The 56,173-nt window shown below is 69.8% G+C and carries 50 protein-coding genes and 2 tRNA genes (1 of these 52 only partly in view); 12 read left to right on the top strand and 40 right to left on the bottom strand.

Annotated elements, in window-relative coordinates; genetic code table 11:
* Window positions 1-36: 36 nt before the first annotated feature.
* From P2H44_RS11440 to P2H44_RS11405, 8 genes are all read right to left on the bottom strand, one after another.
* Window positions 37-1,623 carry a serine hydrolase domain-containing protein gene (locus P2H44_RS11440; RefSeq protein ID WP_275763654.1) on the bottom strand — a complete coding sequence of 529 codons (1,587 nt, stop codon included), beginning with the start codon at window positions 1,621-1,623 and terminating at the stop codon, window positions 37-39.
* A gap of 43 nt (window positions 1,624-1,666) precedes the next feature.
* Complete coding sequence (bla, locus tag P2H44_RS11435) at window positions 1,667-2,665, bottom strand: class A beta-lactamase (RefSeq protein ID WP_275763653.1); 999 nt, start codon at window positions 2,663-2,665, stop codon at window positions 1,667-1,669.
* A gap of 159 nt (window positions 2,666-2,824) precedes the next feature.
* Complete coding sequence (locus P2H44_RS11430; protein ID WP_275763652.1) at window positions 2,825-4,459, bottom strand: amidohydrolase family protein; 1,635 nt, start codon at window positions 4,457-4,459, stop codon at window positions 2,825-2,827.
* 65 nt (window positions 4,460-4,524) lie between these two features.
* Window positions 4,525-5,265 (bottom strand): DUF3299 domain-containing protein, encoded by a 741-nt coding sequence (locus P2H44_RS11425; RefSeq protein WP_275763651.1) that lies wholly within the window; start codon window positions 5,263-5,265, stop codon window positions 4,525-4,527.
* Between the two features lie 31 nt (window positions 5,266-5,296).
* Window positions 5,297-6,925 (bottom strand): amidohydrolase family protein, encoded by a 1,629-nt coding sequence (locus tag P2H44_RS11420; protein WP_275763650.1) that lies wholly within the window; start codon window positions 6,923-6,925, stop codon window positions 5,297-5,299.
* A gap of 67 nt (window positions 6,926-6,992) precedes the next feature.
* Window positions 6,993-8,306, bottom strand: a complete 1,314-nt coding sequence (locus tag P2H44_RS11415; RefSeq protein WP_275763649.1) for a hypothetical protein — start codon at window positions 8,304-8,306, stop codon at window positions 6,993-6,995.
* Complete coding sequence (locus tag P2H44_RS11410) at window positions 8,303-9,151, bottom strand: hypothetical protein (protein ID WP_275763648.1); 849 nt, start codon at window positions 9,149-9,151, stop codon at window positions 8,303-8,305. Before P2H44_RS11410 ends, P2H44_RS11415 begins: the two co-directional genes overlap by 4 nt.
* Before the next feature lie 44 nt (window positions 9,152-9,195).
* Window positions 9,196-10,743 carry an amidohydrolase family protein gene (locus P2H44_RS11405; protein ID WP_275763647.1) on the bottom strand — a complete coding sequence of 516 codons (1,548 nt, stop codon included), beginning with the start codon at window positions 10,741-10,743 and terminating at the stop codon, window positions 9,196-9,198.
* Between the two features lie 132 nt (window positions 10,744-10,875).
* On the opposite strand from P2H44_RS11405, the gene P2H44_RS11400 reads away from it, so the two are divergent.
* From P2H44_RS11400 to P2H44_RS11390, 3 genes are all read left to right on the top strand, one after another.
* Window positions 10,876-11,895 carry an AraC family transcriptional regulator gene (locus P2H44_RS11400; RefSeq protein ID WP_275763646.1) on the top strand — a complete coding sequence of 340 codons (1,020 nt, stop codon included), beginning with the start codon at window positions 10,876-10,878 and terminating at the stop codon, window positions 11,893-11,895.
* 111 nt (window positions 11,896-12,006) lie between these two features.
* The gene (locus P2H44_RS11395; RefSeq protein WP_275763645.1) at window positions 12,007-13,203 is read left to right on the top strand and encodes a patatin-like phospholipase family protein; all 1,197 of its coding nucleotides are present in this window, start codon (window positions 12,007-12,009) and stop codon (window positions 13,201-13,203) included.
* A 269-nt stretch (window positions 13,204-13,472) separates the two neighbouring features.
* Window positions 13,473-14,372, top strand: a complete 900-nt coding sequence (locus P2H44_RS11390; protein ID WP_275763644.1) for a mechanosensitive ion channel family protein — start codon at window positions 13,473-13,475, stop codon at window positions 14,370-14,372.
* A 655-nt stretch (window positions 14,373-15,027) separates the two neighbouring features.
* On the opposite strand, the gene P2H44_RS11385 is transcribed toward P2H44_RS11390, so the two are convergent.
* The gene (locus P2H44_RS11385; RefSeq protein ID WP_275763643.1) at window positions 15,028-15,819 is read right to left on the bottom strand and encodes a CHC2 zinc finger domain-containing protein; all 792 of its coding nucleotides are present in this window, start codon (window positions 15,817-15,819) and stop codon (window positions 15,028-15,030) included.
* A gap of 75 nt (window positions 15,820-15,894) precedes the next feature.
* On the opposite strand from P2H44_RS11385, the gene P2H44_RS11380 reads away from it, so the two are divergent.
* Window positions 15,895-16,086, top strand: a complete 192-nt coding sequence (locus P2H44_RS11380) for a hypothetical protein (RefSeq protein WP_275763642.1) — start codon at window positions 15,895-15,897, stop codon at window positions 16,084-16,086.
* Between the two features lie 12 nt (window positions 16,087-16,098).
* On the opposite strand, the gene P2H44_RS11375 is transcribed toward P2H44_RS11380, so the two are convergent.
* From P2H44_RS11375 to infA, 17 genes are all read right to left on the bottom strand, one after another.
* Entirely contained in the window at window positions 16,099-17,025 is a 927-nt protein-coding gene (locus P2H44_RS11375; protein WP_275763641.1) for a replication-relaxation family protein, read from the bottom strand.
* A gap of 18 nt (window positions 17,026-17,043) precedes the next feature.
* Window positions 17,044-19,233 (bottom strand): ATP-binding protein, encoded by a 2,190-nt coding sequence (locus tag P2H44_RS11370; RefSeq protein ID WP_275763640.1) that lies wholly within the window; start codon window positions 19,231-19,233, stop codon window positions 17,044-17,046.
* The gene (locus P2H44_RS11365) at window positions 19,233-19,592 is read right to left on the bottom strand and encodes a hypothetical protein (RefSeq protein WP_275763639.1); all 360 of its coding nucleotides are present in this window, start codon (window positions 19,590-19,592) and stop codon (window positions 19,233-19,235) included. Before P2H44_RS11365 ends, P2H44_RS11370 begins: the two co-directional genes overlap by 1 nt.
* A 977-nt stretch (window positions 19,593-20,569) precedes the next feature.
* A complete protein-coding gene (locus tag P2H44_RS11360; RefSeq protein WP_275763638.1) occupies window positions 20,570-20,998 on the bottom strand; it encodes a hypothetical protein in 429 nt (142 codons plus the stop codon).
* A 293-nt stretch (window positions 20,999-21,291) separates the two neighbouring features.
* Window positions 21,292-22,518: a type IV secretory system conjugative DNA transfer family protein gene (locus P2H44_RS11355; protein ID WP_275763636.1), complete on the bottom strand. Its 1,227-nt coding sequence runs from the start codon at window positions 22,516-22,518 to the stop codon at window positions 21,292-21,294.
* Window positions 22,519-22,864: 346 nt separating this feature from the next.
* Window positions 22,865-23,497 (bottom strand): hypothetical protein, encoded by a 633-nt coding sequence (locus P2H44_RS11350; RefSeq protein WP_275763634.1) that lies wholly within the window; start codon window positions 23,495-23,497, stop codon window positions 22,865-22,867.
* The gene (locus P2H44_RS11345) at window positions 23,494-23,787 is read right to left on the bottom strand and encodes a hypothetical protein (RefSeq protein WP_275763633.1); all 294 of its coding nucleotides are present in this window, start codon (window positions 23,785-23,787) and stop codon (window positions 23,494-23,496) included. The genes P2H44_RS11350 and P2H44_RS11345 overlap by 4 nt, the downstream gene beginning before the upstream one ends.
* On the bottom strand, window positions 23,784-24,731 hold the full coding sequence (locus P2H44_RS11340) for a helix-turn-helix domain-containing protein (protein ID WP_275763632.1): 948 nt from the start codon (window positions 24,729-24,731) through the stop codon (window positions 23,784-23,786). The genes P2H44_RS11345 and P2H44_RS11340 overlap by 4 nt, the downstream gene beginning before the upstream one ends.
* Before the next feature lie 291 nt (window positions 24,732-25,022).
* The gene (locus P2H44_RS11335; RefSeq protein ID WP_275763631.1) at window positions 25,023-25,208 is read right to left on the bottom strand and encodes a helix-turn-helix transcriptional regulator; all 186 of its coding nucleotides are present in this window, start codon (window positions 25,206-25,208) and stop codon (window positions 25,023-25,025) included.
* 68 nt (window positions 25,209-25,276) lie between these two features.
* Window positions 25,277-25,465 carry a hypothetical protein gene (locus P2H44_RS11330; protein WP_275763630.1) on the bottom strand — a complete coding sequence of 63 codons (189 nt, stop codon included), beginning with the start codon at window positions 25,463-25,465 and terminating at the stop codon, window positions 25,277-25,279.
* Window positions 25,466-25,474: 9 nt separating this feature from the next.
* Window positions 25,475-26,242 carry a hypothetical protein gene (locus P2H44_RS11325; RefSeq protein ID WP_275763629.1) on the bottom strand — a complete coding sequence of 256 codons (768 nt, stop codon included), beginning with the start codon at window positions 26,240-26,242 and terminating at the stop codon, window positions 25,475-25,477.
* 125 nt (window positions 26,243-26,367) lie between these two features.
* Window positions 26,368-27,087 carry a DUF932 domain-containing protein gene (locus tag P2H44_RS11320; RefSeq protein WP_275763628.1) on the bottom strand — a complete coding sequence of 240 codons (720 nt, stop codon included), beginning with the start codon at window positions 27,085-27,087 and terminating at the stop codon, window positions 26,368-26,370.
* Between the two features lie 249 nt (window positions 27,088-27,336).
* Window positions 27,337-27,412, bottom strand: a tRNA-Phe gene (locus P2H44_RS11315).
* 166 nt (window positions 27,413-27,578) lie between these two features.
* Complete coding sequence (locus P2H44_RS11310; protein WP_275763627.1) at window positions 27,579-27,773, bottom strand: DNA gyrase inhibitor YacG; 195 nt, start codon at window positions 27,771-27,773, stop codon at window positions 27,579-27,581.
* 384 nt (window positions 27,774-28,157) lie between these two features.
* Window positions 28,158-29,258: a ribonuclease E/G gene (locus P2H44_RS11305; protein WP_275763626.1), complete on the bottom strand. Its 1,101-nt coding sequence runs from the start codon at window positions 29,256-29,258 to the stop codon at window positions 28,158-28,160.
* The gene (locus P2H44_RS11300) at window positions 29,255-29,863 is read right to left on the bottom strand and encodes a Maf family protein (protein ID WP_275763683.1); all 609 of its coding nucleotides are present in this window, start codon (window positions 29,861-29,863) and stop codon (window positions 29,255-29,257) included. The genes P2H44_RS11305 and P2H44_RS11300 overlap by 4 nt, the downstream gene beginning before the upstream one ends.
* 64 nt (window positions 29,864-29,927) lie before the next feature.
* A complete protein-coding gene (infA, locus tag P2H44_RS11295) occupies window positions 29,928-30,146 on the bottom strand; it encodes a translation initiation factor IF-1 (protein ID WP_092679644.1) in 219 nt (72 codons plus the stop codon).
* Window positions 30,147-30,871: 725 nt separating this feature from the next.
* Between infA and P2H44_RS11290 the strand changes: the two genes are divergently transcribed.
* Window positions 30,872-31,384 (top strand): DUF992 domain-containing protein, encoded by a 513-nt coding sequence (locus tag P2H44_RS11290; RefSeq protein ID WP_275763625.1) that lies wholly within the window; start codon window positions 30,872-30,874, stop codon window positions 31,382-31,384.
* Window positions 31,385-31,751: 367 nt separating this feature from the next.
* On the top strand, window positions 31,752-34,361 hold the full coding sequence (locus tag P2H44_RS11285; protein WP_275763624.1) for an AMP-binding protein: 2,610 nt from the start codon (window positions 31,752-31,754) through the stop codon (window positions 34,359-34,361).
* Window positions 34,362-34,537: 176 nt separating this feature from the next.
* Here P2H44_RS11285 and P2H44_RS11280 read toward each other — a convergent pair whose 3' ends face one another.
* From P2H44_RS11280 to P2H44_RS11255, 6 genes are all read right to left on the bottom strand, one after another.
* Entirely contained in the window at window positions 34,538-34,984 is a 447-nt protein-coding gene (locus P2H44_RS11280) for an arsenate-mycothiol transferase ArsC (RefSeq protein ID WP_275763623.1), read from the bottom strand.
* Between the two features lie 12 nt (window positions 34,985-34,996).
* Window positions 34,997-35,467 carry a UPF0262 family protein gene (locus tag P2H44_RS11275; protein ID WP_275763622.1) on the bottom strand — a complete coding sequence of 157 codons (471 nt, stop codon included), beginning with the start codon at window positions 35,465-35,467 and terminating at the stop codon, window positions 34,997-34,999.
* A complete protein-coding gene (hisD, locus tag P2H44_RS11270) occupies window positions 35,464-36,777 on the bottom strand; it encodes a histidinol dehydrogenase (RefSeq protein ID WP_275763621.1) in 1,314 nt (437 codons plus the stop codon). Before hisD ends, P2H44_RS11275 begins: the two co-directional genes overlap by 4 nt.
* A gap of 429 nt (window positions 36,778-37,206) precedes the next feature.
* Entirely contained in the window at window positions 37,207-37,692 is a 486-nt protein-coding gene (locus P2H44_RS11265) for a DUF2948 family protein (protein ID WP_275763620.1), read from the bottom strand.
* A gap of 349 nt (window positions 37,693-38,041) precedes the next feature.
* Window positions 38,042-39,307 (bottom strand): UDP-N-acetylglucosamine 1-carboxyvinyltransferase, encoded by a 1,266-nt coding sequence (gene murA / locus P2H44_RS11260; protein WP_275763619.1) that lies wholly within the window; start codon window positions 39,305-39,307, stop codon window positions 38,042-38,044.
* Between the two features lie 356 nt (window positions 39,308-39,663).
* A complete protein-coding gene (locus tag P2H44_RS11255; RefSeq protein WP_275763618.1) occupies window positions 39,664-40,098 on the bottom strand; it encodes an MmcQ/YjbR family DNA-binding protein in 435 nt (144 codons plus the stop codon).
* 519 nt (window positions 40,099-40,617) lie between these two features.
* On the opposite strand from P2H44_RS11255, the gene P2H44_RS11250 reads away from it, so the two are divergent.
* Window positions 40,618-40,692, top strand: a tRNA-Thr gene (locus tag P2H44_RS11250).
* Between the two features lie 306 nt (window positions 40,693-40,998).
* Here P2H44_RS11250 and P2H44_RS11245 read toward each other — a convergent pair.
* From P2H44_RS11245 to P2H44_RS11235, 3 genes are all read right to left on the bottom strand, one after another.
* Entirely contained in the window at window positions 40,999-42,102 is a 1,104-nt protein-coding gene (locus tag P2H44_RS11245) for a DUF3616 domain-containing protein (protein WP_275763617.1), read from the bottom strand.
* 588 nt (window positions 42,103-42,690) lie between these two features.
* Window positions 42,691-44,667, bottom strand: coding sequence for an acetoacetate--CoA ligase (locus P2H44_RS11240; RefSeq protein WP_275763616.1), 1,977 nt, complete (start codon window positions 44,665-44,667; stop codon window positions 42,691-42,693).
* 392 nt (window positions 44,668-45,059) lie between these two features.
* A complete protein-coding gene (locus tag P2H44_RS11235; protein WP_275763615.1) occupies window positions 45,060-45,950 on the bottom strand; it encodes a hypothetical protein in 891 nt (296 codons plus the stop codon).
* Window positions 45,951-46,231: 281 nt separating this feature from the next.
* On the opposite strand from P2H44_RS11235, the gene P2H44_RS11230 reads away from it, so the two are divergent.
* Window positions 46,232-47,818, top strand: a complete 1,587-nt coding sequence (locus P2H44_RS11230) for a lysine--tRNA ligase (RefSeq protein ID WP_275763614.1) — start codon at window positions 46,232-46,234, stop codon at window positions 47,816-47,818.
* 531 nt (window positions 47,819-48,349) lie between these two features.
* On the opposite strand, the gene P2H44_RS11225 is transcribed toward P2H44_RS11230, so the two are convergent.
* Window positions 48,350-49,012: a TetR/AcrR family transcriptional regulator gene (locus P2H44_RS11225; RefSeq protein ID WP_275763613.1), complete on the bottom strand. Its 663-nt coding sequence runs from the start codon at window positions 49,010-49,012 to the stop codon at window positions 48,350-48,352.
* Between the two features lie 182 nt (window positions 49,013-49,194).
* On the opposite strand from P2H44_RS11225, the gene P2H44_RS11220 reads away from it, so the two are divergent.
* From P2H44_RS11220 to P2H44_RS11205, 4 genes are all read left to right on the top strand, one after another.
* Window positions 49,195-49,902, top strand: coding sequence for a hypothetical protein (locus P2H44_RS11220; RefSeq protein ID WP_275763612.1), 708 nt, complete (start codon window positions 49,195-49,197; stop codon window positions 49,900-49,902).
* A gap of 408 nt (window positions 49,903-50,310) precedes the next feature.
* Entirely contained in the window at window positions 50,311-51,006 is a 696-nt protein-coding gene (locus tag P2H44_RS11215) for an OmpA family protein (protein ID WP_275763611.1), read from the top strand.
* Window positions 51,007-51,458: 452 nt separating this feature from the next.
* A complete protein-coding gene (locus P2H44_RS11210) occupies window positions 51,459-52,211 on the top strand; it encodes a CPBP family intramembrane glutamic endopeptidase (protein ID WP_275763610.1) in 753 nt (250 codons plus the stop codon).
* The gene (locus tag P2H44_RS11205; protein WP_275763609.1) at window positions 52,208-52,651 is read left to right on the top strand and encodes a hypothetical protein; all 444 of its coding nucleotides are present in this window, start codon (window positions 52,208-52,210) and stop codon (window positions 52,649-52,651) included. The genes P2H44_RS11210 and P2H44_RS11205 overlap by 4 nt, the downstream gene beginning before the upstream one ends.
* 7 nt (window positions 52,652-52,658) lie before the next feature.
* Here P2H44_RS11205 and P2H44_RS11200 read toward each other — a convergent pair whose 3' ends face one another.
* The 4 genes from P2H44_RS11200 to P2H44_RS11185 all read right to left on the bottom strand — a co-directional run.
* The gene (locus tag P2H44_RS11200) at window positions 52,659-53,174 is read right to left on the bottom strand and encodes a GNAT family N-acetyltransferase (RefSeq protein WP_275763608.1); all 516 of its coding nucleotides are present in this window, start codon (window positions 53,172-53,174) and stop codon (window positions 52,659-52,661) included.
* A gap of 345 nt (window positions 53,175-53,519) precedes the next feature.
* Window positions 53,520-54,290, bottom strand: a complete 771-nt coding sequence (gene map / locus P2H44_RS11195; RefSeq protein ID WP_275763607.1) for a type I methionyl aminopeptidase — start codon at window positions 54,288-54,290, stop codon at window positions 53,520-53,522.
* Window positions 54,291-54,363: 73 nt separating this feature from the next.
* On the bottom strand, window positions 54,364-55,161 hold the full coding sequence (locus P2H44_RS11190) for a prephenate dehydrogenase (RefSeq protein ID WP_275763606.1): 798 nt from the start codon (window positions 55,159-55,161) through the stop codon (window positions 54,364-54,366).
* A 412-nt stretch (window positions 55,162-55,573) separates the two neighbouring features.
* Window positions 55,574-56,173, bottom strand: the 3' portion of a protein-coding gene (locus P2H44_RS11185) for a 2-isopropylmalate synthase (RefSeq protein ID WP_275763605.1). 966 nt of this gene lie beyond the right edge of the window; only the last 600 of its 1,566 coding nucleotides appear in the window; its start codon lies beyond the right edge, outside the window — the gene reads right to left on this strand; the stop codon is at window positions 55,574-55,576.

The following is a 56,173-nucleotide window of genomic DNA, read 5'->3' as shown; positions in this document are numbered from 1 at the left end:
CCGTGCAGGATCGCCCCTCCACCGAATCCGTGGCTCTTACTCAGCCGGTTTATCGAAGACAGACCCGGAGAGCGAGAATTCGTCGACCGCCCCGTCGCCCCGAATGAAGATCCGGTGGTTGAATCGCACGTAGTTGAGTTCGCCAGACGGATCTTCGAGCAATTCGCCAAGGGCGCCCTCGTTCGGGCCTTCGGTGATGATGAACCAGCCCTCGGCCGTGTTGGCCACATTGGCAGGCGCGGGATCCGCTCCGCTGGTCAATGCGGAGAACTGGACAAACACATATTTGTCGTCCTCTTTCCGGATCTCGATGTTCTGGGAATTTCCCTTGAAGACGCCGACGAAGGGATCGAGCACAGCCGGATCAGCCCCCGCTGCGACCGGAGAGTCGGCCTCGATTCCCGTGAAGGCTTTGACCATTGCATTCGCAACTTTCTTGTAGGCCTCGGCTCCGCGATCGCTGTGGATCAAAACCACCACGGCAAAGTCGTGATCCGGGATCAGCTGCAGAAAAGACCGCGTGCCGGGCCAGTTCCCCCCGTGGCTGGGGCTGGTGACCCCGCCGTAATCGTGGATGAACCATGTCAGCCCGGTAAAGTCGCCGGCCTCGGCCTCGACTGCCGGAGCGTGGGCATAGTCCAGCGCTTCTTTGGACAGCAGCTGGTTCCCGGCGGCGTCCGCGCCGTCCAGCTGAAAGCGGGCGTATTTCAGCATGTCGTTAATCGTCGACCGGAGCGCGCCGGAGGCTGCGGACTCTCTTATCAACGGAATGTAGTACGGCTTGAGATCGCTGATGCTGCCTTCCCCGTAGATCGGCGGATGACCCCATGCGTAGTTTTCAGCCGGCGGGGTGGCATCGTAATTGAAGGATGACGACTCCATGCCGAGCGGCGTCAACAGGTTCTCTTCGATCAGGGTCTCGATCGGTTTTCCGCCGGCATGCGACACCACATGGGTCGCGAAGGTGATGCTGGTGTTGTTGTACATCCAGGTTTGACCGAACGGATAGAGCTGCTCGACGTAAGCCGCCTGGAGCATGACCTTCTCGCTGATCGACCCGCCCGGAGGAACACGAAGAAACCCATGGTCGCCATACCAGCCAGCGCGATGGTGGAACAGGTCGACGACCCGGGCTTTCGACGTTGCGTCGGGATCCGCGACCCTGAACCACGGCAGGAGGTCGACGACACGCGCGTTCAAATCCAGCTCGCCCCGTTCGGACAGCTGCAGGGCCACTGTCGAAAGGAAGGTTTTGGTCACAGAGCCAATTTGAAACTGCGTATCAGGAGTAACGGCCTCGTCGGTGCCTACTTTGGTGACACCGAGTCCGGCGCTGTAAGTGTTGGGCCCATGGATGACCCCGACACCAAGTCCCGGGATGTTCATTTCTTTGATCAGTTCAGCAGTTTCGGCGAGCACCGCATCAAAGGTCGCCTGGCCCTCTTCCTGTGTCATGGCCTGCTGTGCGAGTGCTGGTGTGACGCACAGCAGCGACGAAACAAGCAGGGCAGGTAATGGTTTCACTAGGCTCTTCACTGGGGTTTTCCTTTGCATTGGGGTCTTCACCGGATTTCTCCTGGCGGGATAACGATGGTTCTTCCCGAAGAGTTCTGTCTGCGCCATGCAAGATCTCACCGCGACAGACTGCACGGCGAAGTTTTCCCGCTTAAGGCTTCGCCATCTGCCCGACGTAGAAGTAGTCGAACAGCGAGCGGGCGACCTCGGCAATTGCCCGGTCCCTGTCCGCCTCGGACGTCGCGCTGCTCTTGGTGAACACGGCGATTGCAAACCGACGACCGTCGGGGAGCGTGATGTAACCGACGTCGTTGGCCACTCCCCCAATGGTTCCGGTCTTGTGCGCCACGGGCGTTCCCCTGGGCAGCAGCCCCTTGAGCCGGCCAGCGCCGGTGCGCGTACGCGACATGACATCGAGCAGGAAGTCGCGGCTCTCGGCGCTCATCGCCGTGCCGCTGTCGATGGCAAGCAGGAGTTGCAGCATCGCAAGGGGCGTTGCCTGGTCGCGGGGGTCCGCCTCGAAGTCCAGATTGCGGTTACTTACGATCGTTGCAAGCTCTGGCCTTGTCTTGAAAGCCTCAGTGGCGACCTTCGTCGTGGCGGGTCCCGGCAGGCCATAGAATTCCCCGATGATCTCGCCGGTCGTCCGATCGACCCTGAAATCGGTGATCCCGAGCCTGCGCAGATTCTCGGTCACTGCCGCGGGTCCGCCGGCCAGCCCCATCAAGGTGTCGGTCGCGGTGTTGTCGCTCTCCGTGATCATGATCTCGATCAGGTTCGCCACCGAAAGCTGAAGCCCTGCGTGCACGAATGTGTCGCTGAGCGCAGCGTCCCCGATCATCATCATGTCGGGTGTGATTTCGACCATCTGGTCGAGGCTCAGTTCCCCCCTGTCCACGCGGTCCAAAATTGCAGTGGCGATCGCAACCTTGTAGGTGCTGGCCATGGCGAAGGTCTCATCGCCATTGAACGCGATGACGTCGTCGCCGCCGATTTCCTGCGCCGCGAAGCCGATGCGCCCGGCAAGCTTCGTCGCGACCTGTTCGATCGCGGCGGCAACAGGCAGGCCTTCTGTTGTCTGGGCGTAGGCCGGGCCGAAGGTCGCCGCCGCAGAAACCGCAAGGGCCATGATGGTGTTGCGAAATTTCATTCTCGCTCTCCCTTTTCCGTGAGTTGGGTTTCGGGACCGTCCCGTTCGGTGTTGACGAAGCGGAACCGGCAGCACGCGCTCAAGATCTGGGCAAATGGCCGCCAACAAGACGGAGACCAAGATTGCATGATCCCGTCTTCTTGCCTGACCACATAGACCTCAGTTGCCGCCATTCGCCGGGAAGGCTCCCGTGAAGTCGCTGGGCATCCCGGTCGAGAATTCGGCATTCCACGCCTCTACCGAGATCGGCACGAAGCGCGGCTTGTCTTCGGGATCGAACCGGATCGGCTGACCGGCGAAGACAGGAAGCACCTTGTCGTCACGCGACGCGACCTGCCCGTTGACGATCACGGCCTTCATGCCCGTTGAAGGCACGGCGCCCTTCTCGTACGTCGCATTGTCCGTGAAGAGTTCGGGGTCGAACACCACGATGTCGGCGACCATCCCGGTCTGGATGCGGCCGCGTTCCTGCATCGCTTTAAGGCCCGTATCGCCCAGGCGCTTGGCGGCGTTGTAGCTGAGGATCGACATCAGCTGCATCATCGGGATGTTGTTTTCCCGGCCGAAACGGATCGTTATGCCCCGGGCGCCAGCCGCGCGGGGGTGGGTGTTGCCGAGCTGGTCCAGCGGGATGTCCCACGGGCCGAAATGCGGTTCGGGAGGAAGCGCGTCGCTGGCCACGGTGACGCCCTTCAGCGTCAGCCATTTCGGCGCATCTTCGGCGGGCATCTTGAACACGACGATCGGCTTGGTCGGATTGGAAGCCGTGTCGGCCTTGAATGTCTCCAAGGTGTAGAAGTCACCCGTGACCGGATCCTGCACGGTATCCTCGTAGCGGTTGCCCAACTGCTCGACCCAACTCTCCGGCTGCAGAAAAGAGGCATTCAGCGTGGTGGACCCTGCAGCGTAAGGATAGATTTCACCCCAGATGTTGTGGCCCTGTTCCTGAAGCCTCGAAATCATTTCGTGGGCAAGCCGCCAGCCGGGGTTGTTGAAGTGAAGGACGATCGCCGGGGCGCCGAGCGCCAAGGCATTGGCGATGAGTTCCTGCGCGCCGTTGTTCTCGGTCGTGTCGGTGCCGAGCGTATAGCGCGTATGTGCGCCGGTCGGGCGGCCGTAGCGCGCGCCAGCCTTCTGCACCTCGAACATCTCGCGGGAAGAGACGCCTTCTCTCATGTACCCCACGGTGCTGCCGATGCCCGGCGCGCCCGCCTGCAGACCCTTGTCGATCTCTTCGAGAATTGCGTTGCCCTGTTCCAGGGTCGGGCGCGTGACGCTCCAGCCCGATTTCTTCCGGGTTTCCAGAGCGGCAATGGGACCGTTTATGAGGAAATCGCCCGTCGACCCGTCGAGCACCACCGCGCGGGCCAGTTCGTGGCTGACCGCGCAGCCGTAGTTGGCCTGGGTCACGCCGGCGCGCGCTTCATACCAGGCGGCGATGTATGATCCCGCGCAGCCCGCCTCGAAATCCATGCTGCTGGTCAGGCCGTCGCGCAGGCCGACCCGGTAGCCGATCGGCGTCTGCCAATGGAAATGGGTGTCGATGAAGCCCGGCGCCACGATGTGGCCGGTCGCATCGACCGTCTCGCCTCCGGTCAGCGGGTCCGTGCTGATGGCGACGATGCGGCCGTCGGTGATGCCGACATTGGCGATGTCGTCGAACAACGTCTCGGGGTCCATCACCCGGCCGTTGGCGATCACGAGGTCGTAGTCCTGAGCAAGCCCAGGCGAGCAGACCAGCGCAGACACGATCAACGTGCAGACAAGGACTTTCATCTTTTTTCCCATCTTCATGTTTTTCCGGTCAGCATTTCCTGAGGACAGCGCGCCTCGAGCGCGCCGCCCGTTCGTCCTTGGGGTCATTCGCTCGGCGCGCTCGGTTCACGAGGACCGTAGCCAGGGAGCCGACGTATCCATGGCGTCGTCCGCTTGGCTCCGCCGGCCGACAGGTCGACGGCGGCGGCTCTCAGCGTCCAGCCGCTGAGCATCCGCGCCTCTCCATCGAGGATGAAGATCGTGGCGTCGCTCGGCTCGGCGCGAAGCAGGCCGGTGACGTTGACCTGCGTGTAGAGCGACGCAGGCCGATGATCAGCGGGCAGACTGACCCGCACGAGCTGGTTCGGCGGCGGCGGCGGAAGATGGCTGCACATCCCCACGGTGGGGACCAGATAGCCCAATCCGCCGCCATCAGCGGCCGGTGGTGCAGGGATGATGTAGCCGGAGATCGCGACCTCGACGCCATCGAGGATCGGGTTCGTCGCCATGCGGGCCGCCTGCCGCTTCCTCGCGACCTCCCACCGCTGCTCGAGCAACGCGGCGACGTCCTGCCCGTTCGCTTCGAGCGTCTCCCGCGCGGCGGTGCGGCGGGCGTCGAGGCGCAGGCGCGTCTCTTCGGTCAGGTCGTCGCCGGCGAGCTTCTGGTCTAGCTGAACCAGAACCTTCAGCTCGTTGAGCAACTCGAGCCCCATGTCCGCATAGGGGTCGTCGAAGGCCATGGCCAACGGGTCCGGGAGATCGGAAAACTCTATCGCTTCCGGATCCGCCACCGCGGGCGTGGCAGCCAGCACGGCCGCCACAAAGGCCGAGATCAAGAACCGCATGATCCTGCCTCCTCGCGCTCGATCGTCACGATCAGTTTCCACCGCCCATGGGGAAGGCGCCCGTGAAGTCGCTGGGCATCCCTGTCGAAAACTCGGCGTTCCATGCCTCTACCGAGATCGGCTCGAAGCGCGGCTTGTCTTCGGGATCGAACCGGATCGCCTGACCGGCGAAGACAGGAAGCAGCACATCGTCGCGCACCGTCACCTGGCCGTTGACGATCACGGCTTTCATGCCCGTCGAAGGGATGGCGCCGTTCTCGTAGGTCGAATTGTCCGTGAAGAGTTCGGGGTCGAACACCACGATGTCGGCGACCATGCCGGGCTGGATGCGACCGCGCTCCTGCATCGCCTTTAGGCCCGTATCGCCCAGATGCTTGGCGGCGTTGTAGCTGAGGATCGACATCAGCTGCATCATCGGGATGTTGTTTTCCCGACCGAGCCGGATCGTGGCGCCCCGGGATCCGGCGGTGCGAGGGTGCGTGCCGCCCAGCTGGTCCATCGGGAAATCCCACGGGGCATCGTACGGCTTGGCGCCAACCCCATCGCTGGCCATGGTCACGCCCTTCAACGTCAACCACTTCGCCTGGTCTGCTTCGGGCATCTTGAATACGACGACCGGCCTGGTCGGTTCGGAGGCGACGGTCGCCGTGTAGGTCTCGAGGGTGTAGTATTCACCCGTGACCGGATCCAGAATGGACTCCTCATAGCGGTTGCCCAGATCGTCGACCCAGCTCTGGGGCTCCAGAAACTCGGCATTGATCGTGGTGGAGCCTGCAGCGTAGGGATAGATTTCTCCCCAGATGTTGAAGCCCCTTTCTTGCAGCCCTGAAATCAATTCGTGAGTCACGCGCCAGCCGGGGTTGTTGAAGTGCAGGACGATCGCAGGCGCGCCGAGCGCGATCGCGTTTGTGATGAGTTCCTGCGCGCCGTTGACCTCGGTCGTGTCGTTGCCGAGCGTATAGCGTGTATGGGAGCCCGTCGGGCGGCCATAGCGTGCGCCGACCTTCTGCACCTCGAACAACTCGCGGGAAGAGATGCCCGCTCTCATGTATCCCGTGGTGCTGCCGATGCCGGGCGCGCCAGCCATCAGGCCCTTGTCGATCTCTTCGAGAATCGCGTTGCCCTGTTCCAGGGTCGGGCGCGTCACGCTCCAGCCTGTTTTCGCCCGAGTTGTGTAAGCGGCTACGGGGCCGTTTATCAGGTACTCAGCGCCGTCCGACCCGTCCAGGATCATCGCGCGGGCGAACTCGTGGCTGACCGCGCAGCCATAGTTGGCCTGGGTCACACCCGCACGCGCCTCGTACCAGGCGGCGACATAGGATCCCGCACAGCCCATCTCGAAATCCATGCTGCTGGTCAGGCCGTCGCGCAGTCCGAGGGAATAGCCGATCGGCATCTGAAAGTGGAAATGGGTGTCGATGAAGCCCGGCGCCACGATGTGCCCCGCTGCGTCAATGGTCTCCGCGCCTGTCAGCGGATCCTTGCTGATGGCGACGATGCGCCCGTCCGTAATGCCGACGTTGGCGATGTCGTCGTACAGGGTTTCAGGGTCGATGACCCTGCCGTTGCTGATCACGAGGTCGTAGTCCTGCGCGACCGCTGTCGAGGCCGCCAAGAATCCGCCGAGGACGATCATTGCCTTAATGTGTCTCGTCGCCATGGATCCATCGCTCCTGTTGCAGTGCGGCGGGCATTGCGCCCGCGTTCGTTTCATGTGTCCGACCACGTCACTTCACCGGCAGGGTGAGGAGCGGTTTCGCGCCAGGCACCTCGCCGACGACGGAGTCGAAAAGGGCGTTGAGCAGGGTGAAGCCGATGCGGGTGTCGAGGTCGTCGGCGCGGATGTAGAACCAGCGTCCGTCGCGCTCGACCGCGAGCCACGCGTCGCTCGGCCGGATGTCGGACGTCTCGACGTCCAGCCACACGCGCGCGGGCGCGCTGCGCGGACGCACGATGCCCGCCGCGAGGTCCCGCTGCGGGACGGCGACGTAGGCCGACGCGAAGCGCAGGACCTCCATCACCGAACGGTTGTTCAGAACGATCTCCCGCAGCGGCGCGGCGTCGTCGAGCACGCGCGATTGGCGACCGGACTCCGACAGGAGCTCCTCGGTCCCCGAACCGCCGGTGTCGATGATCGCGAAGGACTGGCGCTCGGGGTCCAGGTCGAGCAGGTCGCGCAGCCGCAGCACCCGTGGATCCGCCGCCGAGCCCCGCGTGAAACGGAGGAACAGCGGCTTGGACAGCTTCAGCGGCTCGAAGACGTTGGGGTTGTCGCGCGTCATGAACTGCATGCCCGACGGCAGCGCCTCGGCCATGGCGACAGGGTCGATCTTCGACATCGGGATCTTGCCCCCGGCCGCGTTGCTGTAGACGCCGTAGGAGAGATCGACCAAACCCTCGCGCAGCAGCGTCCCGAGCAGGTCGAGCGCCTCGACGAAGGCGCCGTAGCTGTCGGGCTCGTAGCTGCCGCGTTCGAGGTCGAACTCCAGGTTCCTCAGCCGATTGATCTTCTTCGCGCCGATGCGCAGCACCGACGCGGGGCTCAGCCCAGACTGGGTCAGCACCGTCAGCTGGTCGGCGCCCATGGGCGCGTGCAGCCGGCCGAGAAGCTCGCGCGAATCCGGCAGACCCCAGGTCACCGTCGGCGTCTCGGCGTAGGAGACGCCGGCGCTCAGCCCCAGCACGTTCGGCGCGCCGTCCGGCAGCGTCGCCTGCGCGCCCGCGTTGGCTCCGGCGGAAAAGCTCGTCGTCACGCTGCCGATCTGCAGGAAATACGGCGTCTCGTCGTAGCGCAGCCGAACGATGTTGAGCAGTAGCTGCTCGTTCGTCGTCTGCCGCATCATCTCGTTCAGGTCCCAATGACGGGCCTGGATGACGCTTGCCTGCACGCCGCAGCCGGCAAGGCCGAGCAGCGCGAGACCGGCGATCGCCGCGCGGCCCGGCGCCGCGATGGCCGATCCGCCCGACCTTCGTCTCGCGAAGCGCGTGCGTGACCCCGAGCCCGCGCGCCGCTTGGGGCGGGGAGGCGCTCCGGCCTTCACCGGCGGATCCACGAGTCGACGAAGTTGGGCACGACCGGCGTTATGTTGAAGCCGATCATCCACCGCGGCCCGAAGGCGTTGGGCTGCTCGACGTAGTAGTTGAGTTCGACCTGCACCTTGACCGGCAGACCGCCGATCTGCGTCGTCTTGCTGACGCCGAAGTTCAGCGGGATCGTCCAGTCGCCGGACCGCCAGTCGTAGTTCATGATCGGGGTGCTGCCGTAGGACCAGCCGCCGCCGGGCAGGAAATTCAGGAACAGCTGCATCTGCGAGGCGCTGTGGTAGCTGTCGCTCCAGCCGGCCACGTTCCACTGATGGCTCGGGAACATGCCGTAGACGCCCCAGTCTTCGAACTGCGCGATCAGCGCCTCGGGGCCGAGGCGGAGCTGCTTGCCGGCGATGTCCCCGTCCGTCGCCGTCGGCAGCGTGCCGACCATGCCGAACGCCCAGAGAAATCCGCTCGGCTCGGTTACGCCGTAGCCGATGTCGAAACCGACGTCGCCAAGGGCCGTGACGCCTTCGAAGCCCGTCGCGGAGGGAACGGGCTGATCGACCACGAGCGGGAACGCGGGGCGGACAAACAAGTTAGCCTTTCCGCCGCTCTCGGTCGGCGGCAGCGAAAAGGGGAACACCGGCTGAAACAGGAGCGTGAAGTTGTCCTGGCTGTCGGCCCCGGGAAGGTCGCCGGTGTACCAGCGGTACTGGTTCTTGAACGTCAGGCTCGCCAGCGAGTTGTTGGGATTGGCGAGTTCTCGCGCGACCTCGTCAGTCGACTTCGGCGGCGCAGGCTGTTCCTGCGCGTACGCCATGGTCGCCGTCAGCGATATGGCGGCGAACAGCGCCATCTGCGCGCGGGCTGGCCTAGCCTGCATCATGAGCTTCCTCGGGTTCAATTGGAAACCTGCCGCCGGATCGGCCGGCCATGCGGCGCGTCCAGCACCAGTTCGCCATCACGCACGACGACGCCGCCGTTCACCAGAACGGTCTGAACGCCGACCGCCGGTCGATTTGAGTTTTCGAAAGTGGCCCTGTCCGCAATGGTGGCCGGGTCGAAAACGACTATGTCCGCATCCATTCCCACCTGAAGGCGGCCCTTGCTGCGCATCTGCGGCACGCTGTCTTCCAGCGTCTGCGCCGGCATCAGCGATATCTTGCGGATCGCTTCGTTCAGCGACAGAACCCCGCGCTCGCGCACATGGGAGCGCAGAATCTTGGCGAAGGTTCCGGCCGAACGCGGGTGGCTGAAGACGCCCTCCGGAAGAGGCCATTCATCGCCCTCATAGAACCTCACGTTGCCGTCTTCGTCGAAGTAGGACCAGAACACGGAATCCGAAGCGATCAGAGTTGCGGGATTGGTGACTGAAACGTCCAGCAGCGCGAGATCCCGTGGATTGGTCTCGTCCAGGAAATGCCAGGTGACGAAGGTGCCGGGCCTGTTCGCCTGATAGTCGGCCAGCTCTTCCTCGGTCATCCTGTCGGAGCCCAGCTGGAAGTTGCTGGCCGTGGAATCCATCCGAGCGCGCCAGTCCTGGCCGCTGAACATGGCCGCGCCGACCACGGTGTTGGCGGCGCCGTATGGATAGGCCTCGGTTGTGACGTTGATGCCTTGAGCCCGCGCCTCCTCGACCAGCGCCATCGTCGTTTCGATGTCCGACAGCGAGACCGAATTGATATGGCACACATGCATATGCGCGCCCGTGATGGCGGCGAGGCTGATCAGCTCCTGGATCGCCTCGAACGAGCTCTTCGGCTCGATGTTGCTGGCGTATCGCACGTGGGTATAGGTCGGGACATTGTATTTCCTCGCCAATTCGGCGAGCTCGTAATACTCTTTATGGCCATAGCCCGGCGCATACCCGGCGTTGACGCCGATGCCGAGCGCACCGTCTTTCAGGCCCTGTTCGACCATCGACATGATGCGCCCGGACTGTTCGGGACTGGCGATGTCCGACTTCCAGTCGGTGCGACCCTGCGCGTCCTGAAAATACTCCACCGTTGCCAATGGATCGGTCTCGGTGAACGCCGCGATCCGGCTGTGGACCCAGCCCACGGAGGCGCCGTAGTTCACCGGCAGGTTCTTCTTGGCCTGACCTTCGTACCACTCGCCGACCGGCACGAGGCCGGACTCGAGCTCCAGCGCGGTGGTGACGCCCTGAATGACCTGCATCCGGTAGTCGCCGATGTTCTGGCCGTGAGAATGGAGATCGATGAAGCCAGGCGACACGACGTGACCGGTCGCGTCGATCACCTCGTCGCCCTCCAGCGGGAACTCGCTGATCGCCGTGATCTTGTCGCCGTCGACGGCGACGTTGCGAATGGCGTCGAGCCCGGTTTCAGGGTCGATGACCCTGCCGCCCTCGATCACGATGTCATGCGCGGACGAGGTCCCGGCGCCGGCGAGTGCGATCGCGAAGGTGAAGGCGAAGACCAGGCGCATGTTTCAGCCTCCCTCGAGTCTATGGCAGGCGTTGCAGGTTCAACTCCGCGCCGACTCCAGAATAGCTGCAAGGGATCGATGAGCCTTCCGCTTTCAAGGGTCAGATCTTACACTGTCGGCATATGAGCCAGGGTGTACGCGTTGAAAACGTCGGAGAATCAAAAGGTCGATGAGGTGGCGGCTTCGGCGCTGGCCCCCGAGTCGCTACGGCTATGCCGGCGCTACCAGGACCATCTGTTCGACCAGCCGGTCCTCGAGTCCGAGGTCGCGCAGATCGGCCGCGGCGCCCCGAGATACGTCTCCGAGCAAATCCGAGGCCGCGACATGCGCCTCGTCCGGTTGCGGTTCGCGCCTAAGGCCGTCACTCAAGTCGTCATGGACCCGGACTGGATCCTGCTGCTCCTCCCGCTCGCTCTTCGTGGGCGTTACGTCTTCAACGGGCTCGAAGCCCGTTCGTTCGATCTGTTCATTTCGGCGGGTCGAGATGGCTGCGCCACGTTCGGGGAGCATCGCGACACCCTCTCCGTCGGGCTGCGTCGGGCGCGGTTCGAGGCCGCCTGCCGGGCGCTGGCGGGCGGTTCGATCGACTGCATCGCACTGTCCGACCAACGCCTGCCGCTCGGCGCGGACGAGGTCGGTTGGCTGCGGCATCGTTTTCTGACGGCCATCGATGCGGCGCGAAGTATGCCGACCGTCGCAGGGAGCCAAGTGCTGTCGGAGGTCGTTGAGAACGACCTCATCACCGACATCGCCGCTGTCCTCGCGCCCCATACGCTGCGTGGTCCGCCACGCGAGCCTGCGCGATGCGACGCGCTCCGCGTCGTCAGGGCCGCGCGTCGCGCGATCGACGCTCGCCGCGCCCGCCCGCCGAGCCTGGCCGATCTGTGCGCGGCGGCCGGGGTCGGGCAGACATGGCTCCACAGGTGCTTCGTCGAGGTATGCGGCACGTCGCCGGTCCACTACCTGCGCGCGAGCAGACTCAGCATGGCGCGCGACCGTTTGCTGGACCCGCAGTCGCGTTCGGTGAAGGACGCTGCGCTCCAGCTGGGCTTTCTCCACAGCGGACGCTTCGCGGCTGACTACAGCGCCATGTTCGGGGAATCTCCCAAAGAAACCTTGTTGTCGCGGCCTGACGGTCAAGCGACCCCGTGATCGCCGTTGCCGAGGCGATCGGGGGCGTTCAAGTTCTCGGCGACGCCGGAAAGCGCTGTGCTTGGCCGTCGCCCTCCGCCTTGGAGCGACAGCCGCGACGGAGATGCCCTCATGTCCAGGATCCTGGCTCTGTTGAGTGCCTTCGCGCTGGCTGCGTGCGCGCCGTCGATCGAGCGTGACGCTCCGCCGCTCGACCGGCTGGCGGAGGCGGCGATCCCGAACATTCCAAACGCGCGTCACTGGTCCGACCGCACGCCGGCCGACATCGACGGCATGGTCGAGGAGATGATCGCCCAGCGCCAGGCCTCCGGTCTCGATCGAAGCGTCGCCGCGCTCGCCATCTCGGGCGGCGCCGACGACGGCGCCTTCGGCGCGGGCTTGATGGCGGCCTGGACGGAGCGCGGCGACCGACCTGAATTCCCGGTGGTGACCGGCGTCAGCACCGGCGCGCTTTCGGCGCCGTTCGTGTTCCTCGGACCGAACTGGGATGACGAGCTGCAGCAGATCTACGGTGGTTTCCCGTCCGAGCGCACCTTCGCCCCGCGGTTCCTGCTGAATATCCTGCGGCAGGCCTCGGCCGCGGAATCGGCACCCCTCGCAGCGCTCATCGCCGAATACGTGGATGACGCATTTCTGGCCGAAATCGCCCGCGAGCATCGCCGGGGAAGGCGGCTCTATGTTCAGACCACCCATCTCGACGCGCAGGAGGGCATGATCTGGGACATGGGCGCGATCGCCGCGAGCGGCGCCCCGAACGCGGCGGAGGTGTTCCGCGCCGTGCTGCTCGCTTCCGCCTCCGTTCCGGGCGCTTTCCCGCCGGTGCTGATCGGGGTCGAGCTCGACGGCCTGCGCCATGACGAGATGCACGTCGACGGGGGCGCCATCTCGCAGAGCGCGCTTCTGGCGGACTGGCACGCCGATCTGGCGGGCCGCTTCTCCTATTCGGCCGATGCGGCGCCCGTGATCTACGTGATCCGCAACGGCCGCATCGGGCCGGAGTCGAAGGTGGTCGACTACGATCTTTTGGCGGTCGGAGGGCGCGCAGCCGCGACCATGATCAAGAGCCAAGGCGTCGACGATCTGCTCACGGCCCATGAGATCGGTCGGCTCAGGGGAGCGACGGTCCACCTCACTTGGATCGGCGACGATTTCCAGGCCGATTATCCCGGTCCCTTCGGCCCCGCCTACATGACCGCGCTCCAGCGCTACGGCCGCGACCTGATCCTCGAGGGCCGAGCTTGGGAGAGCCTTCCGCCGCAGCTGATGACGGATGCGGAGCGGCAGGCCTCGCTGGTTCATGCGCGATGAATGCGCTCACGCGCCGGCGAAGGCTTGATCATATTCAAGGTCTAAATCTTGCGCGGTGTGGACGGAAGTCCGACGACGGGTGGGGCGGCACGGATCCTGCGGTCGCCAACCGGGGCCGACTTGCCAACTGAAGGTGAAGGCTTTGGCCCTCGTTCGGGCTTGCTCTCGTCCCTGCCCGTAGACAGCGTTCGACCGGCCGCGCTCGAATGCGCGATGCCCGAGGTCCGGCGCGCTGACGGCAGCCCCGCGATGACGTGGAGCCCACTTTGATGGATGGCGGAACGACGCTAGCGCGTTTGATCGAAAACGGCGCTCCGCTGTCGACCCTTTTGGTGGCGGCCTTCGTCGCCTGGCAACTGGCGAAGCGCTCGGGCTCCGTGAAAGCGATGATCGCGCAGCGTCCTTGGTTCGGCGCGATAGCGGACATGTCGCTGTTTCTGGCCGCGGCCCACGGCGCCGGCGGGCTGGCGGTAGCGCTGGTCGCCGCGTTTGGATGGGAGCGCTGGCAGAGCGGCGCGCAACTCGCCGTCGCGCTGCTGATCTATCTCGGAGTCGCCTTCGTCGCAGGCCGTTTCGTCGAAGCCTGGCTTGGCTCGTCTCGCCGGGGCAGGGATGAGGCGGTGCTATCTCAACTGGGCCGTACGGTTCTTTATGTTCTTTGCATGGTGATCGGTCTGCTCGTCTTTGTCGCCACCTATCACCTTGCACCCACGAAGGTATTCCTATCGGCGGGTTTTTTCACCGCCTTCTTAGCATTGGCCACGCGGCAGATTCTGAGCGACCTGGTTTCCGGGCTCGCCATGGGTTTCGAGCGCTCATTCCGCATCGGCGACTGGATACGCTTGAGCGACGGCGTCGAAGGCGAGGTGATCGACGTCAGCTGGAGGACGACACGCCTTCGGGGCTGGGACAACGCCACCTGTGCGATCCCCAACGGCGTGCTGGCGGGCGAGACCCTTACCAATCTGCATCGACGCGGACACCCTCATGCTCGATCCTTCGACGTGCGCGTGTCGGCCGACGCGGATCCAGCTCTAGTCAAGCAGATCCTGAAGGCCGCCGCCATGAATTGCCCGGGAATACTGAGCAATCCGGCCCCGAGCGCGCGCCTGAAGGACGGCGGGACAATTCCCTACACCTACTACCTCTGGGTGTACTTTCCTGACTAGCCCTCGATGTTCCAAGCACGTGACGACCTTTTCGTTGCAGTGCATCATGGTCTCCGAGAAGCAGGGTTGCAGCCGGCTGTCCCGATAGAGGAGATCCGGCATCGGCCGGTGGACGCGGGATCGCGCGAGCTGGACACCCGTGAGAACCCTGCGAATTGAGCGCCGTTGAATGCAGCCAACGGATTGAGCCTGTCTTTCGGCCCTAGATCTTGGCGATCCGGGCTGGGCGCCCCTGCCGGACGATTTCGGACAGACTCATTACATGACACGCCGCCGTTTGTGGAAGACTAGGCGGTCGAAGCTGTAGGCCATGTTGGCCAAGGACAGTTCTGCCTCCGCCCGCGTCTGACCAATGGTGCGGATGATGGGCTCGGAGTGGCTCTTCTGATGCTCGAAGACACGCTCGACGGCGGCGCGGACCGAGGACTTCCTCGCGTTGATGCGGCTATGGTCCGGGGCATCAACTTGCCCGTCGGCTTTCGGCGATGGACGCGGCTGGTCAGCATTCCATCCGCTGGCCACGTCTCGCTGCGCTGAGAGCGGTGGGCGCAGTCCGCTCAGACCTCGGAGCCGGTGTCAAGAAACTGAAAAATTAAAAGAATCACGCCCCGCAGGAGATGATGACCGCACAAGAAAAGACCCCTCCGTGGAGGGGTCAGTGGACATGGACAGCGTCACAGCCGCGCTCGTCCATCAAGGCGGCAATCGCGTGGAGCTGCTCCGCTGCGAGGCCTTCGGTCAGCGGGGCGGCGACGTTCTCGATGCCGTTCTGCGCGGCGAGCATCGCCTCCAACGGGTCGCGGCAGAGCAGGATCTCCCCTTTGCCGACTTGGTGAGCGTTGAAGAAATGCGCCTCCGGCCGGAAGCCGTTCGGGAAGATCAACTCGGGGCTCTCTCCGCCGACGGCCCGCCCGCAGTAGGCGACCAACTCCCCCGCCCAGTCGTGGATCGGGATCGCCAGCCGCCCCCGCAGGACGCCCTTTGGGGCGTAGCCCGCGCCGAACGCCCGGCAGGTCTCCTCGGTCAGGCCGAGCGCGAGGACCTTCGGGTGGGCGGGCTGCAGATGCTCGAGGGGTTTGAGGAGGCGACGCTCCCCGTTCCCCCTTCTTCTCTCTTCGGGAACTTGTTCCTGGGGACCGTTCCGGGAACTGGTACTGTCTCCGGGTACGGTTCCGCTGTCGCCGGCAAGGAAGGCCGCGGCCTCCTTCAGCCCGCAGTCCTGCACGTGGGCCGCCAGCGAGATCATGTCGCCGCCCGTTCGGGCGCCGAAGCAGTAGAAGACGCCCTTCGCGGGCGTGACGACCAGGGCGCGCGGACCGCCCTTGCGGCAGGCGGGGCAGGGACCCCGACGCTGGCCGTTGCGCTCGATCATCTTCAGGCCGAGCAGATCGGCGGCGTCGGCGATCGACAGCCGCGACTTCAGCTCCGCGAAGTCGACGTAGGCCATGGGGACAACTCCGAAATGTACGGGATCTCAATGCATTATACTGCAGACATGAGACCCATCAGCGGAGTTGTGCACATGGCCAAGGGCGAAAAGCCGGCGTTCCGGGCGCGAGCGAAGACGCATCCGGACCAGGAATTCATGACCACCATCGGCGCCGCCTGGCGCTTCAGGGACGGCGACGGCTACGTCGTGCGGCTGGAGAGCGTGCCCGTGAACTGGGACGGCTCGTTCCTTCTCGTCCCGCCGAAGGACGACGAGGCCGACTGAACGGGCTCCCCCCTACCGGACGCGTCCCTCGGGCGCGTCCTTTTCGCGTCGGACCTCGGAGATCCGGAAGCCAGGCCAGCCGGAACGGTTCCACGGCTCGTCGAAGAGATGATCGAGCAAGGCCGGCGGTCGAAAGGCGGCGTGGAACTCCGGCACGGTGCGGGTCAGGACATAGGCGCTGCGCTCCCCCATCACCTCCGGCACGAGGCTCAGGAAGCGCCGCTCGCGAGCGGCGCTGGAGAAGACGCAGAGCAGCAGCATGCCGGCGGTGAGGCCGTAGCGCTCCTTGTAGAGTTTGCCGCCGATGAAGGCGCGGTAGTCTTCCAGCAGCGAACGGGCGCTCTTGCGCGCCTGGGTCGATGTGCGGGGCTCGGTGCCGCGGTCGGCCTCCACGCAGAAGAAGCGGTAGAGGCCGCCGTGGTCGAGGCCGAAGAGCTGGTCGGGGATCAGCCGCTTGCGGCCGATCTCGACGGCGAGCGTGGCGCCGCTCCGCTCCAGGATCCGGTGCGCGGGGATGTAGTCCACGCCGGCGTGGCGGGCGGCGATATCGATCGAGCCGGTGATGCAGGCGGTCATGTACTGGTGGACCCAGTGGCCACGCGGCGTGACCGTGTCCTCAGCGAGACCCTCGTCCTCCAGAAATGCGCGCCCCGCGGGCGCGAGATCATAGACATAGGCGTTGAAGTTCGCGTTCTCCGTGGCGCGCTGCTGGCGCGGGCAGAAGAGGAACCCGCCGGCGCGGAGCTTCTTCATTTGACGTAACGAAGTATCCAGGTCGCGGTGCGTGTCCGAGGTCAGCGCATGCAGGTAGCGCGACGACTGGGGGCCGTGCCGTTCGAGGTGCTTGAGCCAGCGAATCTCGCGCTCCGTCGGGCGAATTCCCCGAAGCGGCGCTATGTGATGGAATGTGGCCCTGCCGATACTGTCCGTCGCCCTCATGCAACGCAGTATAGCATTTCACCACTCCGTCGAGGGATCCGTGTCCTCGGCTCCGGGACGCCGGCGGGGCTTTTTCTTCCGGGGCGGCGTCGTCTTGGGCGGCTCGGCCTCGTCAGCGCTCGGCAGGTTCTCCCCCTCGCCTGACGGCCCGTCGCCGCCATCGTCCTCCGGCGGCGGATGGTCTGGCGTCTTCCCCTCTCCGAGATCCGCCTGCTCGTATTCGTCGTCCCGTTGCAGCGGCTCGGCATAGCGCTCCCGGCTGCGCCGCCGGATCTCCGCAATCTCCTCGGCACTCGCCTGCGGAAGGTTCTCCAGCACGAAGAACGGGAACGAGATCGACACCGCGCGCCGGGTTACGCCACGCACCCAGACCGCGAAGCTGCCTTTGGGCTGGCGCTGCACCAGGTCGGCGTCGGCGTTCATCTGCCCCGCCAGCGCGCGGGCGTCGCGGGCGGAGACGCCGCCGGCCATCTTGATCGAGGTGTTGGCCTCGATCGCCTCCTGCAGCTTGGCGTCGAGCTGGCCGAGATACTGGTGCGCCAGCACCATGCCGACGCGGTACTTGCGCGCCTGGCTGAGGATCACGGCGATGGTGCGGTCGAAGTAGTCCTGCGCCTCGTCGATGTAGACCAGCGTGGGCGTGCGCTCCCAGTCCGGCAGCACGGCGCGCTCCTGCGCCGCTTGGGCGATCAGCGCGATGAAGAAGCGGCCGAAGATCTCCGTGCCGCTCTCCTTCAGCAGCGACTTCGAGGTGTTGATCAGGATCAGCTTGCCGGCGTTGATCTCGGCGAACATGTCGAGTTTCGAGGCGGGGTGCGAGAACATCCGCTCGAAGGTGCGGTTCTCCAAGACCTGGTAGAGCCGGCGCACGACCTGGCGCTTGGTCTGCTCGAACTCCTTGCCGTCGAATTCGCTCTCGAAGAAGTGCCGGGCGGTGCCGTCGAGTTTTTCGATGTGGACGCGGAACCGGTCGGCGCCGCCGGGCTCCAGGAGCTCGCGCAGCGTGTGGATCGTGGCGTCGGGGATGTGCAGCATCAGCCGCGTCACGTAGCGGAAGACCACGCCCTGCTTGGCGGTCATGCCGGCCTGCAGCAGCGAGCCGAGCACGAAGTCGTAGAGCTCGATGATCGAGTTGGTCAGCCGCTCCCGCTCCAGCGCGTCGTAGCCGGCGAGGCGCTCCTGCCCGACCGAGAAGAGGTTGAGGCAGACCGGCCAGTCGATGTCCTCCGGGTCGATCACCACGATCCGTTCGGGATCGACCGTGCGGGCGGCGAGCACGTTGCGGATCAAGTCGCCCTGGCTGTCGATCACCACCACGCTCTTCTCGCCGCGGGCGACGTCCTCGAGGTCGCGGGCGATGTGGAACTGCAGCGTCTGCGTCTTGCCGTGGCCCGAGCCGGCGACGATGTGGGCGTGCTCGAAGCGCACGGCCTCGGGAATGGCGAAGGGCGTGCGGAGTTCGAAGAGCCGCGCCAGCGGCGTGCCGCCGAGATAGGCCTGCACGACGTCGTCGCCCCGGTAGTCCTCGGGCAGGACCGGCGTGGTGCGGTGCGTGGCGGCGTAGTTGGCGTTGAGCCGGTCGCGCATCGGCTTGAAGTGGCCGTAGCCGGTCTCGGCGAAGAAGGGCGCGATCACCTCCGCCACCGCCCTGCCGGGCTCGTCGACGAACTGGGTGATCTCGACCAGCACGTCCCCCTCCAGCGGCGGCACGCGGCGGGCGATCGCGGCGAGGCTTTCGGAGATCGCGTGCAGCGCGGAGAGCGACATCTCCCGGTCGTGGCCGGCCTCGCCGGCGCGGGCCAGCCGGTCGCGGTAGCGGGCGGCCTCGACGGTGTTGTGCAGCGCCGGCGGCGGCGGGATCTCCCGCTCCAGCCCCTCGGCGCGGAAGATCTCGCGGCCGATCTCCAGCAGCCCCTCGCGGAGCACGCGGGGCGTGCCGGACGGCAGCCGGCGGCCGAGGGCGTCGTCGATCTCCTCGGGGCTCAGGCGCACGCGCGCGCGACGCGCGTGCTCGTAGAGCTCCATGGTCTCGCGACGGGCGATGCGCTCGGCGCGGGCCGGGCTGTCGCGATAGAGGCGGTATCCGATCCACGCGGCGCCGCCGACGAGGAAGAGCGGCGTGACGAGGATCGCGAGCGCGAGGGCCAGCGCGAGGACGATCAGCGTGCCGTAGAGCTCGACGAACTCCTGGCCCGTCGAGCGCGCCATCAGATCTCGATGACCTTGCGGCCGCCGGGCTCGGCGTTGACGTCGAGCCAGGCCTTCAGCCGGTGCAGCGCGTCGACGAGCTGCGCCTCGTAGAGCTTCGCGTCGCCGGGCGTCGCGCAGCGGAACCGGTCGGGCTTGCGCTCGACGAGGTGCTTCACGCGCAGCGCGTACCAGTCCGGATCGTCCTCGGCGCGGGCGTCGGCCGGCCAGCGCTCCAGCAGCACCGTCTCGCCGAGGTCGCGCTGGCGGATGATCTGCGTCTCCTCATGCGTGAAGTGCACCGTCACGCGCACCTCGTGCAGGGGCCTGCGGAAGAGCAGGCCGGCGCGGGTTTCGGCGTGGTCGATGGCGATGCGCATGCGTCATGATCTACCCACGCCGGCGGGCGAACAACCGTCCCGTTCTTGCAGCGGCTGACAAGCCCGCTCCGGGCGGAGACCGAACCTCCACTGCGCTCGGTACGAAAGGCCGGAAAAGGCCGGAAAAGGCCGAGAGTGATTTGCGGCAATATGCAAGATAATTCCATGTTGTGAGGAGCATTATGCTAAGTTATTTCCTATCCAGGCGGCCAAATCCGATAGCAGATCTATCTTTTGAGCAGAGCCCAGCACAACATTGCTTCGAGGATCTATAGAATAGTAAATGGTCATCGCCAAAGTTCCAGAAACAAAACTAGTCCTTCGAACCAAGATACTGCGAAACGCGAAATTGCTTTCGCGAAAAGTCCGGTGTGGCTCGTCATCAGGCAGCTGGCCCGGATGAATACTTGTTAGCGGGCTGCATACGCTCGCTAGATAGGGCGCATGCCCCTTCAAAGCGGTAACATCGTACAGGCGAGCAATGAAGGCCCGCATCTCATCAACCGTCCCAGGTGTAGACACGTCCTTACACTCAATAGCAACGACAGGGCGCCCGAATGGGACACCACCAGTCCTCCGCGCTCGTAGTGTAGAGGCTGTGTGCGCCGGCACGATGGCAATATCGAACTCGTGCTTCGCGCCACTCCTTCCGGAAAACTGGACGCCATTCCATATTTCCCACTCGCGTTGAGAGTTTTTCAATTGAAATGCGAAAACGCTCATACCATTGGCGCCTTGTCTCCTGCCTGGCAAACCGGAAGGCGAACCTCCGCGCTGAACGAACTGTCGGTTTGCGTCGCCAGGACTTATCTTGGTGCCGTCAGACCGCCTTACCCAAACTGTAGCACCTAAGGATCGCAGTTTATCCGCGATAGATGTCATAATATACAATTCGTAAACGCGACCTGCGCCATTGGCATTCTTCAGCACAGTTGCACTGCCAACGACTGAGTTTAGCGCACCAGAAATTGCGGCAATCATAGATTTTCGGTTCCGCCTAGTATTTCAGACTTCCATTCCTCAACAGCGAGACGCAGTTGATCCAACCCGCCCAAGGCATGCTCAACGGCTGGCCCGTCTATTGAGGCTTCAAGCTCCCCATCGTCGCCCAAGAGAGCCACGCCCCCTTCCGAACGATCAATACCCGCGCCTTCGTACTCCCCAATCAAACTTGAAACGGCCTCGATGGATCCCCGAGCCATAAGGAGTGTTTCCTCGATCCTCCTCACAACAAGTATGGCAGCAATATCGACTTGTTCGTCCCCTGTCCAAGGTCTTGAAAGGGTTGTCTCCGCTTGGTCTTCGTTCTCAGAACGCACGTCTTCATTTTGTCGGACTCGTTCCTGAGCGCCAGACACCGCATCTTCGGACTCGATCATTAAGTCGCCCATTTCGATGGTGGCCAATATGTCTCTCACAAGCCAATCGAGATTGGATGCCGCCAACGTTTCAAGCAATGGGAAAATACGACTATCGATCAAAAGCGAGTCCACTGTGTAAGTTGTCAACCATGCAGTTGTGGCCCAGAATAGTCTCCTTGAAAAGATCGGGCTCCATTACATCAAGCGATATCGGCCGTTCTGGCCGCGAGGAGGCTATCCCAGGACACATTCCCGGGACTGTCCGTATGAGCCTGCGCTTCCGCTAATTTTGATCGTTTGAAGGCCGACAGTCGATTCGGAATTTCGTCGCGCGTGAACTATACGACGGTTCTGGGCCGAGAGCACCGAAGCCCTAAGCCCGCCAGTCGTCTGATCTCCACACGCACCTTCCTTCGCGACCGCGTGTAATGCCGCCGACTGAACGCCCGAATCCGCTTCGCGACCTCCGGCCTTCTCTCTTCGGGAACCGTGGGCGTCCGCCACATTACCCGGCTCTCCGACGGCGTCACGATCCGCGCCGCGTAGGGCGGCAGCTTCGCGATGGAGTCGTGCAGCCCGTCCACCGGGAACACGTGCCGCAGCGCCTCGGCGTCGGCGTGCCCCGTCCGGAAGGCGATGCGCGTGCCGACGCCGCCCGTCACCGCCTCGCGCAGCCCGGGACGAAGCTGGTCGAGATACTGGTGGCAGAGCGTCAGGCTCACCCGGAACTTCCGGATGCCCGAGATCATCTCCACCAGCGTGCCGCCGCCGAAGTGGTGGCACTCGTCCAGGTACACGTGGAACGGCCGGTCGTCCTCCCGCGCCAGCGCCGCCGCGTGCAGCCGCGCCAGCAGCAGCGCGCCCAGCGTCGCTGTCTTCTGCAGCCCCAGCCGCCCCTGCGGCAGCCGCGCGATCAGGATCCTCCCGCGCATCACCGCGTCCAGGTCGATCGCGCTCCGCGCCGGCCCGATCACGTTGCGCACCCGCGGGTCGGCCAGCAGCATGCCGATCTTGTTGAGCGTCGAGCGCGCGCTCTCCCGCCGCTCCCGCTCCGACATGCCCGCGTACTCCGTCTCCCAGAAGTCCCGCACGATCGGGTCGCGCAGGTGCGCCAGCACCCGCTCGCGGAACCGGTCGTTGGTGAGCATGAAGCGGATGCCCATCAGCGAGCCGTCCGGCGCGTCCAGCAGCGCGGCGGAGGCGTTGTAGAGGTACTGGTCCATCACCGGCGTCGCGAGCCGCTCGTAGCCCCAGACGCTCTTGAACGCGTCGACGATCGAGGACGCCACGAACGGCCGCCAGTCCTCCGCCACGCGCTCGAGCATGTTGATCGGCGCGGGGTGCTCCAGGTCGGAGGGATCGAACAGGATCACGTCGGGAACCCGCCGCGGCGGGATCAGCTCCAGCAGCTGGTCGGCGTCCTCCCCGTGCGGGTCCACGTAGAACAGCCCGTCGCCGCGGTCGATGTCGGCGAGCATCAGGTTCAGCATCAGCGTGGACTTCCCCATGCCGGTCTGGCCGAGGATCCAGCGGTGCTGGAAGCGGTGTCTGTCGTCGGGCGCCATGAGGACGCCGTCCCGAAGACCGGAGGCGCCGTCGTGCGGTGGCGAGGCGCTCCGATGCGAGGCGGCGTCGTCTAGGAACCGTCCTCCCTTATTCTACAGGAACCGTCCGTCCACAGTCGTCTGGCCGAAAGGCCATGACTTCACCGGACCCACCCCCGCGGCCGCGGCCCCCGGCCGTCGCCCGCGGTGGCTCGGGCCGTCCGCAGGCGGCCTGGGGCCGGTGAAGTCATGGCGTGAGCCTGACGATCTGTGTGACGGAATGCGTTGGAACGAGGCCGCATGTTTCCACATGCGGGATACCCATAGGGGTTGGGTAGGTCGTGTGGGGGGGGTAGGCGTCGAAGGTCTAATCGGCCTGGCCGTGGAACTGGATGTCGCGCCCGTACTCCAGCTTGGCCGCTTCGCAGACTGCGCGAAGTGCTCGCTCGAGGTCGGCTGTTCCGATGTTGGCGCTCACCCACCAACCTGATGTCGTCCGCAGCACTGGCAAGTCGGGGCGACCGGGATGGACGATCTCCCGGCGCCTCGAGACGAAAGCGCGCTTCCGCGACGGGCTCGCGGCGAGTCGTTCGACAGCGTTCGGCGCCACTTGGTGCAGCGCGTCGACGACCTTGAGGAACATGTCGCCAAGCGTGGCGGCGTGCATCTCCTCGCCGAGCATGGTGAGCGAGTACTTCTCGTCCGCGCGACGGTGACGCCGTCGCGGCGTCGCCGCAGGTCGCCGGGCTGGCAGTGGCCGCGGCTCCATGTCCGCCGATGCCGTCTGAGTGGCGCTTTGATCTGTCGGCAGCTCCGTATCGACATGCTGCGATTCCGGCGCAAGCGGCGGAGCGGGCTCGACCCTGGCGGCGGCCTTCGCGATCCGTGCCACGACAGCGTCCAGCGCTTCATCGCCGCCTTCGCGCAGTGGCAGGAGCAGCGCCACGGTCGACTCTCGGAGCCTGACCGTCATCATCGGCGATTGAGGTGTTCCGGTCATCGCGCTTCCCTCCCCTTGCGCAGCGCGCGCTTCTGATCGGCAGGCTTCGATCGATAGGCCGTGATCACTGCATCCCCCAGAAGCACCACCTTGGTGCCGCGTAGACGCTCGACGCGCTGCAGGCGGTGCTTCAGACGGACGATCTCGTCGTCAGCGTCGGCGTCGGTGAGCAGCCAGGCGTCGTCGCCGACCGGGCTGGCCACCTCCATGACCAGCGCGAGATCGGCATCGCGAAGGCCGCGCTGGCGCATCCGGGCTTCGACGTGACGGGTGTATGAGAAAGTGCTCACAGCTCGATCCCCTCCAACGAAATTTCCCGCTCTGCGCGCCGCTTCTCCTCTTCCTCGCGAATTTCGGCCGGGATTTTGTCCACGAGCCATTCGATGCGCGCAGTGGTGTTTTCCTGGCCGCGAAGCTCCTCCGGCATCGTGTTCAGCGCGACTTTGACGTTCTCGACGGCGAAACGTGCCCAGGAGTCGCCCCCAGTCAGATCCTGGAGCCACTGCTGGAAGATCGGCCAGTTGGGCAATCCGCCTCTGTATGACATCTCGATTTCTTCCGGGCTGATGGCGCCGCCCCCAACCGACGTCGCCGCATCGCGAAGAAAATCGACAAACGGGTTTGTCTCGCTGGGGTCGAATGGCTCTGCGAATTGTGCCTCTTCCAGTACCTTCGCGCCGAATACGTCTCGCGCCGATATCGAAACATCTTCGCCGTAGTAGGCGTCGTCAAAGTCCATCTGCGCAACTGCGCCGTGCCTCAGGTGACGAGGGAGTTTTGCCATTGCCTCCTCGAACGCTGCGTTGGCCTCCACCAGTTCGCGGCGACGACGTGCAAGGCTCATTTCGGCGAGCAGCGTAAACATCCACGGAGCCGCTTCAACGAGGTCGTTAAACGATACCTCGTAGTGATGAAGTGCCCAGCGGTAGTTATGGCGCACTTGGTCGGGGAGGCGGATCTTAATTAGGGTGAACCCCAGATCCCGCCACTCCTCATCGCTAATTTCACTGGGCGGCTTGCCGAGTGCCTCGGGTGAAACATCAAGCGCCTTTGCGAGGCTGTCCACGGTATGGGCACGCACCTTGTGGGGCGGCGTCTCGCCGTTCTCGATCCGACTGATTGTTCTCTTGCTGATGCTGGCACCCCGGATCCCGCTAGCCTTGTCGGCCAGCGCTTGCTGGGAGAGCCCCTGCTTGGTCCTCAGGCTCTTTAAGGTCTCTGGATTGATGGTCATGACGGGCTCCTTGCGTTGCTCGCTACAAATATGGCGTCAAAATCTGACGTCACAATAGCCAATTGAGCGACGTATGGCTCATCAATGTGGCGCCATCTCTTAGAGCGAGCGCCGTCCATGATGCCGGTAGTGGCTCCAGGGTCGCCGAACGCAGGAGACGCCTGGAGCCCACTGCACTCTCTATGTCACCAGCCAGCGCCATTCGCGCTTCTACAAGCGCGAATGGCGGTCCGCGACGCGAACTGAAGAAAGTGGGGGCGGCCTGTGCACGACCGCCCCCTTGCTCCTTGGTCAGGAGCGATCACGAGTCTCGATGCGGTCCATGATCCATGCGTCGATCTCGTCCTCGACCCACCCGACCCGGTTCGGGCCGAGCTGCACCCGTTTCGGGAACAGGCCGACTTTCTCCAGTCGGGCGATGTGCTGGGGCGAGTAGCAGACCCTGTCCCGCACCTCTCTCTTCGTGAGCAGTTTCATCGCGAACACTCCGTTGCTGCGGAGCATCGCGATGCCCCTGGGTTTCCCCATGGGAAGCCCAGAGTAGCTCACCGATCGCCTAGCTGTCGACCGACCGCCCGCCGCCGCGTCTCTTTCTTCAGCCAATGAGACAGCACGTAGAGCCCGCCGCCGACGAAGAGCAGCGGGATGCCGATCGGCGGCATCCAGATGAAGACGAGGCCGATCAGCCCGAGAAGCCCCGCCAAGCCTAGCAGCACGTTCGCGAGCAGAGCCACGGGAGGTGCCTAGCCCTTCGACCGTTCGGGCGCTGTGAGCGGCGGCTCGGCGTCGAGCGCCGTCAGCCTCGGTTCCGACGCCTGCGCACCTGCCCGGACGCTGGCGCCGATATCCATCTGCGCTTCCGGCAGAGTTTGCGAGTCCCTGTCGCCGACCTCGAAAAGGTTCTCGGCCGGTCGGGTGACCTGCCGGCGATGTTCGATGTCGCCGGGCCTGTGCTCCACCGTACCGAGGAGGCGGTCGACGTGCTGTTTCGCGTCCGGCAGCGACGCGAAATACTGTTTCTCTACAAGCACGCCGTTCCCCATGGGTGCGATCGTGTGGCCGCGGTATTCGATTGCCGATTGCAGAACGGGATGGGCCTCGCCGCCGCCGAGCGTCGGCTGCTTCGCGGGCGTCTTGCCGTTAGTGGCTTCTGCATGACGAGCTCCGGCGTTCGGTTCCAACGGAATGCTCCCCGCCTGTGCAAAACTTGGCGCGGCCTTCAGTAGGCGGAGTTGCTCCTGCGCGACGTCGAGGAGCCGATCCGTCGTCTGCGCCTGATCGACGACAGCGCGGAAGGCCTGGCAGATGGCCGCGCCCAGGAGCCCCAGAAAGGCAAGGGCTATCCCAGGCATGATCGCGTACATGCCCGCGAGGCCGGACATCGACCCGAAGCCCCGGCTCGCCGAACTCCCACCAGCCAATGCGATCAAGGCGCCCAAGAGGAGCGCAACCCAGGAAATGATCTCAAGGAACCCGAGTACTGTGCGCGCGGTGGTGTAGTCCCTGCCCATGGTCGCCGCCTCCCTTTGCGCGGATCACGTAACGTCATCTTGGATGATGAACGCGATACGGCGGATCGCAAGGGTGTATTTTCGAGCCTGCATGGCCCCCACGAAAAAGAGGGGCCGGTGGCCCCTCAGTGGATCGTCTCGCAGGTTCCGTCGATGACGTCGTGCAGACGCCGTGTGACACTCGGGTCCTCGGCGACTCGGCCGGAGAGCGCGAAGGTCGCGGCGTTGAACAGCCGCCAGGCCGTCCGCTCGCCCCACTCCTCGTGCTCCGGCTCCTCCCACTGCTTCAGCACAGCGGCGATGCGCTGCACGTTGATCACGCCGCGCCGGTACATCTCGAGAATCGCGTGGTCGGCCGCCGCGTCGGTTAGTGGCGTCCGGCGGTAGAGCTCGATCACCCGGTGCTGGGCCTCGCGGCTCTCCACCAGCGGCTCGATCAGGTTCATAACTAGGCCGGGGATGTCCCGCATCGCGTGCCGGCTGTGCCGCCGCCGAACGACGTGGTCGGCGAAGAAGGCGAGGTTGTCGCAGCAGAAGACGCGGCTGCCGAAGCCGATCCCGATCGGGAACTTCTTGTCGTGGCTGTTCCGCATGACGACGGTGTCGCGGTAGCCCGTCCAGGCGCTCTCCAGCGTCATGAGGCCGAAGTAGCGCGCGCCGTCGGCGGTGAGGCCGTGGTGCTCCTCGACGATCTCGTGGCCGTAGAAGCCGAGCGAGTGGCGCACGAGATCGACGAGGCGGTGGTGCGGGATCGGCACGTGGGTCGGCGTCGCGGCCGGGGTGTCGAGATCGCGGAGCATCAGGTAGGTCACCTCATCGGCGCCGCAGTGAAGCATCAGTGTCATGGAGCCCTCCGTAGGTTCTGGTCCGGGCTCATTCTAACATTCTGAAGCAAAACGAATTTCCGTTATCCACGTTGTCACGATCGGGTTGGGCGTCAGCCGTATGCAGGGCAGGTATGAGCTCGAACCGCTTCGAATGCGTGCCACCTTCATCGGGATCGACGTGAACTGCTCTGCCGGGTGGGCTGAGGGGTGGGCCAACTTGGCATCACCCTCAAAAGTGATTTGAAATCATATATTTATGAGAAAAAATGGTGCCCGGGGGCGGATTCGAACCACCGACACGCGGATTTTCAATCCGCTGCTCTACCAACTGAGCTACCCGGGCGGGGCGCCGCTGGGCGGCGCGAGGGGGGAGATATCGAATGGCGGAGGGGCTGGCAAGAGGCCCCGGAGCGTTTTCTTGCTCCGAGGCGCCGGACGTTTCGTCAGGGGCGCGTCCGGACCCTGCGGCGGGGCGGCCCGGTCGGCTGGAAGGACCGCGGGCGAGGGCGTCAGCGGTCCGGGTCGGCGTCGGGGGCGTGCAGGGCGTGGAAGGCGGCGTCCTCGGCGTCGGGATCGTCCTCCTCGACGGCGGGGATGGCGTAGGCGCCGTTCAGCCAGCGCGCGAGATCGACGTCGGCGCAGCGCTTGGAGCAGAAGGGGCGGTAGCGCTCGGCCATGGGCTTACGGCAGATCGGGCAGGGCATGGGCGCCTCTCGGATCGGGAGGGAGGACGGGCAGGGTCGCGGAGGCGGCGCGCGGAGGCAAGGGGGCCGGGCGCGCCGGTTTCGGGAACGGGGGAGGACGAAGGCGGCGGAAGCCGGGCCTCCCCTGCGGATCGGACTGCGGGCGCGGCGCCCGGGCGCGGCCTGAGGAGGATCGGAGGCCGCCCCAGGGCGCCTGCGGCGGGCCCGGGATGCGGGACTTGCCCGGCGGGCGCCGCGGGCCACGGGGCGAAACGCCGGGGCGCGCCGCGGGCGGGGCCTCGGCCGCCGGCGGGACGGCCGACGCGGCGCCTGGCTGCGGGCTCTGACCGGCGGCGGCGCGTCGTGGGGGCCGCCGGCCGGGTCGGGCCCCAGGTTAGGCCCCGATCAGGCGAAGTCGCGGGGCAGCAGCTCGGAGAGGGCGCGGCGCTCGCGGCGGCGGGAGAGCTCGAGGTGGCCCAGCGGGGTCCAGCCGAGGACCTGGGTTTCCACCGGGTCCTCGCGCAGGGCGCGCTTGATCGCGGTCTCGGCCTGCTTGCGGTCGCGTTTCGACAGCGGCGCGAGGTCCACCACGATCTGCCCGCCCAGGCCCCGCAGGCGGAGCTGGCGGGGCAGGTCGGCGAGGGCGGCGAGGTTCGCCTTCAGTCCCGAAGCGGTGGAGAAGTCGCCGCCGGTGTTCACGTCGACCGCGACGAGGGCGGAGGTCGGCTCGACCATCATCCACGCCTCGCCCGTCAGGCCCACCCGCGGACGCAGCAGCGCGCCGAGCTGGTCGAGCGCGCCGAGGTCGTCCCACAGGCGCAGATCGCCGCGGATCACCTCGTCGGGCTCGGGGTCGACCCAGTCGCGCCAGGCGCGGGTGACGGCGTCGGGGGCGGCGACGATCTCGCCGGGGGCGGCGTCGCCGGCCTCGGCTGCGCGCGCCTCGTTCAGGAGGCCCGCGAGGGCGGCCACGTCCTCGGCGACCGCGTCGGGGTCCACGCCCTCGGCGGCGCTGCGCAGGATCGCGCCGGGGGCGGCCTCGCCCAGGTCGTCGGGGCCCAGGCCCGCCTCGGCCAGCGCGTCCTCGGCCACCGCGCGCAGGCGCGCGGCCTCGTCGTCGTCGCGGATGCGGCGGGCGACGTTGATGCCGGGCGCGTGGGGCGTGAGGATCGCGTAGCGGCCCTTGTAGAGCGGCTCGTCGGAGACGGGCGTGGCCTTGCCGGGCTCCGCATGGCGGGCGATCTGCACCAGCAGGCGCTCGCCGGGCCTGGCCTTGCGGGGCGCCTTGAGGAAGCCCTCGCGCCCGTCGCCGAGATCGAGGAAGACGGCCCCCAGCGCCTCGACCCGGCGGATCACGCGGGCGAGGTGCACGGCCTCGATGCGGGGGGTGGGATCGCTCTCGGGCGGGTCGACCAGCAGGTCCTCCAGCCGCCCGTTCTCCATCCGGGCGGCGAGCATCGGCCAGCCGGGTTCGTCCTCGAGGATCAGAACGGCGCGACCCTTCATGCGGGCGGTCCTTCCCATGTGACGGGCACGCCCGCCCCCTGCAGGAGGTTCGCGACCTCCGTCAGGGGCAGGCCCACCACGTTGGTGTAGCTGCCGTTGATGGCGGGGATGAAGCCGGCGCCGATGCCCTGGATGGCGTAGCCGCCGGCCTTGCCGCGCCATTCGCCGGAGCGCAGGTAGGCCGAGATCTCGTCCTGGGAGAGGCGCTTGAAGCGCACCTGCGTCTCGACCCGGCGGGTCCATTCGCGTGCCCCGCGGCGCAGGGCGACCCCGGTGATCACCCGGTGGCGGCGCCCCGAGAGCAGGGCGAGGAAGCGGTAGGCCTCCGCCTCGTCCGCCGGCTTGCCGAGGATCCGGCGGCCGGCGGCGACGACGGTGTCGGCGGCGAGCACGGCGGCGTCGTCGCCCAAGGGCAGGGCCTCGGTCACCGCGGCCGCCTTCTGGCGCGCGAGGCGCAGGGCGTAGCGGCGCGGCTCCTCGTCCCGGGCCGGCGTCTCGTCGATGTCGGCGGGGAGCACGGCGTCGGGGACGACGCCGATCGAGGCGAGCAGCGCGAGGCGCCGCGGAGAGGCCGAGCCCAGCACGAGGCGGGGCGCGGCGCGCATCGCGGCCGCCGGCCCGTCCGCGCCGAGCGCCTGCGGCGCAGGGGCGGGGTCGGCGGTCATCGTCTTACTTGAAGCGGTAGGTGATGCGGCCCTTGGTGAGGTCGTAGGGCGTCATCTCCACCTGGACCTTGTCGCCCGCCAGCACGCGGATGCGGTTCTTGCGCATCTTGCCCGCGGTGTGGGCGATGATCTCATGGCCGTTCTCGAGCTTCACCCGAAAGGTCGCGTTGGGCAGAAGTTCGACGACGACCCCGGGAAATTCGAGAGTCTCTTCCTTGGCCATGCCATCTCCGGAGCAGCAAACAGGGATCGACGCGGCGCACCCCTGCGCGTCGCGTGCCGGGGGGTATGGCGCCGCGGGAGAGGTTTTTCAAGGCGCCGCGCGCGGGGGCCTCGCGCGCGGGTGAGCGCGCGTGCGCCGGGCAGAGGGGGGCGCAGGAGCCGGGGAGGGCCTCCGAGGCGGGGCGCGCCGGCCGGCCGCTGCGCGCGGGGGCGCCGTGCGTGCCCGGCGACGCGTCGGGAGCCCCGCGGGGATCAGGGCCCGCGCCCGCTCCCCGCAGCCGTCCGTGGCCGGCGCCGCCCGAGCCCCGACGGGCGCCGGGTCGAGGACGAGACGGCTTCGCCGGCCGCTCGGCGATCCATGGTCCGGCCTCCCGCGAAGCGTTGCACGAGGTCGGCGACGGACGGCTCCGCGGAACAGGCGCTCGCCCTGGTGACCTAGGGGCAGGGCGCCGGCGGCGGGAGGCGGCAGACGCGGGCCACGGGCGGCGGCCGGGGGACGCGCCGCGGGCGGGGCCGGGCCAGGGGCGCGACGGGAGACGCGGCGCCTTGCGCCGGGGGCCGGGGCCCGGGCGGCGCCCCGATCCGGGCCGATTGCGGCGGCGCCGCCCTAATCGGGGCGATGTCGGGGTCTTGTTGAGACCCGCGTTGAAGGGGGCCGCGGCCCTCCCATCTCTCTCACCACGGCGCGACGCTGCGTGCGGCGCCCGAAACGTAACGGAGGACAACATGATCACCCGCAAGATCGCCGGCCTTTCCGCTCTCGCCCTGACCGCCGCCGCCGCGGTGTCCGGCCCGGCGCTCGCCGCCGGCCAGGCCAACGAGCGCGAAGCGGCCGTGGAAGTGGGCGTCCTGACCTGCGACCTGACCGCCAAGGACAACGACATCATCCGCGCCAAGACCGAGTACGTCTGCAACCTCGACGCGCAGGACGACCAGTTCGACGGCACCTATGTCGCCAACATCACCAAGTGGGGCGTGGACCTCTCGACCACCGACCAGGAGGTCATCAAGTGGGCGGTCCTGACCACCCAGGAGAAGTTCAACCCGACGATGATGGACGGCGAGTACGTGGGCGCCTCGGCCGACGTGTCGGTGAAGTACGGCGCGGGCGTGCGGGTGCTGGTGGGCGGCGAGTCCGACGCCATCTCGCTGCAGCCGCTGTCGGTCTCGGGCAAGGAGGGCTACGGCCTGGCCGTGGGCCTCGAGTCGATGGAGCTCCGCTCGGTCGATCCCTCGTGATCCGGGCCTGACCGTGATCTCCCGCCCCGGGTCGTCGAGCCCGGGGCGGGGGTTCCTCCCGACGGGGTCTCCGTCCGGGAGGGGCGGCCTGCGGGCCGGCCTCCTCCCGACGCCGTGACGCCTAGCTTCGTGAACCCGGGCTTTCTTGCGGCCGGTCGCGCACCATCCCTCGCGCCGACCGCCCCGATCGGGAGAGACGCGCCCCGCGAGTTTCTCGCGGGGCGCGTCGATTCATATTGAAATTCGTTGATGAATGCTAACGACTTGCCGGTCGTCCGGTCCCCTGCAATAAACGTTCATGTAGCGGGAAGGTCGCCATTCGCGACATTCCAGGGGCGCGGCGATTCCACTGATGGTAAACTGATTCATGAACGTCTTTCTCGACGCCATGGCGCGGCACGCGGCCGAACGCCCTGACTCGATCCTCCTGCACGACATCGCGCGCGGGACCTCGCTGACGCGCGCCACGATGGACGCGGCGTCGGACCGGCTGGCGGCCTGGCTGGCGGCGGAAGGCTTCGGGCCGGGGGACGTGGTGCTGCACCTGGGCGGCACGGGCGCCCCGCGGCTGGCGTCGAACTTCGGCGCGGCGAAGGCGGGCTGCGCCTTCGGGGCGCCCGACCCCGCGATGCCCGACCCGGTGGTGGCGGACGTGTTCCGCAAGACCGGCGCGAAGCTGGCGCTGGTCGACGACGAGGCCGCGCGCGTCCGCTTCGCCCCGATGATCCGGACCGAAATCCTGCCCCCGCCGGAAGACGCCGACCGCGCCGCGATCCCGCGGTTCGAGCGCGTGGCGCTGCGGGACGAGGATCCGGTGATCGTGCGCTTCACCTCCGGCTCCTCCGGCACGCCGAAATGCCCGATGATGGACGCGGTGGGGATGGACGCGGTGCTGGCCTGCACCCGCGCGGTGCAGATCCTGACGCCCGAGGACCGGACGCTGCTGACCGGCTCGTGGTGGCCGAACTCCTATTACGCGCTGATGGCCGAGGGCTCGACCCTGACGGTCTGCGACTTCGCCCTGCTGGGGCCGGCGGGGGTGGCCGAGACGCTGCTCGCCCACAAGATCACCTTCATGCGCATCTTCACCGCCGGCTACCGGGCGCTGGCCGCGACCGGGCTGGGGCCGTTCCCGGACCTGAAGGTGATCGCGATGGCGGGCGAGGCGCTGCGCGCCGACGACCTGCGCGACTTCGACCGGATGAGCGCGCCGGGGGCGGAGCTGCGCAACATCTACGCCTCCTCCGAGAGCCAGGTCGGCTCGACCTACACCCATCGCCACGGCGACCCGATCCCCGAGACGGTGCCGCTGGGGACGGTGGACATCCCCGGCATTCTGCGGGTGCTCGACGCCTCGGGCGCGGAGGTCGGCGAGGGGCAGGTGGGCGAGCTCGTGGCCCACGGCGCGCATCTCTCGGTGGGCTGGATGGGCCTGCCCGAGGAGACGGCGGCCTGTTTCGACATCCCGCCCGGCGACCCGGCGGCGCGGCGCTGGTTCTCGGGCGACCTGGGCTGGCGGGACGCGCAGGGGATGCTGCATCCCGCGGGGCGCAAGGACGACCAGGTGAAGATCCGCGGCTACAACGTGCGCCTGACCGAGGTGGAGCGCGCCATCGCGACCCTGCCGGGGGTGCGCGACGTGGCGGCGGTGGCGCCGGTGGGGCCGGGGGGCGTGCGGCGGCTGGCGGCCTTCGTGATCCCCTCGCCCGGCGCGCGGCCCGACCCGTCGGAGCTGCGCCGGCGCCTGGCGGAGGCCTATCCGGGCTGGATGGTGCCGGGGCGGATCCGGGTCGTCGAGGACTTCCCCCGCACCGGCCCCACCCGCAAGGTCAAGCGCCAGGCCTTCCCCGACCCGTTCGCCGAGCCCGCCGAGACCGGGGGCGAAGGCGGCCCGCCGCAGGGCCCGACCGAGTCGCTGGTCGCCGAGGTCTGGCGCGAGACGCTGGGCGCGGGCGGCTTCGGGCGCGAGGACGATTTCTTCGACATCGGCGGCGACTCGCTGCAGGCCAAGACCATGACGCTGGAGTGCGAGGCGCGCCTGGGCGTGCGCGTGCCGCTCGAGTCGCTGATGCTGGACGGGGCCACGGTCGCCGCCATCGCCGCCCGGCTGGACGCGGCCCGCGCGGCGGGTGGAAGCGTCGAGGCCGCGGGCGGACGGCTGGCGGCGCTGAACCGGCCAGATCCGCGCGCGACCCGGGTGATCCATGCGATGCACGTCGGCGACGGGAACCTGTCGGACTTGCTGCCGCTCGCCCATGCGCTGGAAGGGCGGGCCGAGGTGATCGGCGTGCGCCCGTTTACCGACGCGCCCCCGCGGCGCCGGATGCCGGCCTATGGTCGCGACGCCGCCGCGGCGGTGATCGACGAGAGCGAGGCCCGCGCGCGCGCGACCGGCGTGGGCGGCGGCGCGGTCGATCCCGCCGCGCCCGCGGTTCTGGTGGGCTTCAGCTTCGGCTCGATCGTGGCGGCCGAGGCGGCGCGGGCGATGGTGCGAGCGGGCCAGCCCGCCCCGCGGCTGGTGCTGATGGATCCGCCGGCGCCCTGGCTCGACCGGCTGCTGGCGCCGCGGCGCCTGCGCCGGGCGGCGCGGAACGAGGGGATGGCGGGCGTCACGCGCCTCGCCCTGCCGATGCTGGGCATGGCGGGTCCGGGCGGACGGCCGGCGGCGGCCTCAGCCGCGCTCGCGCTCGCGCGCGCGCCGACCCCGCCTTCGGGGCAGCGCACGCTTCTGGTGGTGGCCGTCGACGATCCCAGCGCCGAGGAGCGTCAGCGCGCCTGGCAGGCGCTGCTGGGGCCGGAGGCGGAGCTGCTGCGCCTGCCGGGCGGGCACATGGACATCGTGCGCCCCGAGGGCGCTCCGACGCTGGCGGCCGGGATCTGCGCCTGGCTGGACCGGCTCGACGGCGTCAAGGCGCCCGACGCCCCGGAGCCGCGCCCCGACAAGGCGTCAAAGCCCGCCACGCGCGAAATCGCCTGAAGGCGGGCGCGCTGCCCGGCGTTGCAGGCATAGGTTGCAGGCATCGGTTCGGGTCAGGGCGCGCGGCCGGGCCGCCATGCGCCTCCCGCCCGCTACGCGAGGCGTGCCGACGAGGCTCTTCCGACGGATAATAAGGGCGCCTCCGCTCCCGGTCTCCGGCGCGGCCGCCGCGCCGGTCAGAACGCGGGAAATTCCCGGCGCAGGTTGGCGAGGATCTGGTCGCGGGCCTGCCGGTAGGCGTCGAGCTTCTGCTCGCGCGTCTGGCCGATCCCGGTGGGATCGAGGGTGGGCCAGTAGCGGACTTCCGTGGCGAACCAGCGCGTCTGGTCGAGGGCGGCGCGCTGGGCGGCCGGCGACAGGGCCACGATCAGCTCGTAGCTGTCGATCTGGTCGCCGCCCATGGCCAGGTCCTCGAAGCTGCGGACCTTGTGGGCGGTCAGCGGCACGCCGATCTCGGCGCAGGCGGCCACCGCGAACGGGTCCACGTCCATGTCGTGCTTCACGCCCGCCGACTGCACGAAGACCCGCGTGCCGTGCAGCTTCTTCATCATCCCCTCGGCCATGGGGGAGCGCACCGCGTTGTGATCGCAGCAGAACAGGATCGAGGCGGGAAGCTCGGCCAAGGGCTTGGGTCCTCAGCCGCGGAAATGCAGGACGCAGACCAGGGTGAACAGGCGCCGGGCGGTGTCGCTGTCGACCACCGCCTTGCCCTCGAGCCGTTCCTCGAGGATCCGCGCGCCCTCGTTGTGGATGCCGCGCCGGCCCATGTCGATCGCCTCGATCTGGCTGGGCGGCAGGCGCTTCACCGCGTCGAAGTAGCTCTCGCAGATCGCGAAGTAGTCCTTGATGATCTGCCGGAACGGCCCGAGCGAGAGGTGGAACTCCGCCGCCGGGTCGCCCGCCTCGGTGCGGATGTCGAAGACCAGCCGCCGGTCGCGGATCGAGAGGTTGAGCTGGTAGGGGCCGGGCGGCACGCCCTCCTTCTCGACGTCGAAGGAGTTCTCCTCCAGCAGGTCGAAGATGGCGACCTTGCGCTCCTGCTCGACCTCGGGGGTCGGGGGGGCGAGGCCGGCCTCGTCCAGGGTGATGGCGACGAGACGGCTCATCTGGATCCCTCCTCGTTGAGGGCGGCGAGGCGCAGCCCGACCGAGAGCGCATGCGCCTCGAGGCTTTCGGAGCGCGCCAGCGCCTCGGCCGAGGGGCCGATGGCGGCGAGCGCGCCGGGCGTCATCCGGGCCACCGTGGTGCGCTTCATGAAGTCGAGCACCGAGAGGCCCGAGGAGAAGCGCGCCGAGCGGGCGGTGGGCAGCACGTGGTTGGGCCCGCCCACGTAGTCGCCGATGGCTTCCGGCGTCCAGGCGCCGAGGAAGATCGCGCCGGCGTGGCGGATGCGGGCGGCCACCGCCTCGGGGTCGGCGGTGACGATCTCGAGATGCTCGGGCGCGACCCGGTCCGAGATGGCGGCCGCCTCGACCATGTCGCGCACCAGGATCACCGCGCCGTTGGCCCGCCAGGAGGCGGCGGCGATCTCGGCGCGCTCGAGCGAGGTCAGCAGGCGCTCGACCGCGGCGATCACCGCCTGGGCCATGGCGGCGCTGTCGGTGACCAGGATCGACTGGGCCGAGGGGTCGTGCTCGGCCTGGGACATCAGGTCCATGGCCACCCACTCGGGGTTGGCGGTGGCGTCGGCGATGACCAGGATCTCGGAGGGGCCGGCGATCATGTCGATGCCCACCGTGCCGAAGACGCGCCGCTTGGCCGCGGCCACGTAGGCGTTGCCGGGCCCCGCGATCTTGTCGACGGGGGGAATCGTGGCGGTGCCGTAGGCGAGCGCGCCGATGGCCTGCGCGCCGCCGATCCGCCAGACCTCCTGCACCCCGGCGAGGCGGGCCGCGAGCAGCGTCAGCGGGTTCGCCTTGCCCCCCGGCGTGGGCATGCAGACCGCCAGGCGCTCGACGCCGGCCACCCGCGCGGGGATGGCGTTCATCAGGAGCGACGACGGGTAGGAGGCGAGCCCGCCCGGCACGTAGAGCCCCGCCGCCTCGACCGCCGTCCAGCGCCAGCCCAGCGTGGCGCCGTGGGGGTCCTGGAAGCTGACGTCCTCGGGGCGCTGGCGGGCGTGGTAGGCCTCGATCCGCTCGGCGGCGATCTCCAGCGCGCGGGCCTCCTCGGGGGGGACGGCGGCGCAGGCCACCGCGATCTCCTCCTCGGAGATGGCGAGCGTGTCGGGGGCGAGCTGCATCCGGTCGAAGCGCTCGGTGTAGTCGATGACCGCATCGTCGCCGCGGGCGCGCACATCCTCGAGGATCGCGGCCACCACGTCGTCCACTTCGGGGGAGGACTCCCGCTTCATCGACAGAAGGTCGCGGAACCGGGTCTCGAAATCCGGGGCGTCGGCGCGGAGCGTGACGGTCATGGGCCCTCCGAAATAAGCGTTCCGCGGTGATAGCGGGCGGCGGCGGCGGTCACAACCGGGGGCGAACGCGGAGAGGGGGCGGAGAGGGGGCGGAGAGGGGGCGCCCTGCGGGCGGGCTTGGGCCCGGGGGCGAGCGTCGTGGCGGACGGGATCGGGAGGCGCGGGGGGCGGGCGGGGAGGACGCTCCAGACTCACCCAGGAACAGGGCCACCGCGCCTGTTCCCCGGATCCGTCTCTCGCTGACGATGCCTGAGCGACTCGCCGGGAGGGGTCAAGGACAAGCCCCGCGCAGGCGCGGGGTCGCTTCGCGATCCCTGACCCCTCCCGCCGAGTCGCTCTGATCGGCATCAGCGAGAGACGGCTCCGGGGAACAGGCGCTTTGCGAGGGGGGCGGGCGTCGCGCCGGGGCGCCGGGCGCGGGCCGGGCGCTCAGTCGGGGTGGCTGGGGGCCTTGCCGCTGGGGGCCTGGTAGGGGCGGGTGACGTCCTCGACCCGCATCTCCAGCGCCTCGACCTGGATCGCGATCTCGCCGTCGCCGGCCAGGATAATGCGCAGGAGGCCCGAGGGATCCTCGGGGTCGGGGGAGCCCTCGAACTCGAGGCGCAGGACCGAGAGGGCCTGGTCGCGCTCGCTCGGGTCGATGCCGGCGGCGCGCACGCTCTCGACGTTCTCGACCAGCGCCACGCAGCGCACCCGCTCGTAGGGGCGCCCGGCGCGCTCGGCGCGGGCGCGGTCCTCCCAGCGGAAGCGGTTGAGGAACAGGGCGAAGCGGCGCTTGCGGCGCATCCAGGCGAGGTCCCCCGCCACGCCGGCGGCGTCCTGCAGGAGGGCGGAGACGACCTCCAGGTCCTCGGGGCTTTCGGCCCTCAGGCGGATCGGCCTCTCGGCCGCGTCCTCGAAACGCGCATCGCTCATGGCGGCTCCTGCATTCGACGGTGGGCGTCCGCTCCCGAGCCAGATAGGGGAAGGGACCAGCCGCTGACAAGGGCGCGCCCGGCGACGCCGGCCCCGCGGCGCCCCCCGGGAGCGCCTGTTCTCCGGAGCCGTCTCTCGCTGATGCCGATCAGAGCGACTCGGGCGGAGGGGTCCAGGATCGCGAAGCGACCCCGCCCCTGGGCGGGGCTTGTCCTTGACCCCTTCGCCCGAGTCGCTCAGGCATCTTCAGCGAGAGACGGAACCGGAGGACAGGCGCGGGCGCTTTGTTCTTCGGTGAGTCAGGAGCGGCCTCGACGCCCGCCCCCGAGCCCCCGCAAGACGGCCTCGCTCAGTCCCGAATCCGCCGCACGTCCGCCCCGCAGGCCGAGAGCTTCTCCTCGAGCCGCTCGTAGCCGCGGTCGAGGTGGTAGATGCGCCCGACGGTCGTCTCGCCCTCCGCCGCGAGCCCTGCCAGCACCAGCGAGACCGAGGCGCGCAGGTCCGTCGCCATCACCTGCGCGCCCTTCAGAGCGGGCACGCCGCGGATCTTCGCGACGCCGCCGTGGACGTCGATGCGCGCGCCCATGCGCTGCAGCTCGGGGGCGTGCATGAAACGATTCTCGAAGATCCGCTCCTCGAGCACGCTTTCGCCCTCGGCCAGCGTCAGCAGCGCCATCAGCTGCGCCTGCAGGTCCGTCGGGAAGCCCGGGAAGGGCTCGGTGATCACGTGGAGCGGCTTGAGGGGGCCGCCGTTGCGCGCGACCTTCACCCCGCGCTCGGTCTCGGAGAGGGTCAGGCCCGCCTCCTCCATCCGCTCCCACAGGGCGCCGACGGCGGCGCGGCCGGCGCCGGTCAGCTCCACCTCGCCGCCGGCGATGGCGGGGGCGAGCATGTAGGTGCCCAGCTCGATGCGGTCCGCGATCACCGGGTGGGTGGCGCCGTGGAGGGCGTCGACCCCCTCGATCGTGATCGTGGCGGTCCCCGCCCCCTCGATCCGCGCGCCCATCGCGGTCAGGCAGGCGGCGAGGTCGATGATCTCCGGCTCGCGGGCGGCGTTCTTGAGGACCGTGGTCCCCTTCGCCAGGGTGGCGGCCATCAGCGCGTTCTCGGTGGCGCCGACGGAGACGACGGGGAACTCCACCACCGCGCCCTTCAGCCCGCCCGGCGCCTCGGCATGGATGTAGCCGTCGCGCAGGTCGAGCGTCGCCCCCATCGCCTCGAGCGCCATCAGGTGCAGGTCCACGGGCCGCGCGCCGATGGCGCAGCCGCCCGGCAGCGAGACCTCGGCCCAGCCATGGCGCGCCAGCAGCGGGCCCAGCACCAGGATCGAGGCGCGCATCTTGCGCACGATGTCGTAGTCGGCGCGGTGCGAGGCGATGGATTCCGCCCCGATCGCCAGCACCTTGCCGTCCTGCAGCGCCGCGATCTCGCAGCCCAGCGAGCCCAGGAGCTCGCGCATCGTGCGGATGTCGGCGAGGCGCGGCGCGTTGGTCAGCGTCAGCGGCGCGTCGGTCAGCAAGGCGGCCGGCATCAGCGTCAGGCACGCGTTCTTCGCTCCGCTGATCGGAATCTCGCCATGCAGCGGTTTTCCGCCCCGGATCGCGATCCTGTCCATCCGCCCCTCCTGTTCGTCGGCTTCCGCACCGCGATATCGTGCGCCGCGGGGCGGTTCAATGACGCGGACCGGGCGATCCGGGGGCGAAGGGGGCGAGGATGAGGCGGGCGGCCCGCCGCGGGCGGCGGTCGGGGCCGGGCGCCCGTCCGACCGCGCCGCGCGGCGCAAGGGCGAGGCCGGGCGCGCCGCCCGGCGCGGCGCCTCCGCGCGCGACGGACGCGACGGTGCAGGAGGAGGCGCCTTGCGGGCGGGTTCGGCTGCGGCAAGCGGGCGGCCGGAGAGCGCAGGGAGGGGCCGGTGCGCCAGCGCGCGGCGGTGGGACGTGCCTCGAAGCAGGAGAGATCAGGCGGGCGGGATCAGCCGGCGTCGTCCCGCCGCCGGGCGCCGCGGGCGGCGATCAGCTCGTGGGAGCGGGCGAGGTTGAAGGCCACCTCCTCCCAGTCGGGATCGCGCGCGAGGCGGATCCCGATCCAGCCCTTCTGGCCCACGTAGGGCGGGCGGAAGAAGCGCTCGGGCGCGGCGGCGATCAGCATCTCCTGCGCGCCGTCGGGGGCCTTGAGCCAGACCGAGGCCTCGCCGTCCCCGCCCTTGACCATCGCGAAGATGCGGTCGTCGACGCGGAAGGTCGGCTCGCCCCAGCTCAGCTTCTCGGAGGTGCGGGGCAGGGCGAGGGCCAGCGCGCGCAGCCGCTCCAGCGGCGAGCCCGGCGCGGCCTTGGCGCGAGTGGGCGCGGCGGGGATGCGGGGGGCGTCGGCCTCGGACCGCCCGCGGGAATCGTCGGGGGCGCTCATGCCTCGTCCTCCCCTCCGGACGCGTCGGTCGGAGGCGCGGCGCGGGCGGCGCGGGCTCGGTCCTTGCGGCGACGCAGGTTGGCGCGCAGCGCCTCGGCCAGCCGCGCCTCGCGCGCCTCGAGGGAATCGCCCTGCGAGGCGGCCCGGCGGGCGGCGCGCGAGTCGGCCGGGGCGCCGCGTCGGGAGTCGGCCAGGGATTCGGGGCGGGATTCGGGCAGGGGCGCGGTCCCGGACCCGGGGGCCGAGGGAGTCTCGGGCCCGGATCCGTCGCGCGGGCCGGGCGGGATGGGGGCGTCGTCGGTCATCAAATCCCCCTAGCCTCCGGCCGCGAGCACGTCCAGCGCCGCGCGCGAAGCCGCGCCGGGTCTCGCGGGACGCTCGGGAAACCCGGGCGCGGCGCGGGGTGCAGCCGGGCGGCCCCGGCGGGCGCGGGCGGGACCCGCCGCAGCGGCAGGCGAAAAACCGTGCAGGAGGGGTCTTGCGCTCGGCCCACGAACGCGGCATTACCCGCCCCGCACCGCCGCAGTAGCTCAGTGGTAGAGCGCACCCTTGGTAAGGGTGAGGTCGGGAGTTCAATCCTCCCCTGCGGCACCATGCTCCTCCCATCTTCGTTCGACCGTCAGGTCCCGCGCTTCGGCGCGGGGAACGCGCGCGCCTCGCCCCTGCGCGGGCGCGTCGCGGGGCGTCGGGCGCATTGATCCCTTCAAGAGCTTCGAAAGGCTTAACGAGTCGCGGCGCGAGTCGGATTTCCGCACGGGCGCGTCTCGCGGCCTCCGCGGGGATTCGCCGACCGCTTCGGCGGGGCGCGAACCGCGCGAGGCCGCGACGGCGTGCCGAACCGCAGGCGCCCGGGGCGCCGCTCCGGCGCGGGCGTCGCCCGGGCGCGCCGGCCGGGCCGTCTCAGGACAGGGCGAAGAGGTCGCCGGTCAGGCGGCCCTCGTCGGCGTCGGTGCGCGCGTTGTGGGGCGAATCGTAGACCAGCATCAGGCGGCGGTCCGCGCCCTCGCCCACCACCTCCAGCCCCTCGGCGTTGTCGCCGCCGCGCAGGATCTGGAGGTCGAGCAGGCGGGGCAGGCGGTCGGCGCCGATCACCTCGCGGTCGAGGTCGCCGGCCTCCAGCGCGAAGACCGACTGCAGCGCCTCGTGGTCGGCGATGGCGCCCGAGAGGATCAGCAGACGGTCGCCGTCCCACGCGAGATCGCGGATCCCCTGGCCGCCCAGCGCGAGCGCGTGGACCGAGTAGCGCCGGCCGTCCTCGCGCTTGACGGGCTCGAGCTCGCCGGCCGCGGTCTCCGCCATCTCCATGCGCACGATCAGCGCCCAACCGCGCAGGACCGGGCCGCGCAGGCCCAGGATCACCTCGTTCCCGCGCACCGCCAGCCCCTCGACGTCGAAGCCGTTCTCCTTGCAGGGCAGGTCGATGAAGGGGCCGATCAGGGGATCGCGCGCGAGCATCCGGCGCAGGTAGGTGTCGCGGGTGCCGACCATCGGCAGCATCGCGGCGCGGCGCGCGGGGCCCGCGTCGATCGGATCGACGGCGCCGACGGGCTCCACCCGCCCGTCCTCGCGCTCGACCAGCGGCAGGCGACCGAGGAAGCCGCGGTTGGGGTCCCAGTCGATGTCGGCGAGGTCCTTGAACTTCTTGCCCCCGGGTTTGCCGCGCTTGAGCCCGTGCGAGCCGCAGACCCAAAGCCAGCCGTCGGAGACGGCGAGCCCCTCGATGTCCATCTCGCCCTTCGCGCCCTCGGGCAGTTCGAACACCAGGCCCAGCGGGTAGGAGCGGTGGCCGCCGGCCATCCCCGTCTCCGGATCCCAGTCGAGCCCCTCGACCGAGGCGGTCTCGTCGCAGGTCACGAACAGCGTGCGCCCGGCGGCGGCGAGGCTGGAGACGTCCGCCCAGATCGGATCGTCGATATGGGCGATGCGGTCGTGATGGGTGAACAGCATGTCCACCGTGCCGGTCCGGGCGCGGTCGAGGGGCAGGGGCTTGGCGTCGCGGGGCATGGGCCTCTCTCTGGGTTGGAGATGAGGTCTAGATGGGGCGCGGGGCTCGGATGGCGAGGGGGGGAGGCCTCCGAGGCGGGGCTCGTCGGCTGGCCGCTGCGCGGGGGCGCTGGCGCGCCCGGAAGGCCGCTTCAGGAGCTCACCAGGGAACAAGGCCGCGCCTGTTCCCCGCAGCCGTCCGTCGCTGAAGATGCCTGAGCGAGTCGCCGGGAGGGCTCAAGGACAAGCCCCCTTCGGGGGTCGCTGCGCGATCCCTGACCCCTCCCGCCGACTCGCTCTTTACGGCATCAGCGACGGACGGCTCCGGGGAACAGGCGCTTCGCGCGAGCCTCGGGCGGAGCGCCGGGCGCCTGGGAGGGAGAGGGCGGGGCTAGGAGCGTCAGGGGGATGACGCTGCGGCCTGCCTGGGCGGGGGAAATCGGACGGGGGGGCAGGGCCGCGCGAGGCGGATTGCGAGGTTTTGGGAGCGGGGCACGCAGCGCGCGCGTTGGAGCGGCGGACGCAGGCGCGCGGTCCGTCCGGGCTTGGAGGCGGTCAGGAGAAAGGGAGGCGCGCGCGGCCCTCGACGGCGAGGCCGCGCGCGAGGGGTCAGGCGGTGGCGGCGCGGGCGGCGGCGTAGGCCTCGAAGGCGTCGAAGGCCTCGGGGTTGGCCATCGAGTCGCGGTTCACCGCCTTGGCGCCGTCGACGCCGAGCAGGAGCTTCTTCACCGGCACCTCCAGCTTCTTGCCCGACAGGGTGCGCGGGACCTGCGCGATCTGCACGATTTCGTCGGGCAGGTAGCGCGGGCCGACGGAGGCGCGGATCGCGCTCCGGATCTTCTCCTGGATCGCCGCGTCGAAGGCGACGCCCTCGCGCAGCACCACGAAGAGGGGCATGAAGCTGTCGCGGCCCAGGTACTCGAGATCGACCACCAGGCTGTCGAGCACCTCGTCGAGGTCCTCGACGGCGCGGTAGATCTCGGACGTGCCCAGGCGCAGGCCGCGGCGGTTGATGGTGGCGTCGGAGCGGCCGTAGATCACCGCGCCCCCGGTGGGGGTGATGCGGATCCAGTCGCCGTGCTTCCACACGTTGGGCCAGGTCTCGAAATAGCTCTCGGCGTAGCGGCTGCCGTCGGCGTCGCCCCAGAAGTAGAGGGGCATCGAGGGCATGGGGCGGGTGCAGACCAGCTCGCCCACCTGGTTCTCGACCGGCTTGCCGGCCTCGTCCCAGGCCTCGACCCGCGCGCCGAGGAAGCGGCACTGCATCTCGCCGCGGCGCACGGGCAGCAGGATGCAGCCGCCCACGAAGGCGCCGGCGAAGTCGGTGCCGCCGGCGATGGGGGTGATCCAGACGTCGGCGACGTTCTGCTGGATCCAGTCGTAGGCCTCGGGCGCCAGCGGCGAGCCGGTGGAGCCGATGGCGCGCAGGGCGGAGAGGTCGGCCTCCTCCTTCGGGACCACGCCCGCCTTCATCGAGGTCGAGAAGAAGGCCGCCCCCGCGCCCACGAAGCTGCAGCCGGCGCGGGCGGCGAAGCGCCAGAGCTCGGCCATGTCGGGCAGGTTCGGGGCGCCGTCGAAGATCGCCACCGTGCAGCCGCGGGTCAGGGCGATCACCTGGCAGTTCCACATGATCCAGCCCGAGGCGGTGAGCCACATGAACGTGTCGCCGTCGCGGATATCGTTGTGGAGCGGGAACTTGGAGCCTTCCAGAAGGATCCCGCCGTGGCCGTGCACGATCGGCTTGGGCGTGCCGGTGGTGCCGGAGGAATAGACGATCCACAGCGGATGGTCGAAGGGCAGGATCTCGGTCCGCGGCGGGCCGGCGTGGCCGGCGGTGACCGCCTGCCAGTCCTCCCAGCCCTCGGGGCGCGGGGCGCCGATCATCGGGGCGAGGATCCGGCGCTCGAGGCCCGGCAGGCCCTCGGCCACCGCCCGGGCGAGGTCGAGCCGCTCGACCGTCTTGCCGCCGTGGGCGTAGCCGTCGGCGGCGATCAGGACCTTGGGGGTGATCTGGGCGAAGCGGCCCAGGATCGCGGTCTGGCCCATGTCGGGCGAGCACAGCGACCAGATCGCCCCGATGGAGGCGGTGGCGAGGCAGGCGATCACCGACTCGGGCCCGTTCTGGAGGATCGCGCAGACCCGGTCGCCGGGGGCCACGCCCCAGCCGCGCAGCGTCTCGGCCAGCGAGGCGGCGCGGTCGGCGAGCTCGCCCCAGCTCAACGTCCCCTCTCCGGTCTCGGAGCGGAAGCGCAAGGCGGGGGCGTCGCGGCCGTTCGCCTCGACATGGCGCCAGACCTGGTCGGCCCAGTTGAGGGTCGCGCCCTCGAACCACTTGGCGCCGGGCATGACCTCGCGGTCGATGACCCGGGTCTCGCGGGTGGCGAAGGGCAGGTCCCAGAACTCGATGAGGGAGGTCCAGAAGCCCTCGAGATCCGTCGTCGACCAGTCCCACAGCGCGTCGTAGTCGGGGAAGGAGAGGCCCCGCTCCGCCGCCAGCCAGCGCATGTAGCGCGCCATCTCGGAGCTCTCGGCGAGCTCCGCCGGCGGGGTCCAGATGATCGGCTCTTCGGGGAATTCGGTGGTCATGCGGCGGTGCTCCTCCCAGCGCCGGGGCGCCTCGTGCGGGGGCGCCCTGCGGCGGTCGGGGCGGAGCATAGGGCGGGGGCGGACGGACGAAAAGGGAGGGCGGAACAGCAGGGCGAACCGGCAGGGCGGAGGCGCCGCGTCGGGCCGGGCGCGGGCGGGACGGTCGGGCCCGCGGCGCGCGGCGGGCGTCGGCGCGGGCGGCGAGGGGGCGGCCGGGGGCGGGGCGCCCGGCCGGCGGCCCGGCCACGGGCGGGACGCGGGGCGCGCGCCGCGGGCGGGCGGTCCGCCACGGGCGGGCGCGGGGCGCGGCGCCCCGGTCGGCGGCGGGCGGGACGGGACGCCGGAGACGCGCGGTTTCGCCGGGGCGGGAGCCCCGGGCCCCTGGCCGCGCCTCAGCCGCCGCAATCCTGGCGGATCGCCTTCTCAGCGGCGGCCTTCGCGTCGTCGTAGGAGAGGCCGGGCGTCACGTCGGCGTGGTGCAGGAGGCGCAGCAGCGCCCGCTCCCGCGGGCCGAAGACGGGGCCGAGGTCGTCGTGGCCCCAGGCGTCCTCGAACAGCGAGCCGTCGCCCACCGGGTCGTTGGGCACGAAGGCGTTGAAGACCTCCTCCCGCCCGCAGGCGCCCAGCAGGCTCCAGCGGTTCTCGAGGCTGATGAAGATCAGCGACAGGTAGGACTCCGCCGGACTGGCCTTGAGGTTGTGGGTCGTCACCACGCAGGTCGGCCGGCGGGAGTGCCGCCCCCGGCGCAGGTAGTCCGTGCGGAAGTCCGAGCGCAGGGAGTCGGGCAGGCCGGAGGCGATGCTGACCAGCTCGTCGATGGTGCCGGCGTAGACGACGATCTGCGGCCGGTCGCTGGTCATCCGGTCGCTCTCGTGGATCGTCTCGGCGGGGTCGAGGCCCAGGGTGCGCGCGTAGAACTGCGCGGCGTCGCGGGCGCCGGCGGCGACGCGCGCGGCCTCCTCGCCCAGGCGCTCCCAGCTTTTCTGGGGCGGCAGCACCAGGGTGAAGCCGCCCGGCCAGCGGCGCATCCGCTCGCGCTTGCAGTCGTAGGTGGAGCCGCCGCAGGCCTCGTGCGTCAGCGCCATGTGGGCCCACTGGTTGAGGAACGAGGGCGAGAAAATGCGGCGGTCGTAGGCGCGGATGGTCTCGCAGTCCTGCGCGTCGAGATGCACGGGCGGCGCGGTCTGCGGCGGGGAGGTCTCGGAGGCGGCCGGCTGGGCGGGACCGGCAAGCGGCGCGAGGACGAGCAGGCCCGCGAGGACCGGCGGAAATCGGAACGTCATCAATGAACCCGTGGTGAATGCTGCCCTCCCATCAAGCCGCCCCGGCTGCCGGGGTCAAGCCTGCGCGCCCCCGCCGGCCGCAAGGGAACCCGCCGCCGCGGCCGTCGGGACGCCTGCGGAGACGGGCTTGGGCCGCCCCGGCGCGGAACCCGGCGGCATTGACGGGCGGGGGCGCCCGCCCTAGAGGGGGCGACTCAACGCAACCTCCGACTCAGGCCCCGGGGCCTGCGCGGACAGACGAGCCTCGCACCCCCGAGCCTCTCCTCAAGGAGACCGACGACATGACCGAGCTGCGCGACGCCGCCCTCGACTCCAGGGCCTGGCCCTTCGAAGAGGCGCGCCGGCTGGTCAAACGGTTCGAGAAGGCGCCGCCCGAGAAAGGCTACGTGCTGTTCGAGACGGGCTACGGCCCCTCGGGCCTGCCCCATATCGGCACGTTCGGCGAGGTCGCCCGCACCACCATGGTGCGGCGGGCGTTCGAGGCGATCTCGGACATCCCCACCAAGCTGCTGTGCTTCTCGGACGACATGGACGGCCTGCGCAAGGCGCCGACCAACGTGCCCAACCGCGAGATGCTGCTCGAGGATCTGAACCTGCCGCTGACCCGCGTGCGGGATCCCTTCGGCACGCACCCCAGCTTCGGCGAGCACAACAACGCCCGCCTGCGGTCGTTCCTCGACGCCTTCGGCTTCGAGTACGAGTTCGCCTCGGCCACCGATTACTACAAGTCGGGCCGCTTCGACGCGATGCTGCTGCGCATCCTCGAAAAGTTCGACGCGGTGATGGAGGTGATGCTGCCGAGCCTCGGGTCCGAGCGGCAGGCGACCTACTCGCCCTTCCTGCCCGTGTCGCCGAAGACCGGCCACGTCCTCCAGGTCCCGACGCTGGAGCGCAACCTGACCAAGGGCACCATCGTCTACGAGGAGCCGGACGGCGAGCGCGTCGAGATCCCGGTGACGGGCGGGAACTGCAAGCTGCAGTGGAAGCCGGATTGGGCGATGCGCTGGATGGCGCTCGGCGTCGACTACGAGATGCACGGCAAGGACCTGATCCCGTCCGCGGACCTCGGAAAGAAGATCTGCCGGGCGGTGGGAATGCCCAGCCCGGAGATGTTCAACTACGAGCTGTTCCTGGACGGCGACGGCCAGAAGATCTCCAAGTCGAAGGGCAACGGCCTCTCGATCGAGGAGTGGCTGGCCTACGCCTCGCCGGAATCGCTGTCGCTGTTCATGTTCCAGAAGCCCAAGACCGCCAAGCGCCTGCACTGGGACGTGATCCCGCGCACGGTCGACGAGTACTCGCAGCACCTGCGCGCCTTCCCCGAGCAGGAGTTGAAGGCGCAGCTGATGAACCCGGCCTGGCACATCCACGGCGGAACCCCGCCGGCGGACGAGATGGTCGTGCCCTTCGCGATGCTGCTCAACCTCGCCTCGGTGACGGGCGCCGAGGACAAGGCGACGCTGTGGGGGTTCCTCGCGCGCTACGCGCCGGGCGCCTCGGCCGAGACAAACCCCGGCTTCGACGCCGCGGTGGGCCGGGCGGTCGCCTACTACCAGGACAAGGTGAAGCCCACCCGCGTCTTCCGCGAGGCCACCGCGCAGGAGCAGGCGGCGCTGGCCGACCTCGCCGCCCGCCTGCGGGGCTGGCAGGGCGAGGCCTCGCCCGAGGCGCTGCAGGACGAGGTCTACGCGGTGGGCAAGGACCACGGGTTCGAGAACCTGCGCGACTGGTTCAAGGCGCTCTACGAGGTGCTGCTGGGCGCCTCCCAGGGGCCGCGCTTCGGCGGGTTCGTGGCGCTCTACGGCGTGGCCGAGACGGCGGCGCTGATCGAGCGGGCGCTGAAAGGGGAGCTGGTGGAGGCGGCCTGACGGCGGCGTCCCCCGACCGGCGAGCGAACGTCCGAAAGCCGCGCGACCTGCGCGGCTTTCGTCGTTTTGGAGAAGGGGCGGTCTGCAGGCGCCCTGCGGGCGGGCTTGGGCCTTTGGGGTCGGGCGTGCCTGGAGGGGCGGGCGTGGCTGCCTCCGGCGGGCTCCTGACTCACCAAAGAACAGGGCCGCGCCTGCTCTCCGGATCCGTCTCTCGCTGATGGATGCCTGAGCGAGTCGGGCGGAGCGGTCAAGGACAAGCCCCGCGCAAGCGCGGGGTCGCTTCGCGATCCCTGACCGCTCCGCCCGACTCGCTCTTTCCGGCATCCGCGAGAGACGGCTCCGGAGAACAGGCGCTTGGCGACCCGCTGCGGGCGTCGCGCCGGGGCGACAGGTCTGCGGGCGGGGGGAGGAGCGGCGGTCGGGGGCGGGGGACGGCTGGGACCGGGCGCCGGCTTCGCGGTGCGCCGCGGGCGGGGGCTCGGGGTCGGACGGGACGGGGGACGCGGCGCCTCGACGAGCGGAGGGCGGGCGTCAGTCGTCGCCGGGGATCAGGCCGAGGCCGCGCAGGTAGACCATGGCGCCGGTCTCGAGCAGGTCCTCGGGCGAGATCGAGGCGCGCTGGCCGGCGCTCTCGCGCGCGAACAGCTCCACGACCCCGTGGGAGAGCGCCCAGATATGGTAGCTCATCATCTGCACCGGCGGGCGCTTCTCGGGCGGCAGGCGCATCACCAGCGCCTCGGAGGCCGCGCGCATCACGCCCATCGCCCGGTCGGAGGCGGCGCGCAGCGCGGGGTCGGCGTGGACGGCCACGCCGCTCTCGAACATGGCGATATACATGCCGGGCTCGCGCCGCGCGAAGTGGAGATAGGCGCGGCTCATCTTCTCGAACGCCGAGATCGGGCTGGGCTGGCCCTTGTTCCAGGCCCGCTCCAGCAGGTCGGCGAAGAGGTCGAAGCCGCGCCGCGCCATCTCGGCGATCAGGTCCTCGCGCCCCTTGAAGTGGCGGTAGGGCGCGGCGTTGGAGACGCCGGCCTCCCGCGCCACTTCCGCCAGGGTGAAGCCCTGCGGGCCGCGGGAGGCGATCAGCGGCAGGGCGGCCTCGACCAGCGCCTCGCGCAGGTTGCCGTGATGGTAGCCGCGTCGCGCGCGGCCGCCGTCCTCTCCCTCGCCGCTGGGTCCCGTCGCGTCGGTCATGGGGCCTGTCTTACTTGGCCCGGAGCCGGGCGCCAATGCGCCCCGCGCGGGCGCCGGCCGCGCAGGCTTGAACCGCTCGTTAACCCGGCCCGACTAGGGTCGCGCGCGGGCGACGGCCCGGCGGCCGCGGGCCGCCCGGTCCGGGGCGTCGGACGCACTGGCGGAGGGGACCGCGCGGCGGAATGGACGGCTGGCAGCGACGGGTGGAGGAGGAGGCGCGCGGGCTGGCGCGGCTGCTGCCCCTGGTCCTGGCGATGGACTTCAAGGTGGGCACGGCCGAGTTCAGCCGCCATGCCGCGACCCTGCTGGCGCGCCTGCGGCACATGTATTTCCTAGAGACCGGCGCGCTGGGCTTCCTGCGCGTCGCAGCCTCCGGCCTGCCGGCGCCCGACGCCGAGCGCCGCCGCCTGCGGGCAGATCACGGCGGCTTCGACGCGGCGGTGGAGCGGGCGGCCGAGGCGCTGAAGCTCGCGGCCCGCCGCCATGACGCTCCCCTGGGGATGGAGGCGCTGGCGGTGCTGACCGACATGGTCGAGGATCGCACCTGCATCCGCGACTCGATCCTGGGAATGCTGAGCTCCTACGGCGGTCCGCTGCTGGACGCTCAAGGCCGGCGGGACGACGCCGCCTTCATCCTCCAGCGGATCGAGACGCTGGCCCCCCGCTTCCAGGAGGCGGAGGCGCGGCTGCGCCAGCATGCACGCGATCGGGGGCTTGCCCTGGAAGCGGAAGAGAGCTGGGGCGGCGCGGCGGGAGAGGTCCCGGATGCGGACGCGGCGGATTCGGAAGCCGCGGACCGGTCCGCGCCGGTCGGGGACGCGCCGCGCGGCGAGACGGCGGCCGGTGTCGCCGGACCGTCCGGCGGTGGACGGGAGACCGGCGCCGGGTGAGGCGGGCGGAGCGTCTCCGCCCGGCGGGCTGGCGCCGGACGAGTCGGCGCGGCGCAGGACGACCGGGAGGACTGGGGGCAGGGGGCGCGAGCGCAGGCGGACGGCGCGCGGGACGCGCCGGTCGGGGCAGGGGAAGGGCGCCGTCGCGGGCGGCGGCGGCGCGAGGCGTCCGGCGGCGGAGCGGTCGCTTTGCGGGGACCCGAGCTCGCCCGGGACGTCCGAGGCCAACGAAATCAGATGCTTGCATGGAATGTGGGCCGCAAGGCGCCCCCCGGGACGCCGCACGGTCGTGCAATCGGCTTGCGATGGCCGCCGCGCGGCCCTTGGGCGGCCTCATTTTTCGACAGGGTGAGCGTCGGAGCCGACGCCGCGTCGGCCGCACCGGAATCAAGCGAGGAGCTCGACGCCATGACCGCGATCCCCACCGCCCGCCCGACCGCCCGTCCGACCCGCGCGCTGCGCAGCCTGCGCGCGCCGGTCGTGGCGCTGTGCGCCGCCGCCACCCTGACCGCCTGCGCCAGCGGGCAGGGCCCCTCGGACAACCAGCTCGCCGGCGCGGGCGTGGGCGCGGTGCTGGGCGCGGGCGCGGGCATGCTGGTGGGCGGCGACGACCGCCGGAACGCGCTGGTCGGCGCGGGCATCGGCCTGCTGGCCGGCGCCGCGGTGGGCAGCTACCTCGACCAGCAGGAGGACGACCTGCGCCAGGACCTGTCGGGCACCGGCGCCGACGTGAAGCGCGTGGACGACGCGCTGCTGGTCACCCTGCCGGGCGGCGTCACCTTCGACACCGACTCGACTGTGGTGAAGCCGGAGTTCAAGCGCCCGCTGAACCGCGTCGCCAAAACCCTGCAGAAGTACCCGTCCTCCTACGTCGACGTGATCGGGCACACCGATTCGACCGGCGAGAAGGCCTACAACAAGAAGCTCTCGAACCAGCGCGCCAAGGCCGTCGCCTCGGAGCTGATCGACCGCGGCGTGAAGCGCGCGCGCATCGAGTCCTACGGCCGCGGCGAGAACCAGCCCGTCGCCTCGAACGAGACCGCCGAGGGCCGCGCCGCCAACCGCCGGGTCGAGATCCTGATCGTCCCCGCGACCGACTCGTAAGCGCGCCGGCCTCCGGGCCGCGCCGCACGACCGTCGCCGCCGGCGCCTGAGCGCGCCGGCGGGACCCTCCCTTCGGGGCCGCGTCCGTGGACGGGCGCGGCCCCTTGCAGACCGGCGCCGAGGCCCCTCCCGTCGCACCCCGGGGCCGGGGCGCCGGGCGACGCACGCCCGCGGCTCTACCGCGCGGCGTGCGTTCTCGTTTCAGGACGGGGCAGTTCAGGGCGGGGCGGTTCCGGACCGCGCCCCTCGCGCCCTGCGCCACGTCGCCGGCGCCGCGGGCTTGCGCCGCGCGGTCCATGGGCTAGGTGTGAGCCTTCGCCTCTGCGGGCCCCGCGGCCCGACCCGACGCAAGACGCCCCGACCTCTCGACCGGAGACCGCCATGCGCCCCCGCCGCCCGCGAGCCCGTTCCGGCCCCGCTCCGCTCCCCCTGCGCGTGCGGGAGGGACGGCGGTGAGCCCGCGCGACGGGCTGCGTCCGGCGCCGGCGGAGGCGGAGCGGGCGCCCCTGCGCGCCCCCCCCGGCGTGCCCGAGGACCTGCCCGAGGCGGCGGCGCCGGCGACGCTGCCCTCGCGCCGGCGGCTGGCGGTGGAGTTCGGGGTGCTGTTCGTGGGCCTGCCGCTGGCGCTGGCATTCGGTCTGCCGCCCTCGATCATGTGGACGCTGCTGGCCTGCAGCTTCGCGCTGGGGCTGGCGCTGCTGGCGATCACGCCGGGGTTCCGCTTCGCGGAGTTCCTGGAGGGGTCGCCCTCGCCCGGGATCTGGCCGGCGCCGGTCTTCGCCGTGGCGACGGGGGCGGCGATCTGGACGCTGACCCTGTGGCTGATCCCGCAGGCGATGTTCTGGATGCCCATCGCCATGCCCGACCTGTGGCTGATGATCCTGCTGCTCTACCCGATCCTGTCGGCGCTGCCGCAGGAGGCGCTGTTCCGGGTGCTGTTCTTCCGCCGCTACGGCGCGCTGTTCCCCTCGAAGGCGGCGGCGGTGACCACCAACGCGGCGGTCTTCGCGCTGGCGCACCTGTTCCTGTGGAACGGGGTGGCGCTGATCCTGACGGCGGCGGGCGGGGCGATCTTCGCGCTGGCCTACCTGCACGGGCGGGGGCGCAACTTCTGGTTCCCGGTGCTGCTGCACGCGATCGCGGGCTGGCTGATCTTCACCATCGGCCTGGGCCGGTTCTTCTATCACGGGGCGGTCCCGACATGACCGGACCGGGAGGAGAGACCGACGACGCGCCCGAGCCGGAGGGGGACGACGCCCCGCGCCCGGAGGGCGACGATGCCGAGCGCCCGAAGGGCGGCGACCCCCTGCGCCTGGACGACGAGGACACGCTGCGCCTGAACCTCGGCGACGCCCCGCGGCTGGAGGGCGGCGAGGCGCCGGGCGGGGAGGGCGACGATCCCGAGGGGCTGAAGCGCTTCCTGGAGGGCGACCGGTTCGAGTTCCGCCTCTCGGGCGGGCGCGGCTTCATCCTGGACTTCGAGCAGGGGCGCGACGTCATCAGCCTCGAGGGGCTGGGCCTGACGCCATGGGACCTGCTGCCCTCGATCCGCGGGCGCGACCTGGTGCTGAGCTTCGACGGCGGCGAGGTGGTGCTGCGCGGCGCGGCCGGCGTGCACCTGACCCAGTGGGATTTCCGCTACTGACGCCGGCTCAGAGCGCGCGCTCGAAATAGACCAGCAGCTCGCACAGGTTCTCGGGCGGGTCGTAGTAGGGCCCGCGCTCGACGAAGCCGCTGCGGCGGTAGAGGGCCTGCGCTTCGACCTGCAGCCTGCCGGTGTCGAGGCGCATGGTCCGATAGCCCCGCGCGCGGGCGAGGTCGCACAGCCCCTCGACCAGCGCCGAGGCGACGCCGGTCCCGCGGGCGAACGCCTCCACGTACATGCGCTTCATCTCGCACAGGCCCGGCTCGGGCAGGGCGCGCAGCATGGTGCAGCCGGCGAGGCGCCCGTCGAGGAAGGCGAGCAGGATTGCGCCCTCGGGCGGGGCGTGGAGCGTCGGCAGGTCCGCCATCAGCGGCGCCCAGGCGGCGTCGCCGTAGTAGTCGCCCACCACCACCGGATGGTCCGCGTAGCGCACCCGCAGCCAGTCGCGGAAGGTCTCGCACAGGGCGCGGGCCCGGTCGTGGTCCTCGGGCGCGAGGGCTTCGCGAAGCTCGATCCGGGTCATGCGTCTCCTCCGGCCCCGGCGGAGGCGGGGCGTCGGCCATGGGGAGGGCGCGCTGGGGAAAAGGTCAAGGGCGCGCCCGCGCTGCGGTTTTCCAATCGGGGACAAAGTTTCCATTGGCCACGGGTCGGGCGGAGTTCCTATGGTCCGCCCCGGTCGCGACCCGGCCCGGCGCGGCGACGCGCGGGGCCGGGCCGTCCGGTCCGCATCGCGCGGGGGAGGCGGGCGGCCGCTCCCCGGCGCCTGGAACGGGAGACGACGCGGGGCGGACGGTGGGGAAGCCGGCCGGCGCGCGACGACCCTCCCGCGCCCCGTCCGCCTGTTGGGAGGCGGACGGGGCCTGCGGGCTCAGGCGGCGGCGCGGCCGGGCAGGGTCAGGACCAGCGGGCCTTTCGCCGTCGCCACAACCGTATGCTCGTACTGGACGACCGGGGCGCGGGGGCGGGCGTGCAGGGTCCAGCCGTCGGCGCCCTCGGTCGCGTGGCGGGCGCCGGTGGACAGGAAAGGCTCCACCGTCAGCACCAGCCCCTCGTGGATCCGCCGGCGGTCGCCGCGGGTGGGCCAGGTCGCCACCGTCTCGGGCCATTCGTGCAGCGAGCGGCCGACGCCGTGGCTGGCGAGGTTGGTCACCAGCGTGTAGCCGCGCTTGGCCGCGAAGCGCCCGATGGCCTGGCCGATCCCGGCGAGGGGGCGGCCGGGGACCACCTGCGCCACGCCCAGCTCCATCGCCCGCCGCCCGTCGCGGCGCAGGCGCGCGTGGGGGGCCTCGGCGCCCCCGCCGGCGGGCAGGGCGAAGCTCGCCCCGGTGTCGGCGAAATAGCCGTTCTTCGAGGCGGAGACGTCGATGTTCACCAGGTCCCCGGGCACGAGGATCCGGGGGCCGGGGATGCCGTGGGCCACCTCCTCGTTCACCGAGATGCAGGTGGCGCCGGGGAAGCCGTAGCTGCTCTGCGGGGCCGAGACGGCGCCCTCGCGCGCCAGCAGCGCGGCGCCGATGGCGTCGAGCTCGGCGGTGGTCATGCCGGGCGCCATGGCGCGGGCCATGGCCTGCAACGTCTCGGCGACGATGCGCCCGATCTCCTTCAGGCCGAGGAGCTCGTCTTCGCGGGTGATGGTCATGGCGGGGAAGATCGTGCGACGGAGGGGCGTTGTCGAGAGGCGGCGACGCAGGCGCGCGTCGTCCGCGCCCGCCTCAGGCGGTCCCGCCGGGGCGGGCCGGCGGGGCGGCGGTCGAGAGCGCCTCGACCAGGCGCGCGCGCAGGGGGGCCACGTGGGGGTTGGCGCGGGTCACCGCCTCGAACACCTCCGGCGCGTCGTCGAGCACCATGGCCAGCGCCTCGCTCATGAGCTCGAAGCTGCGGGTGCGGATGCGGGGGCGCTCGCCCAGGCTCGCGAAGGCGTGGGCGAGAAGGTGCGTCAGGCCCTGGCTCAGCGCCGCCTGGCGGTCGTGCTCCTCGGGCGTGGCGCGCAGCACCTCAAGGCCGAGGCGGCGCAGGAACCGCGCGAGGCCGCGCCAGCGCCGCCCCCGGATCGGGCAGAGCACGATCTGCCGCCCGGCGAGCCCGTCGCGCGCGCTCTGCGGGCCGAACATCGGGTGGGTGGCGAGGATCTCGACGAAGGGCGGCAGCAGATCGCGCAGCAGGCGCGCGGGCGCCTCCTTCACCGAGCAGACGTCGAGCACGAGTTGACCGGGGCGCAGGTGCGGCGCGATCGCGCGCAACACCTCGGCGAGCGCGGGCAGGGGCACGGCCAGCACCACGATCTCGGCCGACAGGCCCGAGAGGTCGGGGACGGGCCGGAAGCCCGCGGCCTCGGCCTCGGCCAGCGCCCGGGGGCTGCGGTCGTGGACGCAGACGGCGGCGTGGGGGGCGAGGGCCTCGGCGACCAGCCGGCCGAAGGCGCCGAAGCCCACCACCGCCACGGAGGCGGCGGGCGCATCGGCGGGGGCCGGCGCGGGGCGGAAGTCGGAGGGGCGGGGCGATGCGTTCATGGTCCTGGTCCGGAAACTTGGGGCCAGGGGTCATGAGGCTCGACGGTCGACCGCTGGCGCGAGGGCAGCGGGAGACGACGATCGGTCCGCTGCTAGGGCAGCGGGCGATAGCTGACGGCGAAGAGGGTCGCGGGCGTCGAGGTCATGGCGCGGCTCTACCCCCGCCCGGCCGGGCCGTCAACGGCCCTGCGCAGCGCGCCCCGGAGACCGGCCCCGCGGCGTGGCGCGACGGCGACGCCCACGCGACGGGCGACGCGGCGACCCCGGAGGCAGCCGGGCGCAACCACCCCCCCGACGGATGCGGAGGGCAGAGACGACGACGCCCCCGCGGAGGCTCCGCGGGGGCGTTCTCTCGCGCCGGGCCGGGCGCCGGGCCTGGCGGCCGGCGTCCGGGGGCGTTCCGGGGTCCGGGTCAGCCGGCCTTCGCCTCCTGGGGCGCGACCGACTTCTCGCGGCGCACCTGCAGGCGGTTCAGGGCGTGGACGTAGGCGCGGGTGGCGGCCAGGATCGTGTCGGTGTCGGAGGCGCGGCCGGTGGCGATGCGCCCGTCCTCCTCCAGCCGGACCGAGCAGGTGGCCTGCGCGTCGGTCCCCTCGGTCACCGCGTGGATCTGGAACAGCTGCAGCTTCGCCTCGTGCGGAACGATCGCGCGCACCGCCTTGAAGCAGCAGTCCACCGGGCCGTCGCCGGTCTCGGTCGCGGACTTCTCGACGCCGTCCACCACCATGGTCAGCTCGGCCTTCGGCGAGCGGGTGGTGCCGCAGGTGACCGCCAGCTCCTTCACCTCGAAGCGCTGGGGGGCGCCGTCGGCGCCGGTCTCGGCCATCAGCGCCAGGATGTCCTCGTCGTAGACTTCCTTCTTGGTGTCGGCCAGGGCCTTGAAGCGCACGAAGACGTCGTTCAGCTGGTTGTCGCCGACCTCATGGCCCAGCTCGCGCAGCTTGGCGCGGAAGGCGGCGCGGCCGGAGTGCTTGCCCATCACCAGGCTGGATTCGTTCAGGCCCACCATCTC

It is taken from the genome of Albimonas marina (genome assembly GCF_029223255.1).
Lineage (GTDB): Bacteria > Pseudomonadota > Alphaproteobacteria > Rhodobacterales > Rhodobacteraceae > Albimonas.
The sequence above is the reverse complement of the archived record's forward strand: the minus strand, read 5'-3'. Positions and strand labels throughout refer to the sequence as shown.

Bases quoted from the DNA above. Each gene is read 5' to 3' on its own strand.
- P2H44_RS11350 (WP_275763634.1), bottom strand. From the start codon at position 23,497: ATGACCGGAACACCTCAATCGCCGATGATGACGGTCAGGCTCCGAGAG.
- P2H44_RS11245 (WP_275763617.1), bottom strand. From the start codon at position 42,102: ATGCCCCGCGACGCCAAGCCCCTGCCCCTCGACCGCGCCCGGACCGGC.
- P2H44_RS11200 (WP_275763608.1), bottom strand. From the start codon at position 53,174: ATGACCCGGATCGAGCTTCGCGAAGCCCTCGCGCCCGAGGACCACGAC.
- P2H44_RS11355 (WP_275763636.1), bottom strand. From the start codon at position 22,518: ATGGCGCCCGACGACAGACACCGCTTCCAGCACCGCTGGATCCTCGGC.
- map (WP_275763607.1), bottom strand. From the start codon at position 54,290: ATGACCATCACCCGCGAAGACGAGCTCCTCGGCCTGAAGGAGATCGGG.
- infA (WP_092679644.1), bottom strand. From the start codon at position 30,146: ATGGCCAAGGAAGAGACTCTCGAATTTCCCGGGGTCGTCGTCGAACTT.
- P2H44_RS11410 (WP_275763648.1), bottom strand. From the start codon at position 9,151: ATGGCGCTGTTCGCCGCCATATCGCTGACGGCGACCATGGCGTACGCG.
- P2H44_RS11385 (WP_275763643.1), bottom strand. From the start codon at position 15,819: ATGGCCTACGTCGACTTCGCGGAGCTGAAGTCGCGGCTGTCGATCGCC.
- P2H44_RS11380 (WP_275763642.1), top strand. From the start codon at position 15,895: ATGGCCAAGGGCGAAAAGCCGGCGTTCCGGGCGCGAGCGAAGACGCAT.
- P2H44_RS11230 (WP_275763614.1), top strand. From the start codon at position 46,232: ATGACCGAGCTGCGCGACGCCGCCCTCGACTCCAGGGCCTGGCCCTTC.
- hisD (WP_275763621.1), bottom strand. From the start codon at position 36,777: ATGACCGTCACGCTCCGCGCCGACGCCCCGGATTTCGAGACCCGGTTC.
- P2H44_RS11240 (WP_275763616.1), bottom strand. From the start codon at position 44,667: ATGACCACCGAATTCCCCGAAGAGCCGATCATCTGGACCCCGCCGGCG.
- P2H44_RS11395 (WP_275763645.1), top strand. From the start codon at position 12,007: ATGTCCAGGATCCTGGCTCTGTTGAGTGCCTTCGCGCTGGCTGCGTGC.
- P2H44_RS11290 (WP_275763625.1), top strand. From the start codon at position 30,872: ATGATCACCCGCAAGATCGCCGGCCTTTCCGCTCTCGCCCTGACCGCC.
- P2H44_RS11285 (WP_275763624.1), top strand. From the start codon at position 31,752: ATGAACGTCTTTCTCGACGCCATGGCGCGGCACGCGGCCGAACGCCCT.
- P2H44_RS11255 (WP_275763618.1), bottom strand. From the start codon at position 40,098: ATGAGCGCCCCCGACGATTCCCGCGGGCGGTCCGAGGCCGACGCCCCC.
- P2H44_RS11425 (WP_275763651.1), bottom strand. From the start codon at position 5,265: ATGCGGTTCTTGATCTCGGCCTTTGTGGCGGCCGTGCTGGCTGCCACG.
- P2H44_RS11265 (WP_275763620.1), bottom strand. From the start codon at position 37,692: ATGAGCGATGCGCGTTTCGAGGACGCGGCCGAGAGGCCGATCCGCCTG.
- P2H44_RS11310 (WP_275763627.1), bottom strand. From the start codon at position 27,773: ATGCCCTGCCCGATCTGCCGTAAGCCCATGGCCGAGCGCTACCGCCCC.
- P2H44_RS11305 (WP_275763626.1), bottom strand. From the start codon at position 29,258: ATGAAGGGTCGCGCCGTTCTGATCCTCGAGGACGAACCCGGCTGGCCG.
- P2H44_RS11320 (WP_275763628.1), bottom strand. From the start codon at position 27,087: ATGACACTGATGCTTCACTGCGGCGCCGATGAGGTGACCTACCTGATG.
- P2H44_RS11375 (WP_275763641.1), bottom strand. From the start codon at position 17,025: ATGAGGGCGACGGACAGTATCGGCAGGGCCACATTCCATCACATAGCG.
- P2H44_RS11420 (WP_275763650.1), bottom strand. From the start codon at position 6,925: ATGGCGACGAGACACATTAAGGCAATGATCGTCCTCGGCGGATTCTTG.
- P2H44_RS11405 (WP_275763647.1), bottom strand. From the start codon at position 10,743: ATGCGCCTGGTCTTCGCCTTCACCTTCGCGATCGCACTCGCCGGCGCC.
- P2H44_RS11325 (WP_275763629.1), bottom strand. From the start codon at position 26,242: ATGGGCAGGGACTACACCACCGCGCGCACAGTACTCGGGTTCCTTGAG.
- P2H44_RS11275 (WP_275763622.1), bottom strand. From the start codon at position 35,467: ATGAGCCGTCTCGTCGCCATCACCCTGGACGAGGCCGGCCTCGCCCCC.
- P2H44_RS11220 (WP_275763612.1), top strand. From the start codon at position 49,195: ATGGACGGCTGGCAGCGACGGGTGGAGGAGGAGGCGCGCGGGCTGGCG.
- P2H44_RS11225 (WP_275763613.1), bottom strand. From the start codon at position 49,012: ATGACCGACGCGACGGGACCCAGCGGCGAGGGAGAGGACGGCGGCCGC.
- P2H44_RS11300 (WP_275763683.1), bottom strand. From the start codon at position 29,863: ATGCGCGCCGCGCCCCGCCTCGTGCTGGGCTCGGCCTCTCCGCGGCGC.
- P2H44_RS11235 (WP_275763615.1), bottom strand. From the start codon at position 45,950: ATGACGTTCCGATTTCCGCCGGTCCTCGCGGGCCTGCTCGTCCTCGCG.
- P2H44_RS11370 (WP_275763640.1), bottom strand. From the start codon at position 19,233: ATGGCGCGCTCGACGGGCCAGGAGTTCGTCGAGCTCTACGGCACGCTG.
- P2H44_RS11390 (WP_275763644.1), top strand. From the start codon at position 13,473: ATGGATGGCGGAACGACGCTAGCGCGTTTGATCGAAAACGGCGCTCCG.
- murA (WP_275763619.1), bottom strand. From the start codon at position 39,307: ATGGACAGGATCGCGATCCGGGGCGGAAAACCGCTGCATGGCGAGATT.
- P2H44_RS11190 (WP_275763606.1), bottom strand. From the start codon at position 55,161: ATGAACGCATCGCCCCGCCCCTCCGACTTCCGCCCCGCGCCGGCCCCC.
- P2H44_RS11215 (WP_275763611.1), top strand. From the start codon at position 50,311: ATGACCGCGATCCCCACCGCCCGCCCGACCGCCCGTCCGACCCGCGCG.
- P2H44_RS11430 (WP_275763652.1), bottom strand. From the start codon at position 4,459: ATGAAGATGGGAAAAAAGATGAAAGTCCTTGTCTGCACGTTGATCGTG.
- P2H44_RS11440 (WP_275763654.1), bottom strand. From the start codon at position 1,623: ATGGCGCAGACAGAACTCTTCGGGAAGAACCATCGTTATCCCGCCAGG.
- P2H44_RS11205 (WP_275763609.1), top strand. From the start codon at position 52,208: ATGACCGGACCGGGAGGAGAGACCGACGACGCGCCCGAGCCGGAGGGG.
- P2H44_RS11340 (WP_275763632.1), bottom strand. From the start codon at position 24,731: ATGACCATCAATCCAGAGACCTTAAAGAGCCTGAGGACCAAGCAGGGG.
- P2H44_RS11365 (WP_275763639.1), bottom strand. From the start codon at position 19,592: ATGCGCATCGCCATCGACCACGCCGAAACCCGCGCCGGCCTGCTCTTC.
- bla (WP_275763653.1), bottom strand. From the start codon at position 2,665: ATGAAATTTCGCAACACCATCATGGCCCTTGCGGTTTCTGCGGCGGCG.
- P2H44_RS11335 (WP_275763631.1), bottom strand. From the start codon at position 25,208: ATGAAACTGCTCACGAAGAGAGAGGTGCGGGACAGGGTCTGCTACTCG.